At 72.6% G+C, this 55544-nt stretch carries 49 protein-coding genes and 1 pseudogene (1 of these 50 only partly in view); 25 read left to right on the top strand and 25 right to left on the bottom strand.

The features are described 5' to 3' along the window. Nucleotides 1-89 precede the first annotated feature (89 nt). The 3 genes from ACZ7JA_RS02180 (at nt 90) to hutH (ending at nt 3771) form a co-directional block, all read left to right on the top strand. The gene (locus ACZ7JA_RS02180) at nt 90-884 is read left to right on the top strand and encodes an enoyl-CoA hydratase/isomerase family protein (protein WP_351671509.1); all 795 of its coding nucleotides are present in this window, start codon (nt 90-92) and stop codon (nt 882-884) included. A 110-nt stretch (nt 885-994) separates the two neighbouring features. Beyond that, nucleotides 995-2137, top strand: coding sequence for a GGDEF domain-containing protein (locus ACZ7JA_RS02175; protein ID WP_351671512.1), 1143 nt, complete (start codon nt 995-997; stop codon nt 2135-2137). A 95-nt stretch (nt 2138-2232) separates the two neighbouring features. After that, nucleotides 2233-3771, top strand: coding sequence for a histidine ammonia-lyase (gene hutH / locus ACZ7JA_RS02170; RefSeq protein ID WP_389304121.1), 1539 nt, complete (start codon nt 2233-2235; stop codon nt 3769-3771). A 54-nt stretch (nt 3772-3825) separates the two neighbouring features. Here the strand turns inward: hutH and ACZ7JA_RS02165 are convergent, their stop codons facing one another. Both ACZ7JA_RS02165 and ACZ7JA_RS02160 read right to left on the bottom strand, forming a co-directional pair. Next, nucleotides 3826-4596, bottom strand: coding sequence for a hypothetical protein (locus tag ACZ7JA_RS02165; protein WP_351671515.1), 771 nt, complete (start codon nt 4594-4596; stop codon nt 3826-3828). Nucleotides 4597-4638: 42 nt separating this feature from the next. Continuing rightward, a complete protein-coding gene (locus ACZ7JA_RS02160; protein ID WP_389446080.1) occupies nt 4639-4956 on the bottom strand; it encodes an LAETG motif-containing sortase-dependent surface protein in 318 nt (105 codons plus the stop codon). A gap of 109 nt (nt 4957-5065) precedes the next feature. On the opposite strand from ACZ7JA_RS02160, the gene ACZ7JA_RS02155 reads away from it, so the two are divergent. The 5 genes from ACZ7JA_RS02155 to ACZ7JA_RS02135 all read left to right on the top strand — a co-directional run bounded on the left by ACZ7JA_RS02155 (nt 5066) and on the right by ACZ7JA_RS02135 (nt 12795). Then, nucleotides 5066-5413 (top strand): hypothetical protein, encoded by a 348-nt coding sequence (locus tag ACZ7JA_RS02155; RefSeq protein ID WP_351671520.1) that lies wholly within the window; start codon nt 5066-5068, stop codon nt 5411-5413. 217 nt (nt 5414-5630) lie between these two features. Continuing rightward, complete coding sequence (locus ACZ7JA_RS02150) at nt 5631-6878, top strand: L,D-transpeptidase (protein WP_351671522.1); 1248 nt, start codon at nt 5631-5633, stop codon at nt 6876-6878. A gap of 153 nt (nt 6879-7031) precedes the next feature. Beyond that, on the top strand, nt 7032-8501 hold the full coding sequence (locus ACZ7JA_RS02145; protein ID WP_404024243.1) for an ABC transporter permease: 1470 nt from the start codon (nt 7032-7034) through the stop codon (nt 8499-8501). 68 nt (nt 8502-8569) lie between these two features. Then, complete coding sequence (locus ACZ7JA_RS02140; protein ID WP_389303871.1) at nt 8570-9253, top strand: ABC transporter ATP-binding protein; 684 nt, start codon at nt 8570-8572, stop codon at nt 9251-9253. A gap of 302 nt (nt 9254-9555) precedes the next feature. Continuing rightward, on the top strand, nt 9556-12795 hold the full coding sequence (locus ACZ7JA_RS02135; RefSeq protein ID WP_470806863.1) for a S8 family peptidase: 3240 nt from the start codon (nt 9556-9558) through the stop codon (nt 12793-12795). A gap of 87 nt (nt 12796-12882) precedes the next feature. Here the strand turns inward: ACZ7JA_RS02135 and ACZ7JA_RS02130 are convergent, their stop codons facing one another. Continuing rightward, on the bottom strand, nt 12883-13779 hold the full coding sequence (locus tag ACZ7JA_RS02130; RefSeq protein WP_470806862.1) for a helix-turn-helix domain-containing protein: 897 nt from the start codon (nt 13777-13779) through the stop codon (nt 12883-12885). 178 nt (nt 13780-13957) lie between these two features. On the opposite strand from ACZ7JA_RS02130, the gene ACZ7JA_RS02125 reads away from it, so the two are divergent. Further along, the gene (locus tag ACZ7JA_RS02125; protein ID WP_351671537.1) at nt 13958-14998 is read left to right on the top strand and encodes an NAD(P)-dependent alcohol dehydrogenase; all 1041 of its coding nucleotides are present in this window, start codon (nt 13958-13960) and stop codon (nt 14996-14998) included. Nucleotides 14999-15179: 181 nt separating this feature from the next. Here ACZ7JA_RS02125 and ACZ7JA_RS02120 read toward each other — a convergent pair whose 3' ends face one another. From ACZ7JA_RS02120 to ACZ7JA_RS02105, 4 genes are all read right to left on the bottom strand, one after another. Continuing rightward, the gene (locus ACZ7JA_RS02120) at nt 15180-15917 is read right to left on the bottom strand and encodes a hypothetical protein (RefSeq protein WP_470806861.1); all 738 of its coding nucleotides are present in this window, start codon (nt 15915-15917) and stop codon (nt 15180-15182) included. Nucleotides 15918-16025: 108 nt separating this feature from the next. Beyond that, nucleotides 16026-17135 (bottom strand): hypothetical protein, encoded by a 1110-nt coding sequence (locus ACZ7JA_RS02115; RefSeq protein WP_470806859.1) that lies wholly within the window; start codon nt 17133-17135, stop codon nt 16026-16028. Nucleotides 17136-17325: 190 nt separating this feature from the next. Further along, nucleotides 17326-18975 (bottom strand): M48 family metalloprotease, encoded by a 1650-nt coding sequence (locus ACZ7JA_RS02110; protein WP_470806858.1) that lies wholly within the window; start codon nt 18973-18975, stop codon nt 17326-17328. Between the two features lie 262 nt (nt 18976-19237). Further along, a complete protein-coding gene (locus ACZ7JA_RS02105) occupies nt 19238-20356 on the bottom strand; it encodes a hypothetical protein (protein WP_470806857.1) in 1119 nt (372 codons plus the stop codon). Between the two features lie 154 nt (nt 20357-20510). On the opposite strand from ACZ7JA_RS02105, the gene ACZ7JA_RS02100 reads away from it, so the two are divergent. Further along, nucleotides 20511-21665 carry a cystathionine gamma-synthase gene (locus tag ACZ7JA_RS02100; RefSeq protein ID WP_351671555.1) on the top strand — a complete coding sequence of 385 codons (1155 nt, stop codon included), beginning with the start codon at nt 20511-20513 and terminating at the stop codon, nt 21663-21665. A gap of 91 nt (nt 21666-21756) precedes the next feature. Here ACZ7JA_RS02100 and ACZ7JA_RS02095 read toward each other — a convergent pair whose 3' ends face one another. The 3 genes from ACZ7JA_RS02095 to ACZ7JA_RS02085 form a co-directional block, all read right to left on the bottom strand. Beyond that, nucleotides 21757-22005, bottom strand: coding sequence for a hypothetical protein (locus ACZ7JA_RS02095; RefSeq protein WP_470806853.1), 249 nt, complete (start codon nt 22003-22005; stop codon nt 21757-21759). 25 nt (nt 22006-22030) lie between these two features. Beyond that, complete coding sequence (locus ACZ7JA_RS02090; protein WP_351671561.1) at nt 22031-22534, bottom strand: sigma factor-like helix-turn-helix DNA-binding protein; 504 nt, start codon at nt 22532-22534, stop codon at nt 22031-22033. Nucleotides 22535-22666: 132 nt separating this feature from the next. After that, entirely contained in the window at nt 22667-23167 is a 501-nt protein-coding gene (locus ACZ7JA_RS02085) for a MarR family winged helix-turn-helix transcriptional regulator (protein ID WP_351671624.1), read from the bottom strand. Between the two features lie 162 nt (nt 23168-23329). Here ACZ7JA_RS02085 and ilvA point away from each other — a divergent pair, with 162 nt between their 5' ends. The 3 genes from ilvA to ACZ7JA_RS02070 all read left to right on the top strand — a co-directional run bounded on the left by ilvA (nt 23330) and on the right by ACZ7JA_RS02070 (nt 26672). Next, entirely contained in the window at nt 23330-24559 is a 1230-nt protein-coding gene (gene ilvA, locus ACZ7JA_RS02080) for a threonine ammonia-lyase (protein WP_351671564.1), read from the top strand. A gap of 233 nt (nt 24560-24792) precedes the next feature. Next, complete coding sequence (locus ACZ7JA_RS02075; protein WP_404024216.1) at nt 24793-25824, top strand: ATP-binding cassette domain-containing protein; 1032 nt, start codon at nt 24793-24795, stop codon at nt 25822-25824. Beyond that, the gene (locus ACZ7JA_RS02070) at nt 25821-26672 is read left to right on the top strand and encodes an ABC transporter permease (RefSeq protein ID WP_351671570.1); all 852 of its coding nucleotides are present in this window, start codon (nt 25821-25823) and stop codon (nt 26670-26672) included. Before ACZ7JA_RS02075 ends, ACZ7JA_RS02070 begins: the two co-directional genes overlap by 4 nt. Nucleotides 26673-26753: 81 nt before the next feature. Here ACZ7JA_RS02070 and greA read toward each other — a convergent pair whose 3' ends face one another. After that, the gene (greA, locus tag ACZ7JA_RS02065) at nt 26754-27254 is read right to left on the bottom strand and encodes a transcription elongation factor GreA (protein ID WP_199211759.1); all 501 of its coding nucleotides are present in this window, start codon (nt 27252-27254) and stop codon (nt 26754-26756) included. Between the two features lie 161 nt (nt 27255-27415). After that, nucleotides 27416-27814: a DUF4307 domain-containing protein gene (locus ACZ7JA_RS02060; RefSeq protein WP_351671574.1), complete on the bottom strand. Its 399-nt coding sequence runs from the start codon at nt 27812-27814 to the stop codon at nt 27416-27418. Between the two features lie 121 nt (nt 27815-27935). Between ACZ7JA_RS02060 and mca the strand changes: the two genes are divergently transcribed. Beyond that, complete coding sequence (gene mca, locus ACZ7JA_RS02055; RefSeq protein WP_351671627.1) at nt 27936-28796, top strand: mycothiol conjugate amidase Mca; 861 nt, start codon at nt 27936-27938, stop codon at nt 28794-28796. Next, nucleotides 28789-29022, top strand: a complete 234-nt coding sequence (locus tag ACZ7JA_RS02050) for a hypothetical protein (protein WP_351671577.1) — start codon at nt 28789-28791, stop codon at nt 29020-29022. The genes mca and ACZ7JA_RS02050 overlap by 8 nt, the downstream gene beginning before the upstream one ends. Nucleotides 29023-29032: 10 nt before the next feature. Here the strand turns inward: ACZ7JA_RS02050 and ACZ7JA_RS02045 are convergent, their stop codons facing one another. Next, nucleotides 29033-32236 carry a tetratricopeptide repeat protein gene (locus tag ACZ7JA_RS02045; protein WP_351671580.1) on the bottom strand — a complete coding sequence of 1068 codons (3204 nt, stop codon included), beginning with the start codon at nt 32234-32236 and terminating at the stop codon, nt 29033-29035. 410 nt (nt 32237-32646) lie between these two features. On the opposite strand from ACZ7JA_RS02045, the pseudogene ACZ7JA_RS02040 reads away from it, so the two are divergent. Then, nucleotides 32647-34690: pseudogene (locus ACZ7JA_RS02040) on the top strand (thioredoxin domain-containing protein). 13 nt (nt 34691-34703) lie between these two features. Here the strand turns inward: ACZ7JA_RS02040 and ACZ7JA_RS02035 are convergent. From ACZ7JA_RS02035 to trhA, 3 genes are all read right to left on the bottom strand, one after another. Then, the gene (locus ACZ7JA_RS02035; RefSeq protein ID WP_389303891.1) at nt 34704-35435 is read right to left on the bottom strand and encodes a Mut7-C RNAse domain-containing protein; all 732 of its coding nucleotides are present in this window, start codon (nt 35433-35435) and stop codon (nt 34704-34706) included. Between the two features lie 34 nt (nt 35436-35469). Continuing rightward, on the bottom strand, nt 35470-36102 hold the full coding sequence (locus tag ACZ7JA_RS02030) for a TetR/AcrR family transcriptional regulator (RefSeq protein WP_470806849.1): 633 nt from the start codon (nt 36100-36102) through the stop codon (nt 35470-35472). A gap of 73 nt (nt 36103-36175) precedes the next feature. Continuing rightward, nucleotides 36176-36889, bottom strand: coding sequence for a PAQR family membrane homeostasis protein TrhA (gene trhA / locus ACZ7JA_RS02025; RefSeq protein ID WP_351671589.1), 714 nt, complete (start codon nt 36887-36889; stop codon nt 36176-36178). Nucleotides 36890-37168: 279 nt separating this feature from the next. Between trhA and ACZ7JA_RS02020 the strand changes: the two genes are divergently transcribed. After that, complete coding sequence (locus ACZ7JA_RS02020) at nt 37169-39001, top strand: phosphoenolpyruvate carboxykinase (GTP) (RefSeq protein WP_470806847.1); 1833 nt, start codon at nt 37169-37171, stop codon at nt 38999-39001. A gap of 326 nt (nt 39002-39327) precedes the next feature. On the opposite strand, the gene ACZ7JA_RS02015 is transcribed toward ACZ7JA_RS02020, so the two are convergent. Together ACZ7JA_RS02015 and ACZ7JA_RS02010 are read right to left on the bottom strand one after the other, a co-directional pair. Further along, complete coding sequence (locus ACZ7JA_RS02015) at nt 39328-39747, bottom strand: SCO4983 family protein (RefSeq protein ID WP_470806846.1); 420 nt, start codon at nt 39745-39747, stop codon at nt 39328-39330. A gap of 305 nt (nt 39748-40052) precedes the next feature. Further along, complete coding sequence (locus ACZ7JA_RS02010; RefSeq protein WP_351671597.1) at nt 40053-41264, bottom strand: pyridoxal phosphate-dependent aminotransferase; 1212 nt, start codon at nt 41262-41264, stop codon at nt 40053-40055. 199 nt (nt 41265-41463) lie between these two features. On the opposite strand from ACZ7JA_RS02010, the gene ACZ7JA_RS02005 reads away from it, so the two are divergent. Together ACZ7JA_RS02005 and ACZ7JA_RS02000 are read left to right on the top strand one after the other, a co-directional pair. Continuing rightward, nucleotides 41464-42153 carry a hypothetical protein gene (locus ACZ7JA_RS02005; protein WP_470806845.1) on the top strand — a complete coding sequence of 230 codons (690 nt, stop codon included), beginning with the start codon at nt 41464-41466 and terminating at the stop codon, nt 42151-42153. A 211-nt stretch (nt 42154-42364) separates the two neighbouring features. Further along, the gene (locus tag ACZ7JA_RS02000) at nt 42365-43198 is read left to right on the top strand and encodes a S1 family peptidase (protein ID WP_351671603.1); all 834 of its coding nucleotides are present in this window, start codon (nt 42365-42367) and stop codon (nt 43196-43198) included. Between the two features lie 46 nt (nt 43199-43244). Here the strand turns inward: ACZ7JA_RS02000 and ACZ7JA_RS01995 are convergent, their stop codons facing one another. Continuing rightward, entirely contained in the window at nt 43245-44855 is a 1611-nt protein-coding gene (locus tag ACZ7JA_RS01995) for an N-acyl-D-amino-acid deacylase family protein (RefSeq protein ID WP_470806844.1), read from the bottom strand. Nucleotides 44856-44863: 8 nt separating this feature from the next. After that, complete coding sequence (locus ACZ7JA_RS01990; protein ID WP_393437445.1) at nt 44864-46141, bottom strand: amino acid deaminase; 1278 nt, start codon at nt 46139-46141, stop codon at nt 44864-44866. Between the two features lie 171 nt (nt 46142-46312). Between ACZ7JA_RS01990 and ACZ7JA_RS01985 the strand changes: the two genes are divergently transcribed. The 5 genes from ACZ7JA_RS01985 (at nt 46313) to ACZ7JA_RS01965 (ending at nt 50796) form a co-directional block, all read left to right on the top strand. Then, nucleotides 46313-47365, top strand: a complete 1053-nt coding sequence (locus ACZ7JA_RS01985) for a sugar kinase (RefSeq protein WP_389304125.1) — start codon at nt 46313-46315, stop codon at nt 47363-47365. Beyond that, nucleotides 47362-48126, top strand: coding sequence for an IclR family transcriptional regulator (locus ACZ7JA_RS01980; RefSeq protein ID WP_143627454.1), 765 nt, complete (start codon nt 47362-47364; stop codon nt 48124-48126). The genes ACZ7JA_RS01985 and ACZ7JA_RS01980 overlap by 4 nt, the downstream gene beginning before the upstream one ends. Continuing rightward, nucleotides 48123-48533: a RidA family protein gene (locus tag ACZ7JA_RS01975; protein WP_351671613.1), complete on the top strand. Its 411-nt coding sequence runs from the start codon at nt 48123-48125 to the stop codon at nt 48531-48533. The genes ACZ7JA_RS01980 and ACZ7JA_RS01975 overlap by 4 nt, the downstream gene beginning before the upstream one ends. Before the next feature lie 134 nt (nt 48534-48667). Next, a complete protein-coding gene (locus ACZ7JA_RS01970) occupies nt 48668-50149 on the top strand; it encodes a GntP family permease (protein ID WP_351671615.1) in 1482 nt (493 codons plus the stop codon). Between the two features lie 74 nt (nt 50150-50223). Further along, nucleotides 50224-50796 (top strand): hypothetical protein, encoded by a 573-nt coding sequence (locus ACZ7JA_RS01965; RefSeq protein WP_389446109.1) that lies wholly within the window; start codon nt 50224-50226, stop codon nt 50794-50796. 58 nt (nt 50797-50854) lie between these two features. On the opposite strand, the gene ACZ7JA_RS01960 is transcribed toward ACZ7JA_RS01965, so the two are convergent. The 4 genes from ACZ7JA_RS01960 to ACZ7JA_RS01945 all read right to left on the bottom strand — a co-directional run bounded on the left by ACZ7JA_RS01960 (nt 50855) and on the right by ACZ7JA_RS01945 (nt 54776). Further along, nucleotides 50855-52213: a M14 family metallopeptidase gene (locus tag ACZ7JA_RS01960; protein WP_389303905.1), complete on the bottom strand. Its 1359-nt coding sequence runs from the start codon at nt 52211-52213 to the stop codon at nt 50855-50857. 239 nt (nt 52214-52452) lie between these two features. Continuing rightward, a complete protein-coding gene (locus ACZ7JA_RS01955; RefSeq protein ID WP_470806842.1) occupies nt 52453-53709 on the bottom strand; it encodes a DUF1266 domain-containing protein in 1257 nt (418 codons plus the stop codon). Between the two features lie 12 nt (nt 53710-53721). Beyond that, complete coding sequence (locus ACZ7JA_RS01950; RefSeq protein ID WP_389303909.1) at nt 53722-53922, bottom strand: DUF397 domain-containing protein; 201 nt, start codon at nt 53920-53922, stop codon at nt 53722-53724. A 2-nt stretch (nt 53923-53924) separates the two neighbouring features. Beyond that, nucleotides 53925-54776: a helix-turn-helix domain-containing protein gene (locus ACZ7JA_RS01945; RefSeq protein WP_389303911.1), complete on the bottom strand. Its 852-nt coding sequence runs from the start codon at nt 54774-54776 to the stop codon at nt 53925-53927. Nucleotides 54777-54989: 213 nt separating this feature from the next. Here ACZ7JA_RS01945 and ACZ7JA_RS01940 point away from each other — a divergent pair, with 213 nt between their 5' ends. Then, nucleotides 54990-55397, top strand: a complete 408-nt coding sequence (locus ACZ7JA_RS01940; RefSeq protein ID WP_470806839.1) for an ATP-binding protein — start codon at nt 54990-54992, stop codon at nt 55395-55397. A 56-nt stretch (nt 55398-55453) separates the two neighbouring features. Here ACZ7JA_RS01940 and ACZ7JA_RS01935 read toward each other — a convergent pair whose 3' ends face one another. Continuing rightward, on the bottom strand, nt 55454-55544 hold the end of the coding sequence (locus ACZ7JA_RS01935) for a DUF6881 domain-containing protein (protein ID WP_470806837.1). It continues 215 nt past the right edge of the window; only the last 91 of its 306 coding nucleotides appear in the window; the start codon falls outside the window, past its right edge; the stop codon is at nt 55454-55456.

The raw sequence follows: 55544 nt of genomic DNA, 5'->3' as shown, positions 1-55544 counted from the left end.
GTCGATACGGGCGGCCCTTTCCCGGGGCGGGGTCCGACTGCGATGATCGGGGCCGACAGTCAGTTAACCCGCGTTAACCGGAGGGCGTCATGAGCGAGGAGCGGTACGGGGAGTTCGTGCTGGTGCGGCGGCACGGGCACGTGGCGGAGCTGGTGCTGGACCGGCCCAAGGCCATGAACGCCGTCTCGACGGAGATGGCCCGCTCCCTCGCGGGCGCGTGCGCGGCGCTCGCCGCCGACCGGGAGGCGCGGGTGGTCGTGCTGACCTCCTCGCACGAACGCGCGTTCTGCGTCGGGGCCGACCTGAAGGAGCGGAACTCCTTCAGCGACGCCGACCTGGTCAAGCAGCGGCCGGTGGCGCGCGGGGCGTACACCGGGGTGCTGGAGCTGCCGATGCCGACGATCGCGGCGGTGCACGGCTTCGCGCTGGGCGGCGGGTTCGAGCTGGCGCTGTCCTGCGACCTGATCGTGGCCGACCCGACGGCGGTGGTGGGGCTGCCCGAGGTGTCGGTGGGCGTGATTCCGGGCGGCGGCGGTACGCAGTTGCTGCCCCGGCGGGTCGGGGCGGCCAGGGCGGCCGAGCTGATCTTCACCGCGCGGCGGCTGGACGCGGCGGAGGCCGCCGGTCTGGGCCTGGTGGACCAGCTGACCGAGGAGGGCCGGGACCGCGAGGAGGCGCTGGCGCTGGCGGCGCGGATCGCCGGGAACTCGCCCGTGGGGCTGCGGGCCGCCAAGCGGGCGCTGCGGCTGGGGCACGGGCTGGATCTGCGGGCCGGCCTCGAGGTCGAGGACGCGGCGTGGCGGTCGGTGGCGTTCTCCGGGGACCGGGCGGAGGGCGTGGCGGCCTTCAACGAGAAGCGTGCGCCGCAGTGGCCGGGGGAGTGAGCGCGGGGGCGTGAAGGGCGCCACGGTCACGCCGGACCCCACCGTCACGCTGCGTCACCTTCGGTCCCTTGATGTTCCTGTTCATCCCATTTTCTTCCTAATCTGGAGCAATGGGTGAGGACAAGCGGCTGGCCGCCGTGGTGGCGCTGGCTCAGGGGATGGCCGCGGCGCGTGCGCCGATGGAGTCGTGGCGCGCCGCCGCGCTCGGCGCGTGCTGGGCGCTGGACGGCAGCTTCGCCGCGCTGTCGGTGTGGGAGCGGGACCTGGGCCGGCTGCGGGTGCTGGTGAACGTGGGGGAGCGCCGCCCGGACGAGGAGGAGTTCCCCGAGGCGGAGACCTACCCGGTGCACCAGTTCCCGGAGATCACCGAGTTCCTGCACGAGCGCTGGGCGGGCGGGGGCGGCCCGAACGCCTGGGTGGAGACCGCCGAGGGCACGGCCGCCGGCGACCGGGGCTACTTCCACCACCGGGTGGCCGCGCTGCGCCGCCGCGGCCGGGGCTGCTGCGTGGTCGCCCCCGTCGTGCTGCACGGCCGGGCGTGGGGCGAGCTGTACGTGGCCCGGGCGGTCAGCGTGCCGGTGTTCGGGCCGCCGGACGCCGACTTCGCCACCGTGCTGGCCGCAGTCGTCGCCGCCGGGCTGGCCCAGACCGAGCGGCTGGAGGAGGCCCAGCGGCTGGCGTTCACCGACTCCCTCACCGGTCTCGCCAACCGCCGTGCCGTGGACGTGCGGCTGGAGGAGGCCGTCGAGGCGCACCGCACCCGGGGCGTCGTCGTCAGTCTCGTCGTGTGCGACCTCAACGGGCTCAAGCGGGTCAACGACACCCTCGGCCACGCCGTCGGCGACCGGCTGCTGGAACGGTTCGGCTCGGTGCTCTCGCTGTGCGGGGCGATGGTGCCGGGCGCGCTCGCCGCGCGGCTCGGCGGCGACGAGTTCTGCCTGCTGGTGGCGGGGCCGCCGGCCGACGACGTGGTCAAGGCGGCGGACGAGCTGTGCCGGCGGGCCGGGGAGCTGGAGCTGGGCGAGGGGGTGGCGTGCGGCGTCGCCTCGACCGAGGATCCGATCGGGCCGGTGCACGACGCCCGGCGGCTCTTCCGGCTGGCCGACGCCGCGCAGTACCGGGCCAAGGCGCTGGGCGCGGACCGGCCGGTGGTGGCGGGCCGGGAGGGTCCGGACGACCCGGTCGTACGCCTCGCCGACGAGCCCCCGCCGGAGCGGGCCGAGCGGCGCCGCTTCCGGGGCCGGCTGCCCTGAGGCGCGTGAGGTGAAGCTCACGGGGCGGTAAGGGGCGCTCCCGTACCCCACTAGTGACACATGCGCATTCAATGCGTACGCTCCTGAATATGGATATGCACACTGTGGTGGTGGGGACGTCCGGTGTCACGGCGTCCGACGTTCTCGCCGTGGCGCGCGGCGGCGCCCGCATCGAGCTGTCGGCCGAGGCCGTGGCGGCCCTCGCGGCGGCCCGGGAGATCGTGGACGCCCTGGCGGCCAAGCCCGACCCGGTCTACGGCGTCTCCACCGGTTTCGGGGCCCTGGCGACCCGGCACATCAGCCGGGAACTGCGTGCCCAGCTCCAGCGCAACATCGTCCGCTCGCACGCCGCCGGCATGGGCCCGCGGGTCGAGCGCGAGGTCGTACGCGCTCTGATGTTCCTTCGGCTGAAGACCGTCTGCTCCGGACACACCGGGGTCCGGCCCGAGGTCGCGCAGACCATGGCCGACGTGCTCAACGCCGGAATCACCCCGGTCGTGCACGAGTACGGCTCGCTGGGCTGCTCCGGCGACCTCGCCCCGCTCTCCCACTGCGCCCTGACCCTGATGGGCGAGGGGGACGCCGAGGGCCCCGACGGCGCCGTCCGGCCCGCCGGCGAACTGCTCGCCGAGCACGGGATCGCCCCCGTGGAGCTGCGCGAGAAGGAGGGACTCGCCCTCCTCAACGGCACCGACGGCATGCTCGGCATGCTGGTCATGGCCCTCGCCGACCTCGACACCCTGTACAAGTCCGCCGACGTCACCGCCGCCCTCAGCCTCGAGGCGCTGCTCGGCACGGACAAGGTGCTCGCCCCCGAACTGCACGCCATCCGCCCGCACCCGGGCCAGGGCGCCTCCGCCGCCAACATGCTGGCCGTGCTCAAGGGCTCCCAGCTCACCGGCCACCACCAGGACGACGCCCCCCGCGTCCAGGACGCCTACTCGGTGCGCTGCGCCCCGCAGGTCGCCGGCGCCGGCCGGGACACCCTCGCGCACGCCCGCCTGGTCGCCGAGCGCGAACTGGCCTCCGCCGTCGACAACCCCGTGGTCCTTCCCGACGGCCGGGTGGAGTCCAACGGCAACTTCCACGGCGCGCCCGTCGCCTACGTGCTGGACTTCCTCGCCATCGCGGCCGCCGACCTCGGCTCCATCGCCGAGCGCCGCACCGACCGGCTGCTGGACAAGAACCGCAGCCACGGCCTGCCGCCGTTCCTCGCCGACGACGCGGGCGTCGACTCCGGTCTGATGATCGCTCAGTACACCCAGGCCGCGCTGGTCAGCGAGATGAAGCGGCTCGCCGTCCCGGCCTCCGCGGACTCCATCCCCTCCTCCGCCATGCAGGAGGACCACGTGTCCATGGGCTGGTCGGCCGCGCGCAAGCTGCGCACCGCCGTCGGCAACCTCGCCCGGATCATCGCCGTCGAGCTGTACGCGGCCACCCGCGCCCTCGAACTGCGCGAGGGCCTGAGCCCGGCGCCCGCCTCCCGCGCGGTGATCGACGCCGTACGCGCGGCGGGCGTGCAGGGTCCGGGCCCGGACCGCTTCCTGGCCCCCGACCTGGCCGCCGCCGACGCCTTCGTCCGCGGCGGACGCCTCGTCGCCGCCGCCGAGTCCGTGACGGGCCCGCTGGCCTGACCGCCGCCCCTCGGGGGCGCCGTCACCGGCGCCCCCACCGGCACGCACACGCCGTCACTTCAGCTTGGCTGCCTGGGCCTTGACGACCGGTGCCGAGACCGCGTACGGCTTCTTCGACATCATCGCGCCGATGTTGATCGTGGAGTACGTGGCGAGGGTGTTGCCGTGCCGCACGACCTCGCCGTGCAGAGGCATGTCGCCCTCGTCGGAGCTGTCGTTGGTCGCCGTGAAGGCCACCGACTCGTCACCGGTGCCCGAGGACTTCTCCTCGGCGACCTTGGTGAACTTCCCCTTGTCGCCGTCCTGCTCACCGGCGAAGCCGCCCGCGCACGCCTTCACCGCGTCGGAGACCGACTTCAGGGCCTTCTCGGCGCCGTCGCCGTCGTACGAGGCGAGGGTGACGACCGTGACGTCCAGGTCCATGGACTCGTTGAGCGCGTCCTCGAACTTGCCGTCGGCCATGTCGTCCAGGGACGTGGCGTCGTCCGTGGGGTCCTTCTTGTCCTCCGTGGCCATGCGGCTCGCCTGGGCCGCCGGCTCACCGGGCGCGATGGCGGTCAGGGCCCGCAGCAGCGGGTCGCACCGGGTGTCCTCCGCCTTGACCTCGCTCTTGTCGGGGAGGCCGCCCTTGACGGAACCCACCTTGAACCCCGGCACCTCGCCCTTGGCGATGAGCCGGTCCTTCAGTTCGGCGGCGGTCAGCGCCTTCGCCGAGCCGCTCTTGCCGTCCGCGGAACCGCCGTCGGAGCAGCCCGTGAGGAGGGCGAGGGACAGAGCGCCCACAGCCGCGGTGGCGCACAGCCGCACGCCCGATGATCTCTTCATGAGCGGACTATGAACGCGCTGTCAAAGAAACGTCAAGCGGGATTAAAACCCGAGGCGTTCGCGGCGCACCGAATACACCACGAACCCGGCGCCCACGGCGAGGAAGAGACTGCCGCCGACGACGTACGGCGTGGTGTCGAAGCTGCCGGTGTCGGCCAGCTCCGTGGTGTCCGCGGCGTCGGCCGTCGTGGCCTCGCTCACGGCCCTGGCCTGCTGCGTGACCGGTGTCGTCGAGGCCACCCGGGTCGTCGCTCTCGCCGTGTCGTCCTGGGACGCGTTGGCGGACGGGACGAACCAGAGGGCGCACAGGAGCGTCCCCGCGGCGGTGGCGGTCAGCAGCGGACGGCGAGCGGATGACACGGAATATCGATCCCCTTGTGACGCTGGCGAATTGGCCGTGTGGGGCGATGTTAGTGAAAGTCGCGGGTCACAGGAAAGTCACAAGGGGTTTCAGCCGTACGCTCCCGCCATGAACACGGAAGAGACATCCAGATTTGTACGCCTTCGGGTGGAGTTGGTCCTCGAGGTGGAGGACGGTGACGAGCTGACCAAGGCCGCCCTGCGCCGGCTCGCCGCCGACCAGGAGCTGCCGCAGGAGGAGCGGTCGCAGGCCGAGGGCGCTGTGACGGAAGACACCGCCGAGGCCCTCGCCTACCTCGTGGACCCGTTCGACCTGGTCAGCGAGGTGCCCGGGGTGGAACTCCAGCAGGCCTCCTGGTCCAGCGAAAGCATCGACTACGACCCCGACTCCCCGGACTGGGACGTGGACGAGGATGATGGAGGCCAGGACGACGAAGAAGAGGGCGGCATCGGCTGAGCGTCCCGGGGCACTTGTGCACCCCGGACGGCAACCGCCGTCCGGGGCTTTGTCGTCTCAGGGGGCGCACGGACGACTTCGGCACCACCGTCACGGGCGGGCGTGGGATGGCCCACACCCGCGAGCCGCGTGGGGCGGGACGGATCGCCCGTAGCGTGGAAGGTTCCCATGGGGACTCGGGGTTCTCGCGATTTCGGCAACGATGGAGAAGCGTGTGATGACGGACAGTAAGCGGCGCAAGGGCCTGACGGTCGCGTCCGCACTGCTCGGCGGTGTGCTGGCACTCACCGGCTGTTCCGGCGGCGACGACGCCAAGGCGTCCGGCGGTGGTGACACCTCGCAGGCCAAGGCCGACGAGGCGGCGGCCAAGAAGTCGTCCGAGGCCCAGATCACCATCACGCCGAAGGACGGCTCCAACAACGCCTCCATCAACAACTCGGCGGCCGTCGAGGTCGCCAAGGGCACTCTCACCAACGTGTCCATGACCACCGAGGACGGCAAGGCCGTGGCCGGCGCGCTGTCCGCCGACAAGACGAGCTGGAAGCCGAGCGCCCAGCTCGAGCGGTCCACCACCTACAAGCTCGCCGCCGAGGCCAAGGACTCCGAGGGCCGCGTGGCCCACGAGAACGCCTCCTTCACCACGGTCTCGCCGACCAACAGCTTCATAGGCAACTTCACGCCGGAGGACGGTTCGACCGTCGGCGTGGGCATGCCGGTGTCGATCAACTTCGACAAGGCCATCACCAACAAGGCCGCCGTGCAGAAGGGGATCACGGTCACCTCCAGCAGCGGTCAGGAGGTCGTGGGGCACTGGTTCAACGCCAACCGGATCGACTTCCGCCCGGAGGCGTACTGGAAGGAGAACTCCACCGTCACGCTGAAGCTCGCGCTCGACGGTGTCGAGGGCGCCTCCGGCGTCTACGGCGTGCAGCAGAAGACGGTCACCTTCCACATCGGCCGCAACCAGGTCTCCTACGTCGACGCGCAGACCAAGAAGATGAAGGTCACGCAGGACGGCCGGACCGTCAAGACCATACCGATCTCCGCCGGTTCGCCGGAGAACAAGACGTACGAGGGCATCATGGTGATGTCCGAGAAGTTCAAGCAGACGCGCATGAACGGCGCGACGGTCGGCTTCACCGACGACGACGGCAAGGGCGAGTACGACATCAAGGACGTGCCGCACGCCATCCGGCTGACCAGCTCCGGCACCTTCCTGCACGGCAACTACTGGGGCGCGAAGTCCATCTTCGGCAGCGTCAACACCAGCCACGGCTGCGTGGGCCTGTCCGACACCAAGGGCGCCAAGGACCCCAGCACCCCCGCCGCCTGGGTCTACGAACACTCTCTCATCGGTGACGTCGTGGTGATCCGGCACACCGGCGACAAGACCGTGTCCCCGGACAACGGCCTCAACGGCTGGAACATGGACTGGGCGCAGTGGAAGGCCGGCTCCGCCGTCTGATCCCGCGCTCCCCGCACGACCGCTCCGGTGCCGCCCCTGTCCCAGGGGCGGCACCGGCGTTTCCGGGCTCCTCCCTGGGCGGGGCACGGCCTTCTCATGGATCTTTTATCGCGGCCTTATCGAGTCATCACGGTCCGCTTCTAGCTTGCGGGCATGTTCTTCACCTACCTGAGGCGCGAACTGCGCCGCCGCAGAAAGGCGGCCCTCGTCGTCGCCTCCGGTCTCGCGCTCGGGATCGCGCTCGTCATCGTGGTCGCCTCGGTGTCCAGCGGCATGGGAAAGGCCCAGGACAAGGTCCTGCAGTCGCTGTACGGGCTGGGCACGGACATGACCGTCACCAAGGCCGCGTCGGCGTCCACCGGCGACGCGCAGCGTCCGCGCTTCCGGTTCGACGCGCAGGACGACGACTCCACGTCGCAGAGCAGCGACCGGGTCATGGTGCAGGGCTTCACCACCCTCGCCTCCTCGACCGTCGCCAAGGTCGCGGACCAGCAGGGGGTCTCCTCGGCCGTCGGCGGCCTCAGCCTCAACGTGGTGAAGGTGAACGGCCAGTTCACCCGCGGCCGGTTCCAGCAGGACGGCGGCACGTCGCAGGGCGGGCCCGGCGGCGCCGAGGGCGGCCGGCCGCAGGGCGAGGTCCGCGGCGGCGGCGCCGACTTCGACATCAACCAGTACACCGTCTTCGGCACCGACGTCACCCGGACCGCGCTCGGCCCGCTGACCTCCTCGAAGATCACCAGCGGCCGCACCTTCGAGACCACCGAGACCGACGCCCGGGTCGCCGTGGCCGACTCGGCCTACGCCAAGTCGAAGAAGTACAAGGTCGGTTCGACCGTCACCGTCAAGGGCGTCAAGTTCACGGTGATCGGCATCGCCACCGCGGACAGCGGTGACGCGGCGGCCGACCTGTACGTCCCGCTGAAGCGGGCGCAGACCCTCGCCGGCGAGAAGGACAAGATCACCACGATCTACGTCAAGGCCACCGACTCCCAGCGGATCGACCCGGTCAAGAGCGCCATCCAGAAGAACGTCCCGGGCACCACCGTCACGACCTCCGCCGACCTGGCCGAGACCGTCTCCGGCTCGCTGTCCACCGCCTCCTCGCTCGCCACCAAGGTCGGCAAGTGGCTGTCGATCGCGGTGCTCGTGGCCGCGTTCCTGGTGGCCGGGCTGCTCACCTCCTCCGCGGTCTCCCGCCGGGTGCGCGAGTTCGGCACGCTGAAGGCCCTGGGCTGGAAGTCCGGCCGGGTGACCCGGCAGGTGGTCGGCGAGGCCGTCGTCAACGGCCTGGTCGGCGGTGTCCTCGGCATCGCGCTCGGCCTCGCGGGCGCCTACACCGTGACGGCGGTCAGCCCCAGCCTGCAGGCGCAGATCGGCGGCGGCACGGGCGGCGCGGGCCTCGGCGGCGGGCCCGCCGGCGGACCGGGCGGCGGCGGTGGCTTCGCCGGCCCCGGGCGGCAGGCCGCCAAGACCCTCGAGGTGGCCCTCACGGCCCCGGTCGGCGTCACCACGATCGTCCTGGCGGTGGGCCTCGCGGTGGCGGGCGGCCTGATCGCGGGCGCGTTCGGCGGCTGGCGGGCCTCGCGGCTGCGTCCGGCCGACGCGCTGCGGCGCGTGGAGTAGCGGCCCGCCCGCACGAAGGCGCGGCGCTCGACGGCGCGCACCATCCGAACGCCCCCTCAGGAGCCCCCATGTACGAACTCAAGGCTGTCACCAAGCGCTACACGAGAGGCAAGGAGACCGTCCACGCCCTCGACGGCATCGACCTGACCATCCCCGACGGCGACCGGCTGGTCATCCAGGGTCCCACCGGCGGCGGCAAGTCCACCCTCCTGCAGATGCTCGGCGGCCTGGACCGCCCCACCTCCGGCGAGGTGGTCCTGGACGGCACCGACCTGGCCAGGCTCTCCGAGGCCCGGCTGACCCGGGTCCGCAGCGAGAACATCGGCTTCGTCTTCCAGTCCTTCAACCTGATCCCCACCCTCACCGCGCAGGAGAACGTGGAGACCGCCCTGGTCCCGCTCGGGGTGAAGGCGAAGGAGCGGCGCGAACGGGCGGCCGAGGCCCTGGAATCCGTCGGCCTCGGCGAGCGGCTGGCCCATCTGCCCTCGGAGATGTCCGGCGGCCAGCAGCAGCGCGTGGCCATCGCCCGCGCCCTCGTCAAGCGCCCCAAGGTGCTGCTCGCCGACGAGCCGACCGGCAACCTCGACGAGGGCACGCGCGACGAGATCATGGACGTGCTCGAACGCCTGTGGAAGGAGCACGGGCTGACCTTCGTCATGGTCACCCACGACTCCGCGATCGCGAGGAAGGCCCCGCGGCTGGCCACCCTCCGCAAGGGGAGGATCACCGTCAAGGAGAACGCGGGCGCCTGACGGCACATAACTCCCCTTTACCGTACGGGACTTCGCGGTTGTGTAACGGTGTCCCGCCCGGCGCGTAACAGTTCCGGGCGGGGCATTCCCGTCCCGTTTCCCGCTCTTGAGACGTCTGATCGCCCCCGCCATACTGCGTGATCCGGGGGGATCGGCGTGCAGGTGTACGAATCTTCCCCCGGCCGGGTGAACGGGGAATTCGCCCGGTACCTCATCTCCAGGGGGAGATCTTGCGCAGACAAGTGAAAAGAGCAGCTGCGGCCACCTTGGCCGGTGCCGCGGCCGTCGCCCTCGCAGCGGGTATGACCAGCCCCGCGTCGGCGAAGCCCGGCCGGAACACCCAGACCGCCGCCTCCTCGTCCACGGCCCGGCAGCACCTCACCCTGATCACCGGTGACCGCGTCACCCTCGACGGCAGGGGCCGGGTCGTCGGCCTGCAGCGGGCGAAGGGGCGCGAGCACGTACCGTTCCAGGTCCGCCGGGCCCGCGGACACACCCTCGTCGTCCCGGCCGACGCGGCCCGCCTGGTCGCCGACGGCACGCTCGACCAGCGGCTGTTCGACGTCACCGAACTGAACCGCGCGGCCACCCGCACGTCCCAGAAGAACGGCCTGAAGGTCATCGTCGGCTACCGCGGCACCGCCGCCGCCCGGACCGACGTCCGCGACGCGGGTCACCTCCGCCGCAGCCTCAAGGCGCTGAACGCGGACGCCGTACAGGCCCCGGCCCGAAAGGCCGGCGGGCTGTGGGACGCGATCACCGACGGCGACCGCGCCGCCTCCGGCATCGCGCACGTCTGGCTCGACGGCGTCCGCCACGTCACCCTGGACAAGTCCGTGCCGCAGATCGGCGCCCCCGTCGCGTGGGCCGCCGGCTACACCGGCAAGGGCGTGAAGGTCGCCGTCCTGGACACCGGGGTGGACGCCGGACACCCGGACCTCAGCACCCAGGTGGTCGAGTCCAAGAACTTCACGGCGGCCGCCGACGCCACCGACCACTTCGGGCACGGCACGCACGTCGCGTCCATCGTGGCGGGCACCGGCGCCAAGTCGGGCGGCAAGTACAAGGGGGTCGCGCCGGACGCCGAGATCCTCAACGGCAAGGTCCTCGACGACTCCGGCTCCGGCGACGACTCCGGCATCCTCGCCGGCATGGAGTGGGCGGCCGCGCAGGGCGCCTCCGTCGTCAACCTCAGCCTGGGCGGCTACGACACCCCCGAGGTGGACCCGCTCGAGGCCGAGGTCGACAAGCTGTCCGCCGAGAAGGGCATCCTGTTCGCGATCGCCGCGGGCAACGAGGGCCCGCAGTCCATCGGTTCACCGGGCAGCGCGGACGCCGCGCTCACCGTCGGCGCCGTCGACAAGAAGGACAGGCTGGCGGACTTCTCCTCCACCGGCCCGCGCACCGGCGACGGCGCCATCAAGCCGGACGTCACCGCGCCCGGAGTCGACATCACCGCCGCGGCGGCCAAGGGCAGCGTCATCGACCAGGAGGTCGGCGAGAAGCCCGAGGGCTACCTGACCATCTCCGGCACCTCGATGGCCACCCCGCACGTCGCCGGCGCCGCCGCGATCCTGAAGCAGGAGCACCCCGACTGGGGCTACGCCGAGCTGAAGGGCGCGCTCACCGGCTCCGCCAAGGGCGGCAAGTACACCCCCTTCGAGCAGGGTTCGGGCCGGATCGCGGTCGACCGGGCGATCGAGCAGTCCGTCGTCGCCGAGCCCGTCTCGGTCGGCTTCGGCGTCCAGGCCTGGCCGCACACCGACGACAAGCCGGTCACCAAGCAGCTGACCTACCGCAACCTCGGCGGCGAGGCCGTCACCCTCGACCTGAGCAGCACCGCCACCGACCCCAGGGGCCACGCCGCCCCGGCGGGCTTCTTCAAGCTCGCCGCGACCACGGTGACCGTGCCGGCGCACGGCACGGCCTCGGTCGGACTCACCGCCGACACCAGGCTCGGCGGCACCGTCGACGGCGCCTACTCCGCGTACGTGACCGCGACCGGCGGCGGGCAGAGCGTCCGCACCGCCGCCGCGGTGCAGCGCGAGGTGGAGTCGTACGACCTGACCCTGAGGTTCGTCGGCCGCGACGGCAGGCCGGCCCCGTACTACAGCGCCGGTCTGACCGGAGTGTCGGGCCTGGCCGACGGCCAGTCCCTGGACCCGTACGACAAGTCCGGCACGGTGAAGGTGCGCGTGCCGAAGGGCGGCTACATCCTCGACAGCGGTGTCTTCGTCGACCCGGCGAACGCCGCCAAGGGCATCGACTGGATCGTCCAGCCGAAGCTGACCGTCGCCGGCAAGCGGACGGTCGTCGTCGACGCGCGCAGGGCCAGGCCGGTGGACATCACCGTGCCGGCCTCCCACGTCCGGTCCGAGTTCGCCTTGGCGCAGTTCGACGTCACCGCCGGCGACGGCCAGTACGGCTACGGCTGGCTGCTCGACTCGTACAAGAACTTCCGCACCGCGGCCCTGGGCCCGCGACCCGCCTCCGGCACCCTGTTCCAGCAGTGGGACGGCCACTGGTCCAAGGGCGCGACGGAGGGGTACGACATCACCTCGGGCGGCCCGGTCGCGCAGTTCGCCACCGGCTACACCAAGCACTACAAGGCGAGCGACCTGGCCACGGTCAAGGTCCGGATGGGCGCCCCGGCGAGCGGCAAGACGGGGTCCGTGGGCGCGGCGGGGTGGCTGACCGGCAGCAGCATCGGCTCCTCCGTCAGCCTCCCGCAGAAGCTGCCCGGCACCCGCACCCTGCACCTGTCCGCCAAGGGCGGCGTGCGGTGGCAGTTCGACTTCGAGCAGGACGGCGGGGTCGACGAGGACGGCTTCCCGGTCACCGAGGCCGCCTACTCCTCGGAGCAGCAGTCGTTCAGGGCGGGCAGCACGTACACCAGAACCGTCAACACCGCGGTCTTCGCCCCGCACGTCGGCGCCGACCTCGGTGTCTTCCGGGACGGCGACGAGATCTACGGCGTGCTGCCGCTGTTCGCCGACGGCTCCGGGGACACCGGGTACTCGGCGTTCTCCTCGGTCCGCACGACTCTGTACCGCGACGGCGTGAAGGTCGGCTCCAACGACGACCCGCTGCTCGGCGGCGAGACCTTCAAGGTCCCGGCCGGTGACGCCGCCTACCGGCTGACCACGTCGGTCCGGCGCCCGGCCACGGTCGCCAAGGCCTCCTCGCGGATCGACGCGAGCTGGACCTTCCGCTCGAAGAAGCGGGCCGGCGTCACCGTGAAACTCCCCGTCTCCACGCTCCACTTCGGTGCGCGGACCGGCCTGGACAGCCGCGTCGAGGCCGGGAAGAAGGTCACCTTCCCGGTCACCGTCGAGGGCGCGGCCGCGGGCCGCGGCCTGAAGTCCCTGAAGGTGTACGTCTCCTACGACGGGAAGACCTTCAAGCGGACCGAGGTCCGCGACGGCAGGATCACCGTGAAGAACCCGGCGAAGAACAGGTCCGTCTCGTTCCGCGCCAGGATCACCGACAAGAAGGGCAACACGTCGCTGATCACCGTCCACGACGCCTACTACGGCAGGTGAGCGGCGGGCAGCGGCGGCGCGTGTGCTGAACGGGGGCGTGCCGGACATGTTCCGGCACGCCCTTCGCCGTGCCGCCGTGCCGCCGGGTCAGGCCGACGGAACTCCGCGGGCCGCGTCCGCGCCCCAGCTCGCCAGCAGCCGCAGGGACTGCGCCGACGGGGAGTCCGGCTCGGCGTGGTAGGTGAGCAGCGCCTGGTCGTGGTCGTCCGCCAGCCGGAACGTCTCGAAGCTGAGGGACAGCTCACCCACCAGCGGATGGCGCAGGCGCTTGACGCCGTAGCTCTTCTCCTTGACGTCGTGCGTCGCCCACAGCCGGCGGAACTCCGCGCTCTTCACCGACAGTTCGCCGACCAGGGCGGACAGCCGGGGGTCGTCCGGGTAGCAGCCCGCGTCCATGCGCAGGGCGCAGACGATGTCGATCGCCTTCTGCTCCCAGTCGACGAACAGGTCCCGGTAGTCCGGGCGCAGGAACACCATCCGCGCCCAGTTGCGCTCGGCGGGCGCGAGCTCCGCCCAGTCGCCGAAGACCGCGGCCGCCATCCGGTTCCAGGCGAGCACCTCCGTGCGCCGGCCGACCACGTACGCCGGGACGGCCTCCATCGAGTCCAGCAGCCGGCGCAGCGCCGCCCGCACCTGCTGCTGCCGTACCGCCGGCTTCTTCTTGTGCGCCGCCGGCTTGGCCAGGTGGGTCAGATGGGCGTGCTCGGCGTCCGTCAGGCGCAGCGCCCGCGCGATCGAGTCCAGCACCTCCGCCGAGACGTTCCGGCCGTTGCCCTGCTCCAGCCGCGTGTAGTACGCCACCGACACCCCGGCGAGCTGGGCCAGCTCCTCGCGGCGCAGCCCCGGCACCCTGCGGCGCCGGCCGAAGTCGGGCAGCCCCACGTCCTCCGGCTTCAGCCGGGCCCGCCGGCTGCGCAGGAACTCGCTCAGCTCGGCCCACCGGTCCAGGGGCGGTCCCGCGGCCGCTTCCGGTTCGACATCCATACGGCAAGTATCCGTGGTGCCGCGTGGCCGTACGCGGACAAGCCTGACCCCGCCAGTGGTAGGCACGGTGGTCGTACGCAAAAGCGGACCTGGGTGAGCCGCGGGACATGGGGCACGCTGGAAGACGTGCCCCGGCCGGAAGGCGACCGGGCACCGAGAGTCCGCTAGGAGATCCCCCATGACCACTGTTGCCGCGTATGCCGCGCCCGCCGCGAAGGCTCCGCTGGAGCGGACCACCATCGAGCGGCGTCCGGTCGGCGAGTCCGACGTCCTGATCGACATCAAGTTCGCCGGCATCTGCCACTCCGACATCCACCAGGCACGTGAGGGCTGGGGCGAGGCGATCTTCCCGATGGTCCCCGGTCACGAGATCGCGGGCGTCGTGTCCGAGGTCGGGCCCGGCGTCACGAAGTTCGCCGTGGGCGACCGGGTGGGCGTCGGCTGCATGGTCGACTCCTGCCGCGAGTGCGACAACTGCAAGGCCGGACTGCAGCAGTACTGCGACCGCGGCCCGACCTGGACCTACAACTCCGTCGGCAAGGACGGCGAGCCGACCTACGGCGGCTACTCCGAGAAGATCGTCGTCGACGAGAACTACGTCGTCCGCGTCCCCGACGGCCTCTCCCTGGACGTGGCCGCCCCGCTGCTGTGCGCCGGCATCACCACGTACTCGCCGCTCAAGCGCTGGAACGCGGGCCCGGGCAAGCGGGTCGCCGTCGTCGGCCTCGGCGGCCTCGGCCACATGGGCGTCAAGATCGCGCACGCGATGGGCGCCGAGGTCACCGTGCTGTCCCAGACCCTGCGCAAGAAGGACGACGGCCTGCGGCTGGGCGCCGACCACTACTACGCCACCGGCGACCCGGCGACCTTCGAGGACCTGAAGGGCACCTTCGACATCATCCTCAACACCGTCTCGGCCCCGATGGACTTCGGCGCCTACCTCTCGCTGCTGCGCACCGGCGGCTCGATGGTGAACGTCGGCCTGCCCGAGGAGCCGGTCCACGTGGCCCTGTCCTCGCTCTTCGGCAACCTGCGCAACCTGACCACCTCCAACATCGGGGGCATCCCCGAGACCCAGGAGATGCTGGACTTCTGCGCGGAGCACGGCCTGGGTGCCGAGATCGAGCTGATCGGCGCGGCCGAGATCAACGAGGCTTACGAGCGCGTCGTGTCCAGCGACGTCCGCTACCGCTTCGTCATCGACACCGCCACCATCTGACGGGCTCGCCACCGCACTGTCCGACGGGCTCGACACCGTCACCCTCCGACGGGCCGGCGAACGGTCCGGCTGACAGGCCCTGTGACCGGGCCGACCCACCGGTTCGGAGCACCGGCCGGCGTGCCGAGCGAGCGCGCCGGCCGGTTCCGCCGGTCACCCTGGCCCGGTCGGCCCGCCCGCCTCAGGCGACGTCGAAGCCCTCCCCGTCGGCGTACGACCGCACGGTCACCGCGCCGTCCGCGCCGGGCCGTACGACATGGGCCCGCCCGCGCCCCGCGACCCGGGCGGCCGGGCCGGCCACCTCCACCACGGTGTTCTCGTCGACGGCGACGCCGTAGGGCGCCTCGCCCCGCCCCACCGCCGCGACCAGCCGCGCCAGCGTCCCCCACTGGGCGGCGTGCACGTCCACGGCGAACGGTACGAGACCCAGACCCGGCCGCACCGCGACCTCCTCCAGGTCCTCCGCCGTGTCCTCCGGGCACACGGGGACCCCGTTCACGAGCCATCCGCCGACCACCGCCCGCCGGGCCGCGACGGCGGCGCCCGCGGAGAAGCCCGCGTACGGCGTTCCGCGTTCGGCGAGCAGCCGCGGCAGCCGGTCCGCGCAGCCGGCGAACGCCTCCTGGTAGGCGGGCGTCAGCCCGCCGCACACCAGCAGCCCGTCGGCGCCGTCCAGCGCCTCCTCCGGCTCGAACCGCCCACCGAGCGGCACGAGCGCCGGCACGGGTTCGCACCCGGCCCCGCTCCGGCCCAGCGCCAGCGCGAACCGCTCGAACTGCTCCTGCCCGTCCCCCTCGTCCACGACGACACAGGCGATCCGCGGCACACCGCCCGCGCGCTCGGCGGCCGCCCGCAGGAACGGCGCGTACACCTCCGCGCGCTCCCATCCGCCACCGATCAGAAACGTACGACCGCCCATCCGGCCCCTCCCCTTCACACGCCCTCACATCGGCGCTGGTCCTTGTGCGAGGGGCGAATGTACGGGACCGGGGCCGGTGCCGTCGCCCGAAAAAAACCGCTGCCGGGATCAGCCGGTGGCCGTCACCCGCTGGGCCACCGTGTTCCGCACCTGGCAGAAGTGGCGCGCCATGCCGTCGCCGCGGTAGCGCCAGGGCAGCGCGTTGACATGGCCGTCGACCAGCTTGAACTGCTCCAGCGCCGCCTCGTCGCGGTCCTGGAGGTGGAGGTAGAACGCCAGCAGGTGACGCAGCTCGGGCAGGCGCGGGTGGGCCGGGTCGGCGGCCGCGGCGTCGGCGAGCGCCGCCTCCACCCGGGCCAGCATCCGCGGGGTGTTGTCGGCCGCGGTGTCCTCCGAGTCGTCGTGCTCGAAGTGCGCGATGAGCGGGAGCGCCGTCAGCAGGCTGCCGGCCGGCGCCTCGGCCGCCGCCCGCTCGGCGAAGTCGAAGGCCAGCCGCTCGGAGCCGCGCCACTTGGCGCACCAGTACTGCAGCGCCGAGAAGTGCGCCTCGTAGTGGTGCGGCGCCCGGGTGGTGATCTGCGCCCAGAGCTTCTCCATCTCGGCGTTCGGGTAACCGAGCCCTAGCGCCACCCAGATCTCCGCGATGTACGGCGTCGGGTCGTCGGGGTTCAGCGCGGCGGCTCGCGCGATCTCCTCGCGGGCGCCGCGCAGCGTCCGGTGGAAGCCTTCGGCCTGCTCCCGCGTCGTGTGCTCGCCCGTCCTGGCGCCGCGCAGCTTCCAGGCGAGGATCACCGTGCTGCGCGCCCGGACCACGGCCGCGTCGGGGTCGTCGGGGCGGGCCGTCTCCCAGGCCAGCAGCCACTCGTCCTCCTCGGCCGCGCGCTCGGCGAGGAGGTATGCGGCCGCTGAACGGCGCTCCCAGTCCCGGCCGATGCCGTTCAGCAGCTCGGCGGCCGGCCGCCAGTCGCCGGCCCGGACCGCGGTGAGCGCCGCCGCCCAGTCCGCGGGCAGCGGGGCGGCGTGCTCGGTGTCCTGCCGCTCGACGGGCAGCAGTCCGAGCCGCTCGGCGGTCTTGGCGGCCTCGGCCGCCTCCGCGGCCTCGGCGTCGTCGTCGGGGCTGGGGGAGAAGAACTCCTTCAGGAAGACCCAGGCCAGCCAGAGTGCGAAGAGCACCGCGGGGGCGGCCAGGATGCCGAGGATCCAGAGCAGGACGGTCATGGTGGGGTGCGGTCCGTTCGTCAGGGGACGGCGTTGGGGTGCTGGTGCTGGTGCTGGTGCTGGTGCTGGTGCTGGTGCTGGTGCCGGTGTCGGGTGGCGGGTGCCGGTGCCTGGCGCCGGCTCGGACCCGGGGAGTCGGTGCCGGGCCGGCGGGGCGTGGTCGTGCGGCGGCGGGCGGCGGGCCCGCGGCTCACACGGCCGGCGTCGCCGCCGGGGGCAGCAGGGCCCGCAGCGGGGCGGTGTCGGGGCGGTCGGCGAGTGCCGCGTTCACGGCCGCCTCCAGCGCGGCCTCGGGCCCGCCGTCCGTGGCGTCGTGCGGGGCGTCGTGCGGGACCGGGCCGGTCAGCCGCGCGGCGGCCGCACGCGACCAGGAGAACTCCCAGCTCAACTGCGAACGGGCGCTGAACTCGGCCAGCACCATCGTCCGCAGCGACGAGCGCAGCCGCGGCCGCACGAACTCCCGGAAGACCCGGCCCTTCGCCGCGGCCGCCTCGTCGGACAGCGGCAGCCGCTCCGCCAGCCGCCACAGCCGGCCGTCGTCGACGACGTCCAGCAGCGCGGACAGCGTGGCCGGCTGCCCGGTGTACTCGTCGAGCGCCCGGTGCAGCGGGGTGCGCACGGCGGACATGTTCCGGACCATGGCGGCGTCCAGCAGTTCCTGCCACGCGGCGGCGCGCGGGTAGCCGAGGATCTCGTCCGCCAGCACGGCGTCCTCCAGCGCGGCCAGGGTCTTCTCCGCGTCGGTGAGCAGGGCGAGCGCCGGGCCGCCGGCCTCCGCCGCGCGTCCGTCGTCGGGCAGCGCCTCGATCCGGCGCACGCGTTCGGCGATCGGCGGGTGGGAGTCGTACGGCGAGGCCGGCATCGCGGGCAGCTCCGGCCGCGGCTCCGCCGGCTCCTGCGCGCGGGCCGCGAGCAGCCGGGCGAAGCCGCCGAAGAACTCGCCGCGCGGCGGCAGCAGCCGCACCGGCAGACCGAGGGTGGCGTACGAGTCGAGGTAGAAGTCGTGGGAGGCCGACAGGGCGGGGATCTCGCGCAGGGCCGAGGCGATCGCGTCCCGCCCGGCGATCCGGGCGGCGGCCCGGTCGGCCGCGTACTCCTGGGCGCGGGCGGTGGACAGGGAGGCGCGCAGATAGAGGTTGCCGTACAGCGTGTAGACCGACGCCATCATCCGGTACGTCACCCCGGCCCCGGCGGTGTCGACCTCCTTGGCCTTCTTGCCCTTGGCGACCCGCTTGGCGGCGGCCTTCTCCTGGCGCCCGCGCTCGGCGGCCACCTTGCCGTCCGCCTTCTCGCGGAAGTGCTCGATGACCCGGGCGATCTGCACCCGGCCGCGCACCACGAGCGCGGACAGGCGGGTGTCACCGCCGGTGTAGTGGCCGTACTCGTGGGCGAGCACACCGCGCAGCTGGGCTTCCGTCAGGCCGGTCAGCAGCGGGACGCCCAGACAGAGCAGGCGCGGGCCGGGCCGCAGGCCGAGCAGCCGCGCGTCCTCGCTGACGGCCGCGTTGACGTCGGCCGTCAGCACGATCGTGTCGGGGGCCCGGGTGCCGGTTGCCGCGGCCAGCTCCCGCACCAGCGCCCACAGCCGGGGTTCGTCCGCCTCGGTGACCTTGACGCCGGGCGGTCTCTCGCCCCTGGGCGTGCGCAGCATGAACATGCCGCGCACGACGGGCACGGCGAGCAGCACCGAGACCGCGACGATCTTGATGCCGGCGGGGCCGTGCACCCAGGTGACCACGGCCGCGTCGGCGCCGGCCAGCGCCGCGAGCAGCAGCAGGCTCAGCAGGTAGAAGCCGCACAGCAGAACGAGAGCGCGCAGCGCGCGCAGAGTTGCGCCCATCGGGCAGATCCCCCCACAGGACCCGGAGAAAGGAACAGGCCGGCGGGCGCCGCCGGGCGGTGCTGCCGGTGAGTGTGGGGGGACTCGGAGCAGACGTCGAGCGGGCTCGGGACGGCCTACGGCCTCCGGGGTACGCCCGGAGCGGCGCCGGGCAAAGCGCGAGCAAAGCCGGAGCAAGCGGAGTATGCCCTACCGGAGATCAGCGCGGCAATCCCCGCCCTGACCTGTGCGGACCGGTGCGCACAGGTAACGGCCGGGAAGGTCAGCCGGGCAGGCCCGCCGGGCTGCCCCCGGCCGCCTCGTAGCCGGCCACCGCCAGCGCGCGGTGGGCGGCGAAGGCGGCGGCCGGGTCGGCGGACAGGGTCCAGGGCAGCGCGCCGACATGGCCGTCGACGTGCGCGAGCTGGTCCATGGCCTCCGGCCAGCGCTCGGCCCGTACCAGGAAGAACAGCAGCAGATGGCGGACGTGGGCGAGCACCGGGTCGTCCGGGCGGGCGGTGTGCACCGCGTGCAGCGCGCCCTGGATCGCCCGGGTGACCACCTCGCTCTGGTAGAAGCTGCGGACCAGGTTGACCTCGGGGAGGTGCTCGAAGACCGCGAAGAGCGGCAGCGCGGCCAGCAGCGAGCCCTCCGGGGCGCGGGCCGCGGCGTTCTCCGCGAAGGCGTACGCCTCCTCGCGCGAACCGTGCCACTTCTCGCACCAGTAGTGCAGGGCCGCCAGGTGCGCGCCCATGTGGTGCGGGGCGCGCTCGACGACGTCCAGCCACAGCTTCTCGAACTCGGGCCGCGGACAGCCCAGGCCCCGGGCGGCGGACAGCTCGACGATGTACGGGACCGGGTCGCCGGGCGCGAGCAGCGCCGCCTCGCCGCAGGCCTGCCGGGCCTCCTCCATGATGATCCGGAAGTCGTCCGTGCCCGGCGCGGACGTCCGCCACGCCTGCTGCACCAGGAACTCGGCGTGCACGGCCGCGCCGCCGGCGTCCTTGGGCCGCTCCGCCCGCCACACTCTCAGCCACTGCCCGCCGGGCGTCTCGTGCACCCCGCCCGGCCGCTCGGCCAGCTCCAGTGCGGCCGCGCCGGCGAAGGCCTGGACCCGCTGCCAGCGCGCCTCGCCCTCCGCCTCGGTTCCGGCCAGCATCTCGGCGGCCGCGCGGTAGTCCCCGGTGCGCCGGACCACGTCCAGCACGTCCAGCAGGTCCTTGTCCGGGCCGGGCATCCGCACGTCCAGCTCCTCCTCGGGCACGAAGCCGTAGGCCGCCGCACGCGCGGGGTCGGGCAGGCCGGCCGGGCCCCGCCCCGCCGCCCCGCGCCTGCGCCGCATGACCGGGAGCAGCACGAAGGACAGCAGGACCAGCGCCATGAGCAGCCAGAGAGTCGCCATGCCCCAAGCGAACCAGACCTCGCCGACAATTGGCCAACCCCGCCCGCCGGACCTGTGGAAAACCCGCTCTCGGCGCCGCCGGCGCCCGGGGGCCGTACGCTCCCCGAGCCCGTCGGACGCCACCATCCGGCCAAGCGCACTACGCTCGGTGCACATGAGCGACAGGCACATCAGTCAGCACTTCGAGACCCTCGCGATCCACGCGGGCAACACCGCGGATCCCCTCACCGGCGCGGTCGTCCCGCCGATCTACCAGGTCTCGACCTACAAGCAGGACGGCGTGGGCGGCCTGCGCGGCGGCTACGAGTACAGCCGCAGCGCCAACCCGACCAGGACCGCCCTCGAGGAGAACCTCGCCGCGCTGGAGGGCGGCCGGCGAGGACTCGCGTTCGCTTCCGGCCTGGCGGCCGAGGACACCCTGCTGCGTACGCTGCTCAGCCCCGGCGACCACGTGGTGATCCCCAACGACGCCTACGGCGGCACCTTCCGCCTCTTCGCCAAGGTCGTCACCCGCTGGGGCGTGGAGTGGTCCGTCGCCGACACCAGCGACCCGGCCGCCGTGCGGGCCGCGATGACGCCGAAGACCAAGGTGGTCTGGGTGGAGACCCCCTCCAACCCGCTGCTCGGCATCACCGACATCGCCGCCGTCGCCCAGGTCGCCCACGACGCGGGCGCCCGGCTCGTCGTCGACAACACCTTCGCCACGCCCTACCTCCAGCAGCCGCTGTCGCTCGGGGCCGACGTCGTCGTGCACTCGCTGACCAAGTACATGGGCGGCCACTCGGACGTGGTCGGCGGCGCCCTGATCGCCTCCGACCAGACGCTGGGCGAGGAGCTGGCGTACCACCAGAACGCCATGGGCGCCGTCGCCGGCCCCTTCGACTCCTGGCTGGTGCTGCGCGGCGCCAAGACCCTCGCGGTGCGCATGGACCGGCACAGCGAGAACGCCACGAAGATCGCCGACATGCTCACCCGGCACGCGCGCGTGAGCAGCGTGCTCTACCCGGGCCTGCCCGAGCACCCCGGGCACGAGGTGGCCGCCAAGCAGATGAAGGCGTTCGGCGGCATGATCTCGTTCCGGGTCCAGGGTGGCGAGGAGGCCGCCGTCGAGGTGTGCAACCGCGCCAAGGTCTTCACCCTCGGCGAGTCGCTCGGCGGCGTGGAGTCGCTGATCGAGCACCCGGGCCGGATGACCCACGCCTCCACGGCCGGCTCCGCCCTGGAGGTCCCGGCCGACCTGGTGCGCCTGTCCGTCGGTATCGAGAACGTCGACGACCTGCTCGAGGACCTGCAGCAGGCCCTCGGCTGACAGCAGGCCCCCGGCCGGCAGCGGGCTCCCGGCCGGCAGTGGGCCGGGCGCGGGCGCGGTCCGTACGCCGGTACGGACCGCCCCGACCCCTTCACCAGCCGGTGAGCGGTGGAGTCGTCTGCGACGGCGGCTCCACCCAGGGCTGCGTCCGCACCGCCCACACGGTGAACGCCACCGCCGCCGCGCACAGCAGCAGCAACAGCAGCCGGCGCGCGAGCAGCCGGCGCCGGAGCAGACGTTCGCCGCGGCGGACCGCCTCGGCGTGCAGACCGGGCGGCACCGGCACCACCGCCCGCTCCATGATCCGCCGCACGGCGGCCTCCCGCTGGGGGCGGTTCACCGGGGCCTCCCGGCCGCCGGCCGCCTCATGACGGCGCCGCCCTCGCGCCCACCGCGGGCCGCGCCGCCTCGCGCGCCGGATGCAGCACGGTTGCCGTCGCCCGGTCGCAGATGGTGTGCACCCGCTCGACGGGCAGGCCCAGCAAAGCCGCCGTCTGCTCCTCCGCGACCCCCTCGAACATCCGCAGCACCAGGATCAGCCGTTCCTGCGGCGCCAGCTCGGCGAGCGGGCTGCGCGGATGCGGGCGGGCCCGGCCGGGGGCGCCGTAGTGCCGCCATGCCTCGTGGGCGAAGCGGGTGGCCAGGTACTGGCGGGCGCACACGTAGGGGTCCTCGCCGCGCAGCCGGTCCCAGCGGGCGTAGGTGTGGGCCAGCGCCGGCGCCAGCAGCCGCCGCGCGCGCGGGCCGTCGTCCGGTGCCTCTCCGGTGAGCAGGGTGGCGGCGTGCAGCAGCCGCCCCGCCGCGCCGGCGACGAACGCCTCGAACTCCCGGGTCCGGCGGGCGTCGCGGGATGCCCGCTGATCACGCACCGCGCCTCCCCCCTGAGGGCGTCCTGTCCGGTACGGGACGGGCGCACCGCGCACCACGCAGGACCTGGTCTCATATGAGGCCAGTGGCGGCCCGGGGTCAAGACTCGGGACCGCACCCGTCCGGGGCGCGTGTCAGGAGGCGGGTGTCTGCTCGGCGCCCGGCTGGACCGCCATCCGGGAGGAGAGCGCGGTATTGAAGCGCGTGAGGAGCGCGCAGAACTGCTCGCGCTCCTCCGGCGCCCAGTCGTGTGTCAGGTCGGCCATCAACTGACGCCTCGACGAACGCACTTCCTCCAGCCGGGTGGCCCCGCGCGGGGACAGCTGGAGCACCACCGCGCGCCCGTCCTCCGGGTGCGAGGTGCGCTTGACGAGACCCGTGTCGACCAGCGGGGCGACCTGCCGGGTGACCGTGGAGGAGTCGATCCCCATGCTCGCGGCGAGCGCCTTGACGCCCATCGGGCCCTCGGTGTCCAGGCGGTTGAGCAGCAGGTAGGCGGCGCGGTCCATGGTGTTGCGCACCTGCCCGACGCCGCCGAGCCGGGTCTGTTCGGCACGCCGGGCGAACACCGCCACCTCGTGCTGCAGGGTGTCGAGGAGACCGGTGTCACCGACGGTCGTCATGTCCATCGACATTTCAGGTGTTGTGGGCATGGCCGGAGGCTCGCTTCATGAGGGCTGCTGGGTTGGGGGACAGGGTACGCGGCCCGGGCGCGGGCCGTACCGGCGCTGCGCAAACCCGGTCTCGGAGCTTGGTCACACCCGTCACGCTCGAGCGTGAACTGCGAGACTCGAGTCATGAGCTACCGCACGGCAGGCTCCTTGCGCTCCGTCACCCTCGACGACGTGCGCGGAGCCCAGAAGATGCTCTCGGGCGTGGCACGGACGACCGCGATGGAGAGCAGCCGGCACCTGTCCCAGCTGGTCGGCGCGCCGGTGCACCTGAAGTGCGAGAACCTGCAGCGAACGGGGTCGTTCAAGCTGCGCGGCGCCTACGTCCGGATCGCCGGGCTGCTGCCGGAGGAGCGGGCCGCGGGGGTGGTGGCGGCGAGCGCCGGCAACCACGCGCAGGGCGTGGCCCTGGCCTCCTCCCTGCTCGGTGTGCACGCGACCGTCTTCATGCCGCAGGGCGCCCCGCTGCCCAAGATCAGCGCGACCCGGGAGTACGGCGCCGAGGTGAGGCTGCACGGTCAGGTGGTCGACGAGACCCTGGCCGCCGCCCAGGAGTACGCGGCGACGACGGGCGCGGTGTTCATCCACCCCTTCGACCACCCCGACGTCATCGCCGGCCAGGGCACGGTCGGCCTGGAGATCCTGGAGCAGTGCCCGGAGGTGCGCACGATCGTCGTCGGCATCGGCGGCGGCGGGCTCGCGGCCGGCATCGCGGTCGCGGTGAAGGCGCTGCGGCCGGAGGTCCGGATCGTCGGTGTGCAGGCGGAGGGCGCGGCGGCCTATCCGCCCTCGCTCGCCGCCGGCCGTCCGGTGTCGGTGCTGAACCCGACGACGATGGCCGACGGCATCAAGGTGGGCCGGCCCGGGCCGGTTCCGTTCGAGATCGTCGGCGACCTGGTGGACGAGGTCCGCACGGTCAGCGAGGACCAGTTGTCGGCCGCGCTGCTGCTGTGCCTGGAGCGCGCCAAGCTGGTCGTCGAGCCGGCCGGGGCCAGCCCGGTCGCCGCCCTGCTGGCCGAGCCCGGCGCCTTCCCCGGCCCGGTCGTCGCCGTGCTGTCCGGTGGGAACGTCGACCCGGTGCTGCTCCAGCGGGTGCTGCGGCACGGCATGGCCGCCCAGGGCCGCTACCTGGCGGTCCGGCTGCGGCTGACGGACCGCCCCGGCGCCCTCGCGACGCTCCTCGGGGTGCTGTCCGCGGCCGACGCCAACGTCCTCGACGTGAGCCACGTGCGGACCGACCCCCGGCTCGGACTCACGGAGGTGGAGGTGGAGCTGCACCTCGAGACGAAGGGCCCGGCGCACTGCGTCGAGGTCGGCCAGGCCCTGCGGCAGGCGGGCTACACGGTCATCGACTGAGCCGCCCGGCCTGGCCGCGGGAGGCGGTGTCACTCGTACGGGGCAATCCATTGGTAGACGCGATACATCGCGTTATGGTTTGTGGTGCCGCTCCCCAGTCGGTGCCGTGCCTCCGGCGGAGACGACGCCGGGACGGAGGACGCCGGGTGAAAACCGCTGATGGAAAACCGAAGGCGGCGGCGAGCACGCGAACCTAGCCTTTCCGAAGCATCCCCGACGACGTGGAGACCCACATGCCAGGCGCCATCTATGCCGAAGGCCTGGTCAAGACCTTCGGCGACGTAAGGGCACTGGACGGCGTAGACCTCGATGTCCCCGAGGGCACCGTCCTCGGCCTGCTCGGGCCGAACGGCGCCGGCAAGACGACAGCGGTCCGCTGCCTGACGACACTGCTGCGGCCCGACAGCGGACGGGCCGTCGTGGCGGGCGTGGACGTCCTCAAGGACCCCGACGCCGTACGCCGCTCCATCGGCCTGTCCGGACAGTTCGCCGCGGTCGACGAGTACCTGACCGGCCGGGAGAACCTGCAGATGGTCGGCCAGCTCTACCAGATGAGGGCGAAGGCGGCCCGGCAGCGCGCGGTCGAGCTGCTGGAGCAGTTCCACCTCACGGACGCCGCCGACCGCCCCGCCAAGACCTACTCCGGGGGCATGCGCCGCCGGCTCGACCTCGCGGCCGCCCTGGTGGTCTCGCCGCCCGTGATGTTCATGGACGAGCCGACCACCGGCCTGGACCCGCGCAACCGGCAGCAGCTCTGGGAGGTCATCAAGCAGCTCGTCTCCGGCGGCACGACCCTGCTGCTGACCACGCAGTACCTGGAGGAGGCCGACCACCTCGCCCACGACATAGCGGTCGTCGACCACGGCCGGGTCATCGCCAAGGGCACCTCCGACCAGCTCAAGGCCCGCACCGGCGGCGAGCGCGTCGAGGTCGTCGTGCACGAGCGCGAGCACATCGCCACCGCCGCCGAGGTGCTGCGCGGCTTCGGCAAGGGCGACACCACGGTCGAGGAGCACACCCGCAAGCTCACGGTGCCCGTCACCGGCGGCGCCAAGCTGCTGGCCGAGGTCATCCGGGAGCTGGACGGCCGCGGGATCGAGATGGACGACATCGGACTGCGCCGCCCCACCCTCGACGACGTCTTCCTCTCCCTCACCGGACACGTGGCCGAGGCAGAGGAGTCCGCCGGGAACGACCGGTCCGGCAGGACCGGCAAGGGCAGCAAGGGCAGCAAGGGCGCCAAGGGCGAGGAGACCGTGAAATGAGTGCAGTGACCGAAGCCGCGCCCCTCGCGGCCCCGGGAAACCCCGTCGGCCGGTCCGTCCGCGACTCGCTGATCGTCGCCAAGCGCAATTTGATCCGCATGTGCCGGATCCCCGAGATGGTCATCTTCGGGCTGATCCAGCCGATCATGTTCGTGGTGCTGTTCACCTACGTGTTCGGCGGTTCGATCCAGGTCGGCGGGTCCAGCTCCACGCAGGCCTACCGCGAGTTCCTGATGGCGGGCATCTTCGCGCAGACCGTCACGTTCGCCACCGCCGGCGCGGGCGCGGGCATCGCCGACGACATGCACAAGGGCCTCATCGACCGCTTCCGCTCCCTGCCCATGGCGCGCGGCGCGGTGCTGACCGGCCGGACCCTCGCGGACCTGGTCCAGACGGCGCTCACCCTGCTGGTCCTCGCCGTGGTGGCGGTGCTGGTCGGCTGGCGCACGCACGAGAACCTCGGCAAGGTGCTCGCCGGATTCGGCCTGCTCCTGCTGCTCGGGTACGCCTTCTCCTGGATCGGCGCGCTCATCGGCCTCTCCGTGCGCACTCCCGAGGCGGCCACCTCGGGCGGTCTGATCTGGCTGTTTCCGCTGACGTTCATCTCGAACGCGTTCGTCGACGCCAACCAGATGCCGGACTTCCTGAGACACATCGCCGAGTGGAACCCGTTCAGCGCCACCGTGCAGGCGTGCCGCGAGCTGTTCGGCAACCTGCCCCCGGGCTTCCAGACGCCGGACGCCTGGCCCATGCAGCACCCCGTCTGGGCCTCGCTGATCTGGTCCGTGCTGATCACCGTGGCCTTCCGCACGCTCGCGGTCCGCAAGTACCGCTCGGCCACCGCCTGACGGCGGCCGCCGCGTGCGGGCATGAAGACGCCCCCGGTGTCCTCGGACGCCGGGGGCGCGACATGAAACTGGTCCGGCGGCTCAGCCCGAGTACGGCTCGGCCTTCAGGATCCGCACGGAGGCCTTCTTGCCGTTCGGCAGCTCGTACTCCGCGTCCTCGCCGACCTTGTGGCCGATGACGCCGGCGCCGAGCGGCGACTGCGGCGAGTACGTCTCGACATCGGCGCTCGCGTACTCGCGGGAGGCGAGCAGGAACGTCATCGTGTCGTCCTCGTCACCGTCGAAGGCGATCGTGACGACCATGCCGGGCGCCACGGCGCCGTCCGCGGAGGCCGGCGCCTCGCCGACCTGGGCGTTCTCCAGGAGCTGGGTCAGCTGGCGCACACGGAGCTCCTGCTTGCCCTGCTCCTCCTTGGCAGCGTGGTACCCGCCGTTCTCGCGCAGGTCGCCCTCCTCGCGCGCGGCCGCGATCTTGGCGGCGATCTCCGTGCGCGCAGGACCAGTAAGGTACGCAAGCTCGTCCTTGAGCTTGTTGTACGCCTCCTGGGTCAGCCAGGTGACGTTCTCGCTGGTCTGGGTCACAGGGTGCTCCTCGTCGGTACTGGGAAATACAAAGCATCGCCCTACCCAGAAGAATGTTCCCTCTTGGATGGGCGAAACCACGAGCCTAACAATTCAATGGCGGAAGGGGGAGGACATAAGCCATCAGAATCACATCGACGCAGGTCACGGCCTGCGCATGGTCAGCCGGCGTGGCAGCCGAGCAGTTCGGCCGTCGTGCCCCTGGCCGTCGTACGCAGCGTGACGACCTTGTCGATGCGCGTGTCCGGTCCGGTGAAGCGGAAGTCCGCCCGCCCCACCTCGGCGCCGTCGTCCGACTGGGAGCGCAGGGTGCAGTAGCCGGAGGCGCCGGAGTCCTTGTGCACCTCGAGGTGCACCCGGACCGCGTCGTCGGAGGCCTTGAAGGTGATCACCTGGGCGCTGATCTCGTTCTGCGCGATGTAGTGGTAGGCGAAGTAGCCGATCAGTGCGAGAAGGGCCGCACCCAGCACCGATCCGGCGATCCTGAGCCTGCGGTCGGCACGGTCGTCCGACGAGCGGCCGTAGCGGCCCTCGGGCGGCCGCGTGCTCGCCGTGCTCATGATCGTCCCTCCGCGGAATTAAACGTCCCCCGATTCCGTCACTATAGAAGCCTGCGATTGCGCCGAAGACACGGGGCGCCGACTTACCGAGGATTGAGTCTTGACTGACCAGCTGCGACTGATGGCCGTTCACGCGCACCCCGACGACGAGTCGAGCAAGGGCGCGGCCACCATGGCGAAGTACGTGGCCGAGGGGGTGGACGTGCTGGTGGTGACCTGCACCGGCGGCGAGCGCGGGTCCATCCTCAACCCCAAGCTGCAGGGTGACGCCTACATCGAGGCGAACATCCACGAGGTGCGCAGGAAGGAGATGGACGAGGCCCGGGAGATCCTCGGCGTCCGGCAGGAGTGGCTGGGCTTCGTCGACTCCGGCCTGCCCGAGGGCGACCCGCTGCCGCCGCTGCCCGACGGCTGCTTCGCCCTGGAGGACGTCGACAAGGCGGCCGGCGAGCTCGTGAAGCAGATCCGCTCCTTCCGCCCGCAGGTGATCACCACCTACGACGAGAACGGCGGCTACCCGCATCCCGACCACATCATGACGCACAAGATCTCGATGGTGGCGTTCGAGGGCGCGGCGGACGCCGAGAAGTACCCCGAGGCCGAGTACGGCCCGGTCCACCAGCCGCAGAAGCTCTACTACAACCAGGGCTTCAACCGCCCCCGCACCGAGGCGCTGCACCACGCGATGCTCGACCGCGGCCTGGAGTCGCCGTACGGGGACTGGCTGAAGCGCTGGGAGCAGTCCGAGCGCGTCGAGCGCACGCTGACCACGCACGTCCCGTGCGCCGACTTCTTCGAGGTCCGCGACAAGGCGCTGATCGCCCACGCCACCCAGATCGACCCCGACGGCGGCTGGTTCCGGGTGCCGATGGACCTGCAGAAGGAGGTCTGGCCGACGGAGGAGTACGAGCTGGCGAAGTCTCTCGTCGACACCTCCCTCCCCGAGGACGACCTCTTCGCGGGCATCCGGGACAATGCCTGACATGAGCGCAAGCCTGGCACTGACGCACCTCGTCCCCCTCGCCAAGGAGGTCGACGAGAACAAGGTCACCCCCGGCGTCCTCGGCTTCATCGTGTTCGCGGTGATGGCCGTGGCCGTGTGGGGCCTGATGAAGTCGATGAGCAAGCAGATGCAGAAGGTCGACTTCAAGGAGGCCCCCGAGGCCGGGGCCGAGGAGAAGCCCGAAGCCAAGACGCCGCAGGGCTGACCCCGAGGGCTCAGTCCCGCTCCGGAACCGCCACTCCCATCACCTCCCGGGCGTGGCGGTCCGGGGTCATGCGCAGACGCCACGCCTGCCAGCCCGCCTCCAGGTTCACGCCCCGCTCCAGCAGCAGGGCGTAGGCCGGCACCCACTCGTCCAGCTTCTCGTCCCGCAGCGGATGCGAGGCCCGGGCGAGCTGGGCCAGCTCCTCCTGTGCGACCGCCGTGCCCACCTCCACCCCGCCCGGCGCCGCGTACGGCAGCAGGGTGCAGCGCAGGAACCGCGCCCAGTCCTCACCGCGGCGGTCGCCGTAGGACGTGAACAGGTTCAGCGCCTCGTCGCACAGCGCCAGCGCCTGCTGTATCCGGGCGTTGCCCGCGTCCACGACCGCCAGCTCCAGACAGCTCCAGGCCTCGCCGTGGGCGACGCCGATGCGCTGGAAGTCGGCGCGGGCGTCGACGAGGAGCTGCCGGGCGAAGCCGGAGTTGCGCAGCGAGCCGGTCTGCGCCGCCCGCTGGTCGCGGGTGACCCGCGCCGAGTGGTGCCGGGCGCAGGCCAGGCCGTAGACGTCCCGCATCCGGGAGAACATCTGCCGGGACCGCTCCAGCTCCCGGACCGCCTGGTCCAGCTCTCCCGTCTCCTCCAGCGCCTGCCCGAGGTGGAACAGCGTCCAGGCCTCGCCGCGCGCGTCCTCGTTCTCCCGGTGCCGCGCCGCCGCGCGCCGGAGGTCCTCCACGGCCGGCCCGGCGTCCCCGTCGACCAGCCGGGCCCGGGCGAGCTGGGTCAGCGCCCAGGCCTCGCCGCGCGCGTCGTGCGTCTGGCCGTAGCGCTCCAGGGCGGCCCGCAGCTCCGTCTCCGCCCTCGGCACGTCGCCCATGCGCAGGGCGAGCTGCCCGAGCTGGAAGTGCGCCCACGCCTCCCCGTGCACGGAGCCGCCCTGCCGGTGCAGGACCAGCGAGCGGGTGAGCAGGTCCAGGGCCTCCGCCAGCCGGGCCCGGTCCCGCTGCACCGCCGCCAGCGCGTGCATCGTCCAGGCCCGGTCGGTCGCCAGCTCCTCTGCGGCCTGCAGGTCCAGGGCCTCCTGCAGCCGGGCCGCGGCCTCGGTGAGGTTGCCCTGGTGGTGCAGGGTGATGCCGAGGGAGCACAGCGCGCGGGCCGCGCCCGCGTCGTGGTGGGCCTCCCGGTAGAGGTCGACCACGGAGGCCAGTGTGGTGCGCGCCTTGTCCAGCTCGCCGAGCTGCCGGGCCGCGATACCGGTGCGCCACTGCACGGAGCGCATCAGCAGGCCCTCGTCCACGGCCTGCGCAAGCTCGCTGATCTCACCGAGGCGGTAGAGGTCGCCGCGCAGCAGGCAGTAGTCGCACAGGGCGCCGAGCAGGTTCTGCACGGCGGTCTGGTCCACGCCCTCGGCGTGGCGCAGCGCGGCCGTGATGAAGCTGGACTCGTCGTCCAGCCAGCGCAGCGCCTCGTCCAGCGAGGTGAAGCCGTGCCCGCCGAACTGGTTCGAGCGCGTCGACATGTTGCCGTCGACCAGGCGCAGCACCGAGTCGGCCAGCTCCGAGTAGTTCACGATCAGCCGCTCCTGCGCGGCCGCCCGCTCGGCCGGGTCCTCCTCGTCCGCCAGCCGGGCCCGGGCGAAGGCCCGCACCAGGTCGTGCAGCCGGTAGCGGTCGCCGCGCACATGGTCGATCAGGCCGGCGTCCGCGAGGGCCGACAGATGCCGGGTGGCCTCCGGCTCGTCGGTGGCCAGCAGGGCGGCTGCGGCCGCCGCGCCGAGCGAGGCCCGGCCGGCCAGCGCCAGCCTGCGCAGCAGCCGGCGGGTGGCGTCGGGCTGGTCGGTGTAGCGCAGCCACAGCGCCCGCTCCACCGGCTCGACCGGGCCGTACGCGCCGAGGTCGGAGGCGAGCTGCCGGGAGGACCGCGGGCCGAGCGACGAGCCGGCGACGCGCAGCGCGAGCGGCAGCCCTCCGCACAACCGGCGCACCTGGTCGGCGGACTCCGCGTCGTACGGCCCCGAGGCGTCCTGCGCCGTCGCCGCCAGCAGTTCCTCGGCGCCCGCCGCGTCCAGCTCCCGCACCGGCAGGTGGTGCACCCAGGCACTGAGCTCGGCGGGCAGTTCGAGCGCGGTGCGGGCGGTGACCAGCACCAGGCTGTCGGAGTGCTCGGGCACCAGGGCGCGCACCTGCTCCGGGTCCGAGGCGTCGTCCAGCACAATGGTCACGGGAAGCCCGGTGAGGTGCCGGTGGTACAGCTCGGACAGCCGCTTGACCTGCTGGTCCGGGGAGGAACGCTCGCGGAACAGCAACTGCTCACGGGGCGCGCCGAGCCGGTTCAGCAGATGCAGCAGCGCGTCCCGGACGGGCAGCGGCGGCTCGTCCCTGCTGCCGCCGCGCAGGTCCACGACGACCGCCCCGCGGAAGTGGTCCCTGAGGTCGTGCGCCGCGCGGACCGCGAGCGTGGTGCGGCCCGAGCCGGGCTCGCCGTGCAGCACGACGACCGTCGGCCGGGTCTCGGTGGCCGCCCGGGCGGCCTGCGCCCACTGCCTGATCCGCGCCAGCTCCGGCCGCCGCCCCGCGAACGGTCCGTCGGGTTCGGGCAGTTGCCCGAAGGACTGCTCCAGCACCGTGCGCCTTCGGGCCGCCGCGCTCTTGTCGGCGCCGCGCAGCGCCGGGCCGGTCTTCTTCTTCGGCCCGGTCGAGGCGGTGAGCACCCGCTGCTGGTCGAGGAACGGGCGGATGCCGCGCACCTCCAGCGCGGTCAGCCACTGCAGCCGGAGCTGCTCAGGGCCCCCGGGCTGACCGGCCTCGCCCGCCCGGTGATGGGCGGCCGGCAGATGGGAGCCGGCCACCTTCACCACCGTCGCGGCGGCGCCCACCACGCCCACGGTGACGCCCGCGCCGACGGCGGTGCCGGCGCCGGTGCCCAGGGACAGGTCGGCGACCGCGGCGGCCACCGCGGCGACGGCGGCCACCAGCAGCGCCGTTCCCGCGCCCTCGCGCGCGTAGCGCTGGCCGAAGGTGACCCGGCCCGCCTCGGCCTCGTCGAGCGCGCGGACGTAGGTCTCGTACTCCTCGGCTGCCTGCTGCGCCATGGTGTCCAGCGAGCCGCGCGCCCGTGACAGCAGCGACTGCCCGTCGGTGCGGCCGCCGGAGCGCCGTACCTCCTCGTCCACGGCCCGCGCCAGCAGCCGCTCGGCCTCGGTCCGATGGCCGTCCCGCATGTCCCGTCCCCCTGTCGGCGTCAACTCCGTTGGCTAAGAGTGTCCTTCGGGGACCGCGGGTTGGCGAGGGGGCGACGATCAGCGAAGGCGTGCGGATTTGGTGACAACTCCCTTGTCGGCAGCCCGTTTCCGCGGTCACGACGAGAGGGTTTTCTCACCCGTACGCGTACCGCCGACCCTCCCGTCAGGGGCCGGCGCGGTGGCCCGGCGCAGCGCTCGCCCGGCCCGGGCCGGACGGCCGTCCCGCCGTTCCGCCGCACCGGCGGCCTCCACCGCCCGGCGGGCCGCGCTGGGCGCGGCCCCCCACTGCGTCCGGCCTCCCGCGGCACGCGCTGCGGGGTGGAATCCGCCGCCCGGGCGCCAGCCGTGCGTGCTGGGCCGGACGGCCCCGGCCGTGCGACGATGCTGGTATGAATCGACTGGCTCACTCCCAGTCGCCGTATCTCCTCCAGCACGCCGGCAATCCAGTGGATTGGTGGCCATGGGGAGAGGAGGCGATGCAAGAGGCCAAGAGGCGCGACGTTCCCATCCTTCTTTCGGTGGGCTATTCGTCGTGCCACTTAGCCGGCTGATCACTGGTGCCATGTCATGGCAGGTGAATCGTTCGAGGACCAGGCCACGGCCGACTACCTGAACGAGCACTACGTCAGCATCAAGGTCGACCGCGAGGAACGCCCCGACGTCGACGCGGTCTACATGGAGGCCGTCCAGGCGGCCACCGGTCAGGGCGGCTGGCCCATGACCGTGTTCCTCACGCCGGACGCCGAACCGTTCTACTTCGGCACCTACTTCCCGCCCGAGCCCCGGCACGGCATGCCCTCCTTCCGGCAGGTGCTGGAGGGCGTCCAGCATGCCTGGGCCGACCGGCGGGACGAGGTGGGCGAGGTCGCCGGCAAGATCGTGCGGGACCTCTCCCAGCGGGAGCTGGGCCACCAGGGCGCCGAGCCGCCCGGGGAACAGGAACTCGCCCAGGCGCTGCTCGCGCTCACCCGGGAGTACGACCCGCAGCGCGGCGGATTCGGCGGGGCGCCGAAGTTCCCGCCGTCGATGGTGCTGGAGTTCCTGCTGCGGCACCACGCGCGCACCGGCGCCGAGGGCGCCCTGCAGATGGCGTCCGACACCTGCGAGCGGATGGCCCGCGGAGGGATCTACGACCAGCTCGGCGGCGGCTTCGCCCGCTACTCCGTCGACCGCGACTGGATCGTGCCCCACTTCGAGAAGATGCTGTACGACAACGCGCTGCTGTGCCGGGTCTACGCGCACCTGTGGCGGGCGACGGGCTCCGAGCTCGCGCGGCGGGTCGCCCTGGAGACCGCCGACTTCATGGTCCGGGAACTGCGCACGGACGAGGGCGGGTTCGCCTCGGCCCTCGACGCGGACAGCGACGACGGCACCGGCGCCCACGTCGAAGGTGCCTACTACGTCTGGACCCCGCAGGAGCTGCGCGACGCCCTCGGCGAGGACGCCGAACGGGCCGCCCGGTACTTCGGGGTGACGGAGGAGGGCACCTTCGAGCACGGCCGGTCGGTGCTGCAACTTCCGCAGACCGAGGGCGTCTTCGACGCCGGGCAGGTGGCGTCGGTCAAGGAGCGCCTGCTGGCGCGGCGGGCGCTGCGCCCCGCCCCCGGCCGGGACGACAAGGTCGTCGCCGCCTGGAACGGGCTGGCGATCGCCGCGCTCGCCGAGACCGGCGCCTACTTCGACCGGCCCGACCTGGTCCGGGCGGCCGTCGCGGCCGCCGATCTCCTGGTCCGGGTGCACCTGGACGAGCACGCCCACCTCGCCCGGACCAGCCGGGACGGCCGGGTCGGGCCCAACACCGGGGTGCTGGAGGACTACGCCGACGTCGCCGAGGGCTTCCTCGCGCTCGCGTCCGTGACCGGGGAGGGCGTGTGGCTGGACTTCGCCGGACTGCTCCTCGACCAGGTGCCGGCCCGCTTCGGCGACTCCGGCGGCGCCCTGTACGACACCGCCGCCGACGCCGAGCAGCTCATCCGCCGGCCGCAGGACCCCACCGACAACGCCACCCCCTCCGGGTGGAGCGCCGCTGCGGGCGCCCTGCTGGGCTACGCCGCCCACACGGGCTCCGAGGTCCACCGCACCGCCGCCGAGCGGGCGCTGGGCGTCGTGAAGGCCCTGGGCCCGCGGGTGCCCCGGTTCATCGGCTGGGGCCTCGCCGTCGCCGAGGCGCTGCTCGACGGGCCCCGGGAGGTGGCGGTGGTCGGCCCGTCCCTCACCGACGAGGCGACGGCGGCCCTGCACCGCACGGCGCTGCTCGGCACCGCGCCGGGCGCGGTGGTCGCGGCCGGGCCCCCCGGCGGCGAGGAGTTCCCGCTGCTCGCCGACCGCCCGCTGGTGGACGGCCGGCCGGCGGCCTACGTCTGCCGGAACTTCACCTGCGACGCCCCGACGACGGACCCGGAGCGGCTCGGCCGGGCGCTGAGCACCGGCTGACCGGCGGGCGGCGTCAGCCCCGCCCGCTGAACTCCGCCAGGGCGCGCTCCACGATCGTCTCCAGCCGGTCGTGGTGCGCGCCCTTCCAGTAGGCGCGGCCGCAGTCGCCGCACCGGGCGAAGACGTCGTACGTGTGCCGGGTGCCGTGCTCCAGCTGGTCGGCGACCTCCTCCTTGGTGGCCTCCGCCAGCAGGCCGTTGCACGCGGTGCAGCGGGTCCAGGGGCGCAGCTCGGGGGCGAAGCGCTCCAGGACGTCGCGGAGCTGGTCCTCGGGGCGGGTGCTGTAGACGTACGCGCCGGCCCACAGCTCGCGGCGGCGCAGCAGCCCCCGGTCGCGGCTGAGCATGACCCGCTGCTCGCCGGCCGAGCGCGCGGCCAGCGCCGGGTCGCCGATGTCGGTCGACTCGTACGCCGTGTCCACGCCGAGCAGGCGCAGCCGGCGGGCGAGGGTGCCGAGGTGGACGTCGAGCAGGAAGCGGAGCGGGGCGCCGGTGACCCGCTGGGGGCGGGTCACCGAGCGGACCTCCACCTCATCGCCCGCGACCGGGACGTACGAGGTGGGCACCTGGCGGCCGCCGACCCACAGGGAGCCGACCTCGGTCAGCGGGACGCCCGCCGACTCGACGACGTGGCCGAGGGTCGAGACGCCGTCGGTGGTGAGGGCGGTGGCGCCCCGGCGCCGAGCGCTCGGGACGAACAGGGCCAGGCCGGGGGCGAACTCGACGTGGATCTCGGGACCGTTCACCCGGTCAGGATGACACGGCGCGGTACGCCGGGGCTCACGGATTTCCGCCGGGCAGGCCGTGCTCCAGGACGTCCAGGGCCCGCCGCACGAGGTCGCGCAGATCGTCCTCGAAGTCGTTCTCCGCCCAGGCGAGGTAGACCTCCAGCAGGCCGCCGGCCAGGGACATCGCGTGGACGCGCGCCTCCAGGCCGTCCGGGTCGAGGCCGGTCCGCCCGGCGAGGGCGCCGCGCAGCAGCCGCCCGGTCTCCGCCACGCTCTCCATCATCCGGGAGCGGACGGCGGGGACGTCGACGCCGAGGCGCGCCCGCATCCGCAGCACCCCGGGGTCCTGCCGCGCCATCACGTCGACGGCCCGGTCCGTCACGTACCGCAGCGAGTCCGTCCACGGCTCGCCGGCCGGGCGGGCCAGCAACTCCCGCACCAGCAGCGGGCCGTACCCGTCCGTGAGGACGATGTCCTCCTTGGCCGGGAAGTACCGGAAGACGGTCGACGGCGACACCTCGGCCCGCTCGGCGATCTGCTCGATCGTCGTGGCGTCGTACCCCTGCTCCCCGACCAGCGCGTACGTCGCGGTGCGGATCGCCTCGCGGGTCTTGAGCTTCTTGCGTTCCCGCAGGCCAGGCCGGGGACGGCCGGCGGGGGAGTGGGGGGAGGGTGCTGCCGTCATACCGGTCATTGTCCGGCACCGCGGCCCGGAGGCGACCGTGCCCGGCGCCGGGCGGGCGTAGGCGCCCGGGCGCCTACGCGTGCTGGTACGCGACCAGCGAGATGCCGACGTAGTGGACGACGAAGGCGGCGAGGGTGAGGGAGTGGAATACCTCGTGGAAGCCGAACCAGCGCGGTGAGGGGTTCGGCCGCTTGATGCCGTAGACCACGCCCCCGGCGCTGTACAGCAGGCCGCCGACGACGACCAGCACCAGGACGGCGATGCCGCCGCTGCGCATGAAGTCGGGCAGGAAGAAGACCGCCGCCCAGCCCATCGCGATGTAGCAGGGCGTGTACAGCCAGCGCGGGGCGCCGACCCAGAAGACGCGGAAGAGGATGCCCGCGGCGGCAGCGGTCCAGATGCCCCACAGCAGCCACTGACCCTTGGCGCCGGGCAGGAGCAGCATGGTCAGCGGTGTGTAGGTGCCCGCGATGATCAGGAAGATGTTGGCGTGGTCCAGCCGGCGCAGGACGCCGTCCATCCGCGGGCTCCAGTTGCCCCGGTGGTAGAGCGCGCTGACGCCGAAGAGCAGGCAGGCCGTCAGGGCGTAGACGCCGCACGCGATCCGGCCTCTGCTGGAGTCGGCGAGGGCGGTGAGCACGAGCCCCGCGACGAGCGCGGCGGGGAACATTCCGAGGTGCAGCCAGCCGCGCAGCCTGGGCTTGACCGGGTGCGGCAGGGTGAGCGCCACGGGACCGCGGCCGGCGGCCGGCGTGTCGTTGGGCGCGTCGGGGACGGGCGCAGTCATGCCCGGCATGGTACCTACGGCCCCGTAAGTCGCCTGTCAGCGCACCCCCAAGAGGGCCCCAACGCAAAAAGTCCTTCTGTCGAACTTCATGTGGACGCAAAAAACCGCGGTAAGCGTGGCGTTCCTCACGTTGCTCACTTGTGATGCCCTCTGGACAGATGGGCACTAGAATCGGATGATCAAATGAGTGCGGTCGGCACCGGATGAGCGGCTACGAAGCGTCCGGGTCGAGGCCCCCACGGGGCGACAAGACAAAAAATCCCTCATTTAGGAGCAATCGTGGCGCGCGACATCGCGGCTCCCACCGGCGTCCCCACCAACCACCAGGAACTGATCTCGTGGGTCAACGAGATCGTCGAACTGACGCAGCCGGACAGCGTGGTCTGGTGTGACGGATCCGAGGCCGAGTACGAGCGGCTGTGCGAGGAGCTCGTCCAGAAGGGCACCTTCCGCAAGCTCGACCCGATCAAGCGCCCCAACTCCTACTACGCGGCCTCCGACCCCACCGACGTCGCACGCGTCGAGGACCGGACCTTCATCTGCTCCGCCAAGGAGGAGGACGCCGGCCCGACCAACCACTGGAAGGCCCCGGACGAGATGCGGGAGATCTTCCAGGGCTCCGGCGGCGAGGGCGGCGTCTTCCGCGGCTCGATGAGGGGCCGGACGATGTACGTCGTCCCGTTCTGCATGGGCCCGCTGGGCTCCCCGCTCTCCGCGATCGGCGTCGAGATCACCGACTCCGCCTACGTCGCGGTCTCCATGCGCACCATGACCCGCATGGGACAGCCGGTCCTCGACGAGCTCGGCGACAGCGGCTTCTTCGTCAAGGCCGTGCACACCGTCGGCGCCCCGCTGGAGGACGGCCAGGAGGACGTCCCCTGGCCGTGCAACTCCACCAAGTACATCTCCCACTTCCCCGAGGACCGCGAGATCTGGTCCTACGGCTCCGGCTACGGCGGCAACGCCCTGCTCGGCAAGAAGTGCTACGCGCTGCGCATCGCCTCCGTCATGGCCCGCGACGAGGGCTGGCTGGCCGAGCACATGCTGATCCTCAAGCTCACCCCGCCGCAGGGTGAGTCCAAGTACGTCGCCGCCGCCTTCCCGAGCGCCTGCGGCAAGACCAACCTCGCCATGCTGGAGCCGACGGTCTCCGGCTGGACCGTGGAGACCATCGGCGACGACATCGCCTGGATGCGCTTCGGCGAGGACGGCCGGCTGTACGCGATCAACCCCGAGGCCGGCTTCTTCGGCGTCGCCCCCGGCACCGGCGAGCACACCAACGCCAACGCGATGAAGACGCTGTGGGGCAACTCGGTCTTCACCAACGTGGCGCTGACGGACGACAACGACGTGTGGTGGGAGGGGATGACGGAGGAGACCCCGGCCCATCTCACCGACTGGAAGGGCAACTCCTGGACGCCCGAGTCCGGTACGCCCGCCGCCCACCCCAACGCCCGCTTCACCACCCCGGCCTCGCAGTGCCCGATCATCGCGCCGGAGTGGGAGGACCCCAAGGGCGTGCCGATCTCGGCGATCCTCTTCGGCGGCCGCCGGGCCAGCGCGGTGCCGCTGGTGACGGAGTCCTTCGACTGGAACCACGGTGTCTTCCTGGGCGCCAACGTGGCCTCCGAGAAGACGGCCGCCGCCGAGGGCAAGGTCGGTGAGCTGCGCCGCGACCCGTTCGCCATGCTGCCGTTCTGCGGCTACAACATGGGCGACTACATGGGTCACTGGGTCGACGTGGCCAAGGACAAGGACCAGTCCAAGCTCCCGAAGATCTACTACGTCAACTGGTTCCGCAAGAACGACGAGGGCAAGTTCGTCTGGCCGGGCTTCGGCGAGAACAGCCGCGTCCTGAAGTGGATCGTGGACCGGCTGGACGGCAGGGCCGAGGGCGTCGAGACCCCCATCGGCGTCCTGCCGACCAAGGAGGCGCTGGACACCGACGGCCTCGACCTGTCCGACTCCGACCTGGACTTCCTGCTCACGGTCGACAAGGAGGTCTGGCGCGAGGAGGCCGCCCTGGTCCCCGACCACCTCAACACCTTCGGCGACCACACCCCGAAGGAGCTGTGGGACCAGTACCACGCGCTGGTGCGGCGCCTGGGCTGAGACCCGCACCCCATGACTCCACGGCCGGTCCGGATGCCCTGACCAGCGATCGTCACGGCCGGCCGTGGTGACAACCCCGACGGGGCCCCGCACAAAGGCGTGCGGGGCCCCGTCGCGCGTCCTCTCGCCGCCCGTTCACGGCGCCTGCCGGCATCCCACCGGCACCGGCGGAGCGCCCGATCAAGCGGGTAAGGGGCGCAGTGGGCGCGACGGCACCGGCGACGGCGGACGTCCGCCGCCGAGTGCGACCGGATGTGTGGCACCCGGTCCGCGCGTCGCTGCAGGATGCGCGCGGACCGGGGCCGATCGGGGGACCCCGGGCGGGGTCAGCGGGCCGGGCTGAGCTCCCTCGGCCCGGCCAGGGCGGCGGCGTGCGCGTCCATCCGCTCGGCGGACAGGATCGCGGCCGCCGTGTCGGCGCGGGAGGCGGCGACCACCAGGGCGCGGCCCGCGAGGGCGTGCGCCCGGCGGTGCAGGCCCGCCGGCTCACCGGCGGCGGTGGGCTGGGCGCGCAGCGGCGCGCTGCCGCCGCGCAGCCGGGTCACCTGGGCCGCGAGCCGCTCGGCGGCCGCGTCCAGAGCGGCGGAGGGGGTCAGGGCCCGCAGTTCGTCCGTGACGGCGAGCAGGGCCGCGAGATGCCCGGCGAGCTGGATGTCCAGCTCCTCCTCGCGCGAGCGGTGCGGGAAGTCGGAAGGATCGCCGGCCATCGTGCTGTGGACCGACTTGGTGCGGATCGGTTCGTACATGGGGATGGCCTCCTGTGCTCTGACAGGAAGCCATCCTAGCTTGGATTTCGTCTAAAGTTGAGTCGGGTCACGGATCGCGGCCCTCCGGCTACCGTCGGCAGGGACCGCGGGCGCTCCGGCGACGGGCGCTAGGCCGTGTCCGCAAAGTCGCGTCTGCGTCACGACGCCCGGCACGCACTCTCGCCGCACCGGCCGAAAGCCCGAGTACACCCAGTACGAGGGCATCCGGCCGGCCCGCCGAGAGCACGCACCGGACGCCGCGACGCCCGCCCTGCGGGCGGACGACGCGACTTCGCGGACACGACCTAGGGCTGGCCGTAGCCGTCCAGGAAGGTTCCGATCCGGGTCACCGCGTCCCGGAGGTCGCCGGCGCTGGGCAGCGTCACCACCCGGAAGTGGTCCGGCTCGGGCCAGTTGAACCCGGTGCCCTGGACGACCATGATCTTCTCCTGGCGCAGCAGGTCCAGCACCATCCGCCGGTCGTCCTTGATCTTGAAGACCTGCGGGTCCAGGCGCGGGAACAGGTACAGCGCGCCCTTGGGGCGGACGCAGCTCACGCCCGGGATCTGGGTCAGCAGCTCGTAGGCGACGTCCATCTGCTCCTTGAGCCGGCCGCCCGGCAGCACCAGCTCGTTGATCGTCTGCCGGCCGCTGAGCGCGGCCACGACCCCGTGCTGGCCCGGCATGTTCGCGCACAGGCGCATGTTCGCCAGGATCGTCAGGCCCTCGATGTAGGAGTCGGCGTGGGCGCGCGGACCCGAGATCGACATCCAGCCGACGCGGTAGCCGGCCACCCGGTAGGCCTTGGACATGCCGTTGAAGGTGAGGGTCAGCAGATCGGGGGCGACCTTCGCGGTCGGGGTGTGCGTGGCGCCGTCGTAGAGGATCTTGTCGTAGATCTCGTCCGAGCAGACCAGCAGGTTGTGCCGGCGGGCGATGTCGGTCAGGCCCTTGAGCACCGCCTCGTCGTACACCGCGCCCGTGGGGTTGTTCGGGTTGATGATGACGATCGCCTTGGTGCGGTCGGTGACCTTGCGCTCGACGTCGGCGAGGTCGGGCATCCAGTCGGACTGCTCGTCGCAGCGGTAGTGCACGGCGGTGCCGCCGGACAGGGACACGGCCGCCGTCCACAGCGGGTAGTCCGGGGCCGGGACGAGCACCTCGTCGCCGTCGTCCAGCAGGCCCTGCATCGCCATCACGATCAGCTCGGAGACGCCGTTGCCGATGTAGACGTGCTCGACGTCCGTCTCGATGCCGATGGTCTGGTTGTGCATGACGACCGCGCGCCGGGCGGCCAGCAGGCCCTTGGCGTCGCCGTAGCCGTGCGCGCCGGAGACGTTGCGCAGGATGTCCTCGAGGATCTCCGGCGGGCACTCGAAGCCGAAGGCGGCCGGATTGCCCGTGTTGAGCTTCAGGATGCGGTGCCCGGCCGCCTCCAGGCGCATCGCCTCCTCGAGAACCGGGCCCCGGATCTCGTAACAGACGTTGGCGAGCTTGGTCGACTGGATCACCTGCATGTCCGTGAGCTTACGACCCGGTAACGGCTCATGGGTGGTGTCTTCCGCCACTTGAGACGGTGTGGTTTGCCTTGTTATCGGCGGTAGCTGTCTCAGGAGTCGCTCGCGTCCCTAGAATGCGCCGGTGCGCCGAGGCCGCTGACGTGCCCGGTGCGGCAGGGGACGGCGCGAAGACGGGCCGGGCAAGGGGAGGGCGGGGTTGTACGAGGCGCACGGTGGCGGCGGCGAACCGGAGGTTCAGCCGAACGTGTACCACCCGCAGACGGCCGCGGCCCCCTCGTACGAGGAGTACGCCGACCCCGCCGCCGCCCACGGCTGGCAGAACGCCTACGACGAGACCCGCGAGCTGCCCGCCGTCGCCGGACCGCCCGGACCCGCCGGGCCCTCCGCCCCCGTGGCGGGCCGCGTGGACGGCGGCCGCCGCGACCGGCGGCGCAAGCGGCGGGCGCCCGCCCGCCGCCGGACGGCGGTCGTCGCCGGCGGCCTCGGCGCGGCCGGCGCGGTGGCGTTGATCGCGGTGCTCGCCTGGCCTGACGGCGGCCCGTCCGGCCCCCGCCCGGCGGGCGACGGGCCCGCCCGTGTCCCCGGCGCCGCGACCACCCCCGCGGACTCCTCCGGCCCCGCGTCGAGCGCGCCCGGCGCCGGGTCCGGCCTTCCCGCGACGCCGTCGTCCACCGCGCCCGCCGCCGACGGTCCGGCGGCCACCGGCGCCGCCCGTCCCACGGCATCCGCCACGTCCGCCGCGCCCGGCTCCCCGGCCGCCACGGCCTCCGCCGTCCCCGCCAGCCGCACGCCCGCGCCCTCGTCCGCCACGCCGACGGAGTCCGGCTGGGGCACCCCGGGCGGCGGCCGGGGACACGGCCACGGCGCGACCAAGCGCCCCCGGTAGCGGGAGACGGCCGTAACGCGCCGTCAAGTGGGTAGGGGTGGCAGGCGAGTTGCGGCCCGCCGTCCGACAAACGTGCGCGTATGCCCCGGGCGGTCATGTCGTCGCATACAACTGCTTGCCCCCGCACGCCCCTCTCATGAGAATGCTCATGACAAGACGCAAGGCGGCCGGAAGATCTCCGGTCGCCCAAGTCGTAAGAGGGGACCCCCACATGAACAAGCCTCTCCTGGCCGCGCTCTCCTCCCTGGCCATCGCCGGGCTGGGCGCGACCCCGGCGGTCGCCGCACCGCAGGCCAAGGCGGCCAACGCGGTGACCGTCAACTTCGCCGGGACCGTCTCGCTCAGCAACTGCTCCGGCTCGGTCATCCGCTTCCCCAACTCCGCGGACACCGACCCGGCGCTCGTGCTGACCAACGGCCACTGCCTGGAGACCGGCTTCCCGGCGCCCGGCCAGGTCATCACCGGCCAGTCCTCCAGCCGCAGCTTCGGTCTGCTGAACTCCTCCGGCAGCAAGGTCGCCACGCTCCGCGCCAACCAGGTCGTCTACTCGACCATGACGGACACCGACGTCACGATCTACCGCACCACCACCACCTACGCGGCCATCAAGAGCTCGTACGGCATCAGCCCGCTCACCATGCAGGACACCCACCCGGTCGCGGGCACCGCCATCAAGGTCGTCTCCGGCTACTGGAAGCGGATCTACAGCTGCAACATCGACGGCTTCGTGTACCGCCTGAAGGAGGGCGACTGGACCTGGAAGGACTCGGTCCGCTACACCTCCGCGTGCAACACCATCGGCGGCACCTCGGGTTCGCCGGTGATCGACACCGCAACCGGCAAGGTCGTCGCCGTCAACAACACGGGCAACGAGGACGGCCAGCGCTGCACCGAGAACAACCCGTGCGAGGTCGACCAGAGCGGCAACGTCACCGTCCGCCAGGGCATCAACTACGCCGAGGAGACCTACAACATCCCGGCCTGCTTCACCACCGGCAACAAGCTGAACCTGAGCGCGTCCGGCTGCACCCTGCCCAAGCCGTAGCGTCCGCCGCCACGGCCCCCGTCCGGGCCGTGGCGGGCCCGGGCGGTCACACCGGCGTCCGGCGGACCGCCCGGCCCGCCAGCACGTCCGTGCGGCGGCCGTCCTCGATCGCGAGCCGGCCGTCGACCAGCACGTACGGAATCCCGGCCGGGAGCACGCGGGGCTCGGCGAAGGTGGCGCCGGAGGCGACGGTGTCCGGGTCGAACAGCACCAGGTCGGCCCGGTAGCCCTCGCGCACCAGGCCCCGGTCCGGCAGCCGCAGCCGGGCCGCGGGCCGCGCGGTGAGATGGGCGACGCACTCCTCCAGCGTCAGCACGCCCGCCTCCCGCACGTAGTGCCCGAGGTAGCGGGGGAAGGTGCCGTAGGCCCGCGGATGCGGCTTCGCGCCCCGCAGGATGCCGTCGGAGCCGCCGGTGTGGGCGCGGTGCCGCATGATCGCGCGGACGTTCTCCTCGTGGCCGACGTGCTGCAGGATCGTCGTGCCGAGCCGGTCCTCGACCAGCAGCCGGCGGGCGGTCGTCCAGGGGTCCTCGCCGCGTGCGTCCGCCGACTCCCGCACGGTCCGCCCGACATGGTCCGCCAGAGCCGGGACGGTCACCCCGGAGATCTCGATCGTGTCCCACTCCACCGGCACGCCGTGGCAGCCGTCCGAGCCGGTGACCTCGAGGTCGTGCCGGACGCGCTCGGCGGTCGCCGGGTCGGCGAGCCGGGTCAGGATCCCCTCCGGTCCGCCCTCGCCCGCCCAGCTCGGCAGCAGCGCGGCGAGGGTGGTGCAGCCGGGGGTGTACGGATAGCTGTCCAGGGTGATGTCGGCGCCGGCGTCCAGCGCCCGGTCGAGCAGGGCGAGGAGTTCGGGCGCGCGCCCCTCGTTCACGCCGAAGTTCATCGTCGCGTGGGCCAGGTGCAGCGGGCACCCCGCCTTCCGGGTCAGCTCCACCATCTCGGCGTACGCCTCCAGGGCGCCGGCGCCGTAGGACCGGTGGTGCGGGCAGTAGTAGCCGCCGTACGAGGCCACCACCCGGCACAGCTCGGTCAGTTCGGCGTCGTCGGCGTACATGCCGGGCGTGTAGGTGAGCCCGGAGGACAGGCCGACCGCGCCCTGCTCCAGGCCCTCCGCCACCAGCCGCCGCATCCGGTCCAGCTCCGCGCCGGTCGCCGGGCGGTCCTCCCAGCCGACGGCCATCGCGCGGACCGTGCCCTGCGGGACCAGGTAGGCCGCGTTCACGGCGATCCCGCGGTCGAGGCGGTCCAGGTACTCGCCGACCGTGCGCCAGTCGAGGTCGACGTCGTCGCCGTACCCGTTCCAGCCGGTGATCGCGCGGCGGACCTCGGCCAGCGTGCGGTCGTCCACCGGCGCGTACGACAGCCCGTCCTGCCCGACGACCTCGAGCGTCACGCCCTGGGCGAGCTTCGCGCTGTGGTCCGGGTCGCGCAGCAGGGCCAGGTCGGAGTGGGCGTGCATGTCGATGAAGCCGGGGGACAGGACGAGCCCCTCCGCGTCCAGCTCCCGCCGTGCCCGGGGCCGTTGGCAGCCCGCCGCCGCGGCCTCCTTGACGATGGAGACGATCCGGCCGCCGTCGACCACCACGTCGGCCCGGTAGGAGTCGGCGCCGCTGCCGTCGACGACGTCCGCGTCCCGGATGACCAGCTCCTCCACGGTGCCTCCTAGAAGAACGTGCGGATGTAGTCGACGACCGTTCCGTCCGCCTCGGCCAGCGGGATGAGCTGCCACTTGTCGAAGGACGTGCAGGGGTGGGACAGGCCGAAGCCGACCCAGTCGCCGACCTCCAGGTCCGCCTCCCCGGTGGTGCGCAGCCAGGCGTGCTGGTCGGACAGGCCCGTCACGGTGATCCCGTCGGCCGGGCGCTCGACGCCGTCCCGGCGCACCACCTGGGCCTCGGGCAGGTCCAGGTCGTGCGCCGCGTCCCGCTTGCCCGCGTTGACGAAGGCCTGCTCGGACGAGGGCCGGGACACGACCTGCGCCCACAGCCGGAACGCGGGCTCCAGCGCGCCCTCCTGGGGGACCCGGGTGAACGGGGTGAGCCTGCGGTAGTGCCCGTCGTCGTGCGAGACGTAGGCGCCCGAGCGCAGCAGCTTGAGCACGGGCGCGGACAGTTCGGGGATCTCCGCGAACACCTCGGCCACCGCGTCGAACCACGCGCTGCCGCCGGCGCTCACCACGATCTCGTCCACCCCGGCGAACCGGCCGCTCTTGTCGAAGTCGGCGGCCAGTGCCGTCAGCCGCCGCAGATAGGCCGTCACCCGCGCGGTGTCGGCCCGCGGCACCTCGCCCTCGTACCCCGCGACCCCGACCAGCCGGAGCGTCGGTACGGCGGCCACGGCGTCGGCGACGGCCGCGCACTCCGCCTCCGTGCGCACCCCGGTACGGGCGCCCTCGCCCGCGGCCAGCTCCACCACGACGTCCACCGGGCGGACGGCGCCGCGCAGGGCCGCGTCCATCAGCTCGACCCCGCGCACCGAGTCGACGTAGCAGACGAGACGGAACGCCGGGTCGGCCGCCAGCTCGGCGGCGACGCGGCGCAGTGCGGCCGGATCCACCAGCTCGTTGGCCAGGAAGATCCGCTCGACGCCGAACGCCCGGGCCACCCACACCTGGTGCGGCACCGCGAGGGTGATGCCCCAGGCGCCGTGCTCGATCTGCCGCTGGAAGAGCCGCGGGGCCATCGAGGTCTTGCCGTGCGGCGCGAAGGCGAGGCCGTGCCGCTCGGCGTAGGCCTCCATGAGCGCCAGGTTGTGCTCCAGCCGCTCGGCGGAGAGGGCGAGGACGGGCGTGCTGAACCCGCCCGTGAAGAGGTTGCGGCGCTGGGCGGCCAGCTCGGCGACGGTCAGGCCCTCGGCGTCCGGCGGGAGGCCCTTGAAGCGGTGGTCCACCCGTTCCTCGGCGAGGCGGGCGAGCGCTTCGGTGCCGGTTTCGCGGGGCATGTGACCCTCCTGATCCGATGCGTTGCATCATATGCAACGCCCATTGCGTATGTCGCTCACTGCTGTCTAGCATCTCGGCCGACACAGGGTCAACGAAAGCCGCTCACCCTCAGGACGACGAGGAGCCCCACCATCGTGAACGTCGTGGATGTCGTCACGCTCGGCGAGTCCATGGTCACCTTCCTGCCCACCCGGCCGGGCCGCCTCGCCGACGTCCCCTCCTTCGAACGGGGCATCGGCGGCGCGGAGTCCAACGTGGCCTGCGTACTGGCCGCCCTCGGCCACTCCACGCGGTGGGTGAGCCGGGTCGGCGCGGACGGCTTCGGCAGCCACCTGGTGGAGCGGATCGCGGGCTACGGCGTCGACGTCGCCGCCGTCCGCACCGACCCGGCCCGCCCCACCGGCGTCTACTTCCGCACGGCGGCCGACCGGGCCGCCGCCGACCACGAGGTGGCCTACTACCGGGCCGGCTCGGCGGCCTCCGCGATGTCCGCGGCCAACACGGACCTCACGGCGGTCCGCGCCGGCCGCGTGCTCCACCTGTCGGGCATCACGGCGGCGCTGTCCGCGCAGTGCCTGGACCTCGTACGGCACCTCTCCCGGCCGACCGCCGGGCGCCCCCTGCTCTCCTTCGACGTGAACCACCGCCCGGGCCTGTGGACCCGCGCCGACGGAGCCGAGGTGCTGCTGGAACTGGCCCGGGCCGCCGACGTCGTCTTCGTGGGCGAGGACGAGGCGGAGCACACCTGGGGCGTCACGGGCGGCCCGGCCGCGATCCGCGCCCTGCTCCCCGAACCCGCGCTGCTGGTCGTCAAGCAGGCCGCCCAGGGCGCGACGGCGTTCGCGCACGGCGACGCCGAGCAGCCCCTCCGTCCGGACGGCGGGGCTCCCGCGACCGGCCGCGCGCCACGGCCCGCCGCGGCCCCGCCCGTCCGCGAACCGGCCCCGCACGTGGACGTCGTCGCGCCCGTCGGCGCGGGCGACGCGTTCGCCGCCGGCTTCCTCTCCGCCACCCTGCGCGGCCTGCCGCTGAAGCACCGCCTCCGCCACGGCCACCTCATGGCGGCCGCCGCCCTCACCACCCCCGCCGACCTCGCCGCCCCACCCGCCCGCGACCACGCCGACCGCCTGGCCGCCCTGGACGACGAGGCATGGGGGAGACTTCGACTCGGCCCCGGCTGGACCCGGACCGACCGGGCCCAGGAGGAGGCGAACACCCCATGAGCCAGACCGTCGACCGCGCCCTCAGCATCCTGCCGCTGCTCGCCGAGGGCCCCGCCGACCTCGGCCAGGTGGCCGACCGCCTCGGCGTGCACAAATCGACCGCGCTGCGCCTCCTGCGCACCCTGCACGAGCACGGCCTGGTCTACCGCCAGTCCGACCAGCGCTACCGGCTCGGCGCGCGCCTCTTCGCCCTCGCCCAGGAGGCGATGGAGAACCTCGACATCCGCGAGATCGCCCACCCCCACCTCGTCCGGCTCAACGAGGCCTGCGGCCACACCGTGCACCTCGCCGTCCACGAGGAGAACGAGGTCCTCTACATCGACAAGGTGGAGAGCCGCTACCCGGTCCGGATGTACTCGCGGATCGGCAAGCCCGTGGCGATCACGGTCGCGGCCGTGGCGAAACTCCTCCTCGCCGACCTCCCCGAACCCGAGCGCCGCGCTCTCGCGGACCAGCTCGACTACCCCCTCTACACGCCCCGCTCCACCCCCAACGCCGCAGCGTTCCTGCGCGAGTTGGAGCAGGTGCGCGAACAGGGCTGGGCCACCGACCTCGGTGGCCACGAGGAGTCCATCAACTGCGTCGCGGCCCCCGTCCGCGGCGCCGACGGCCGGGTGGTCGCCGCCATGTCGGTGTCCGCGCCGAACGTCGTCGTCACCGCCGAGGAACTCCTCACCCTGCTCCCGCAGGTGCGCCGTACCGCGGACGCCATCAGCGGCGAGTACTCCGGAAGAACGCCAGTGAAGGGCACCCCCGTATGACCGAGAAGACCGCGCTCACCCCGAAGACCCACACCACACCGCCCGCGATGTTCTCCCACGGGGTGCGCAAGGGCAACGTCCTCCAGGTCGCCGGCCAGGTCGGCTTCCTGCCCGCCGAGGAGGGAAAGCCCCCCACGCCCGCAGGTCCGACGCTGCGCGAGCAGACCCTCCAGACCCTCGCCAACGTCAAGGCGATCCTCGAGGAGGGCGGCGCGAGCTGGGACGACGTGATGATGATCCGCGTCTACCTCACCGACGTCGACCACTTCGCGGAGATGAACGAGATCTACAACGCCTACTTCGGCGAGCAGGGCCTCACCCAGCCGCCCGCCGCCCGGACCACGGTCTACGTAGGCCTGCCGCCCGGCCTGCTCATCGAGATCGACGCCCTCGCCGTCCTGGGCTGACGGCGGCTCGCGCAGCACCCTCCCCCTCGCACCACCGGCACACGCACGGCACACGGCACGGCACCGCACCCGCGGCGCCGTGCCGCGATCCCCCCTGCCCGAAAGCAGTATGCATTCACGAAGAGGACCCCCGAATGTCCCATTCGCTCGCCGCAACCGCTCCAGCGCCCGCCGCCCCACCCCATACCGGAGGCCTGCTCCTGCTCGTCGACGGCACCGCCGGACTCCTCACCGTCGCCGCCATCGGCATAGCCCTGCTGCTCTTCCTGATCATCAAGGTCAGGCTGCAGCCGTTCGTCGCCCTGCTCGCCGTCTCCATAACCGTCGGCCTGCTCGCCGGCCTCTCGGTCACCGAACTCTTCGGCACCGTCCAGCGCTCCGACGCCGTCTCCACCATCGAGTCCGGCATGGGCGGCATCCTCGGCCACGTCGCCATCATCATCGGACTCGGCACGATGCTGGGCGCCATCCTCGAGGTCAGCGGCGGCGCCGAGGTGCTGGCATCCCGGCTGCTGCGCCTGTTCGGCGAACGCCGGGCGCCCCTCGCCATGGGGCTGACCGGCCTGATCTTCGGCATCCCGGTCTTCTTCGACGTCGGCATCTTCGTGCTCGCCCCGATCGTCTACGCGGCCGCCAAGCGCAGCGGCAGGTCGATCCTCCTGTACTGCCTGCCGCTGCTCGCCGGCCTGTCCATGACGCACGCGTTCCTGCCGCCGCACCCCGGCCCGGTCGCCGCCGCCGGACTGCTGCACGTCCAGCTCGGCTGGGTCGTCCTCATGGGCGTCGTCTGCGGCGTCCCCGCCGTCCTGGCCGCCTGGGCGTACTCCGCCTGGATCGGCAGGCGGATCTTCGTCGCCGTACCGCAGGATATGGTCGAGGCCGCGGAGGAGGCCCGGCAGGCCGTCCTCGCCGAGCAACGCGCCCAGGGCGTACGGCCGCAGGAGCAGCCGGTGCCGCTCGGCACGGTCCTCGCCATCATCGGCACGCCGCTGGTGCTGATCCTCGCCGCCACCTTCTCCTCCATCGCCCTCGACCCCTCCGCGGGCCGCTCGGTGCTGGAGTTCGTCGGCAGCCCCTTCGTCGCCCTCACCCTCGCCCTGCTGCTCGCCTACTACCTGCTCGGCATCCGGCGCGGCTGGTCCCGCAAGTCCCTGGAGACGGTGTCGACCTCCTCGCTCAAGCCGGTCGGCAACATCCTGCTGGTGGTCGGCGCGGGCGGTGTCTTCGGCGCGGTCCTCAAGGCGAGCGGGGTGGCCCAGGCGCTGTCGGACACCTTCAACGGCGTGGGCCTGCCGGTGATCGTGCTGTCGTACCTGATCTCGGTGGTGCTGCGGGTGGCCCAGGGCTCGGCCACGGTCGCCATCGTCACCACGGCCGGCATCGTGGCCCCGCTGCTGGCCGAGGGCCACCACTCCCAGGCCTTCGTCGCCCTCGTCATCATGGCCGTGTCGGCCGGTTCCATCTTCGCCTCGCACGTCAACGACGGCGGCTTCTGGATGGTCGCCAAGTACTTCGGCATCACCGAGCGGGACACGCTGCGCACCTGGACGGTGCTCGAATCGGTGCTGTCCGTCGCCGGGTTCGCGGTGGCCGGGGTGGTGAGCCTGTTTGTGTGAGTGTGACCTGGGTGAACCGATGTGAGGAGTGAGCTGACTGGTTCCGGCACAGGAATGTCGTCCATACTGCCGCCGTGGACCAGCGCATAGGATCGAGCAGCCAGCCCCTGAAGGGCGAGCCCGTCAAGGGCGCCGGTTTCGACCCGGCCTTCATCCCGGGGATCACCGCACCGGCGACGGAACCGGAACCGGCGGACGCCGGGCCGACGGCCGGGGCCGGACCCGGCACCGAGGACGCGAAGCCTGCGGCCGGGAACCGGTCCGGCACCGAGGACGCGACCCCGGGGGCCCCGGAGCCCGCCGAGGCGTCCGCCGAACCGGCGGACGGCGGAATGGAGCAGGAGGAGGAGAGCGCCCCCGAGGACGGCGCTCCCGCCTTCGAGGCCTCCGACCGCCGGGCCCGGTTCGCGGCCGACCGCCGCGGCGTCCGCCTCCGTCTGGACGAGGAGGACTGCGAGTTCCGCTGGGACGAGATCGCCGCGGTCGAGACCGAGTCCGCCCGCTTCGGCAAGCGTTTCACCATCACGGTGCACACCCCGGACCGCCGCTGGTACCCGATCGAGATCGAGGCGACGTCCAGGTCCCGCTTCGCGGAGTGGGAGTCCCAGCTGGACGCGGTACTCGACGCGTACTTCGAAGAGGCCTAGGACCGCGTGACGGCGGGGGCGCCGGGAGGAACCGGCGCCCCCGTCCCACGCGATCTCCCTAGCCGCAGTACTGGGCGGCCTTGCCGATGGACCGGTACATGCAGTCGGCGTTCTCCAGCAGTTGCAGCACCGCGTCCCTGTTGCGGGAGGTCTCCCGCTCGATCACCTCGTCGGGCGGGTAGAACCCGCCGTCCCGGCTGGACGTCGGATACATCTCGAAGGTGTAGTCGAAGATCTTCTGCGTGCCCCACAGGTAGTCGTCGATCGACCCGTCGGTGATGTAGAGATCGCTCGACTGCTCCGGTGTGTACCCGTTGCTCGCGGCCATCTTCTGGCCCACGGCCTTGAACGCGGCGGCGTCGTCGGCGGTCATCCCCGTCGCCGTGTCCGAGTAGGTGTACCCGAACGGCCACAGCACCAGCTCGCTGTAGGTGTGGAAGTCGATGCCGGCCCTGATCTGCTGCCTGCCCCCGACGACCCGGCTGCGCACGAAGTCGGACACGACCTTCACCTCGGGCGCGGACTCGGCGGCCGAACCGCGGTACGTCTCGGACGACTTCGTCCCCGACGAGCCGCCGCAGCAGCCCCACTTGTAGTCCCAGTTCCGGTTGAGGTCGGTCCCGACGTACGAGGACCCGGAGTTGGGCTGCCGGTTCTTCCGCCACGACCGGTACGACCCGGTGGCGATGTCGTACTCGCCGCCGTCCGGGTTGAGGTCGGGGACGAGCCAGATTTCCCGGCTGTTGACGAGGTTCGTGATCCGGGAGTCGCTCCCGTACCCGGCGGCGAACTCGCGCAGCAGGTACAGGGCCATCTCCACGGTCAGGTGCTCGCGGGCGTGCTGGTGGAAGGTGAACAGCACCTCGGGCTCGTCCTCGTCGGCGCCCACGTTGTCGCTGACCTTGACGGCGACGATGTCCCGGCCCTGGTACGACTTCCCGATCACCCGCTTGCTCATGATGTCCGGGTGGGCGGCGATCCGCTGGTCGATCTCGGCGTTCGCCTCGGCGTAGTTGTGGTACTTCGAGTCGGCGCTCGGGAAGTCGTACAGCCGCTGCTCGCCGCGGGCGCCGGCCCGGTCGGGCGCTGCGCCCAGCGGGGTGACGTCGTACCCGAGCCGGCGCAGCCGCCGGATCTGCTCGGGCCGCCCCGAGACGACCACGGTCTCCCCGTCGGCCTCGTCGACGGTGACGCCGCTGGCCTGGATGGCGGTGCGCGTCACGGGGTCCGTACTCCGGTGGATCTCGTACTGCCGGACGTCCTCACCGGACGCCGGGGCGGCCTTGCGGGCACTCTCGGCGGTGGCGTGCGTGGCGGTGGCCGAGACGGGGGCGGCGAGAGCGAGGGCCAGCAGCGTGCCGAGTGCGGCGGTACGCCTGCCGCCGCGCGCGCCGGAGCCGCGGATGCGAAGTCGCATGAACTCTCCTTGGGTCTCCAGGGGTTCCGGGGTCGCCGGAAGTGGGGGAGTGGAGCTGGGAGCTGGGGTGTCTCAGTGCGACGTGCGGGTGCGGACACGGGGAGCCGGTAGCTGTGTGTCCGCTGTGCGGGGCTGGCGCTCATGGTCCGGCGTTGGCATGATCAGGTCAATATGGAACCGAGGATGACGCGGGCTCCGTCCGAAACTCGCCGGAGCCGCGCGTCACGGCCTCGTCGGCCTCATCGGAAGGAGACGGTGAGCCAAGGGCTCTCGGGATCGGACATCAGCACCTGGTGCACGTCCACCATGTCCGTGTACCAGCTCCCGAATTCCTCGTCGTCGAAGTGCAGACAGCGCCCGAGGATGTATCCGGCGGCGAAGTCCCGCCACGACCTGTACGACCGCGCGGCGGCCCGGCCGGCCTGTACGACGGCGCCCTCCGCCTCCTGCAGTGAGCAGTACCGCGCCCCCAGCCCCCAGCGGGCCATCCCTGACGCCCGGCCGAAGTTCCAGGCGTCCACGGAGCCGACGTACCGGTTGCCGTCCAGGATCCCGTCGGCCCGGAAACGGGCCTCGTACCGGGTGATGCGGCCGATGAGGTGCTGCACCCCCTTGATGCGCGCCTCGGTCTCCGCCTCCGGGACGGTGGGCGTGGTGGTCACCCCGTCCGGGGTGAGGACGGTCTCCCCGCCGGCACGCGCGCGCAGCACCCGGGCCACGGTGTCCCGCCAGTAGCCGGTGTCGACATGCCCGCCGAAGTCGCGCGCGATCGCCCGCCGCACTTCGAGGGCGAACTCCCAGACGGGATTGGCGCCGTCGGGATCGAGCAGCGCCCGCTGCTGCTCCTGCCAGTCCTCCCGGCTCCCGACGCCCCACCACTCGCGCAGCAGCCGCCGCTCCGCGGTGTAGCCGTTCCCGTGGTACGCCATGGCGTTCCAGGCCAGCCCGTCCCGCACGATCAGCAGCGCTCCGCAGGCCAGTCCGCGCGCCACGGGCCCGTCCTTCGGACCGCCCACCCGCAGCGTGAGCACCCGCGCCCGGTCCAGCGGGGCCCGCTCCTGCGCGCCGTACTGGGCCCACGCGGCGGAGTGCGGCGGCGCGGAGGGCAGGAACGCCTCGCAGGGAGTCCCCGGGTTGACCACGATCATCGCCGGATCGGCCGGCGCCCACACCTGGGCGAACCACCCGAGCTTCTGCCACTCGAGCACCCGGTGCGGATCGGGCGCGGGCAGCATCCCCTCGGTGTACACGGCCCACACCCGCCCGCCGGCCACCCGTGGATCGTGCCCGAAGACGGGAATCGTCCTGCTCGGCTCCGCGTCCGCCCCGTCACGCCGGATCTCGAAGTACAGCCGGCTATCCGCGAGGGTGTCGAAGTACGCCGCCCAGTCCTCCCGTGCCTTGGCCTCCAGCAGAGCCTGCTCGATCTCCGTCGGCGGCGTCCAGACAGGCGGCGCGGCAGCCCCGAAACCCGCGGGCGGCAGCCCGAACGACATGGTGTGCCTCTCTCAGGTCGTCCGACCCTGAGCACCCTTCAGCGCTTCCACGAAGGGAGCGAACGCCCGGGGGGCGAAGCTGAGGGTGGCTCGGGCGGGGGCTTTGGAGTCGCGGACGGCTATGCGGGTGGGGCCTTCGGCGATCTCGACGCAGGCGTCTCCCTGGCCCCCGCCCGAGAAGGACGACTTCCGCCATGTCCCGGGGGTCAGCATGCTCACAGCTCCTTAGCCAGCCGGTGGATGAAGTCACGCGACCGGTGGGGGTCGAGTGACACCGCCTCCACCCTACGGAAGAGCGTTCGGTATCTCTGAAGTTGGGCCTCGGCATCGACGAAGACCGGACCGTTGGGACCGTCGCGAACGACGGTGTCCAGCCTGGGTACGGGACCGCCCGCGTACACCATGGCGCTTCCCGCGCCGCCGAAGCCGTCGATGTCGAAGGGGACGACGCGCACTGTCACATGGTCGGCCTCGGAGAGTTCGGCAACGCGGTTGAGCTGCTCGCGCGCTGCGGCTCGGTCACCGACCCTGATGCGCAGCGCCGCCTCATGGACCACCGCTGCGTACGGAACCGGATCCGCGCGATCGATGATGACCCTGCGCTTCATCCGATGCTCCACCCAACGCTCGACGTCACCGTCCGGGAACTCCGGATTGACGTAGGCGAAGAGGGACCGGGCGTACGCGGCGGTCTGCAGAAGGCCCGGGACATGCAGGAACTCGACGTCCCAGCGGTAGCTGGCATGGTGCTCCAGCTCGGGCAAGTCCATGAAGGGCGTCGGCAGGTGGCCCCGGTAGTCCTCCCACCAGCCACGGGTCCGGTCGGTCGCCATCCCGACCAGGGCCTCGATCAGTCCCTCATCCGTGCAGGCGTACAGAGCGGCGAGACGTCGTACCCGCTCCTCGCTCACACCGGCGGTGCCTGCCTCGATCTGACTCATCTGCGCCGAGTCGGTCCCTAGCAGCGCGGCTGCCTCGCGCCCCTTGAGTCCTGCGGCTTCGCGCAGTTTCCGCAGCTCAGCGCCCAGGCGCTCTTGTCGTGCGGTGGGCTGCTGCCTGCGTGGCATGGCTTCCTCCATCGCCTCAACTGCGGTGCGGCTGTGCCTCGTTCGGGGGGTAGATTACGGCAACCACTTGCAGGGTCCCAAAATATGGCCCTACTTTCCGTAATGAAGTGAACGCGCTGCGGAAGTGCACCGCGTCGTCCTGCCATGACGCCTGCGGCAATGCCACCGCGCGCTCTCGGACCGAAACCCTCACCTCACCGGAGTGGATGAGTCATGCCCGAAACCTGGGACTACACCCTCTACATCCCCAACGACCTCAGAGCGGTGACGATCTCCCGTCGCACGCTGCGTCTGATCCTCACGATGCACGGCCTGATCGGCATGGTCGACACGGCCGAACTCCTTGCCGCAGAGCTGGTGTCGAACGCGGTACGGCACACGAAGGGGCCGGCCGCGCTGAGGGTGCGCCGCTCGGTGGAGGGGGTGGTGTGGATCGGGGCGTGGGACACGGACCCCGGGCCGCCGGCGCCGTTCCGCCCGTGGGAGGAGGTGCCCGAGCTGGGGGAGGAAGGCCGGGGTCTGGCCCTGGTCAGGGCGTGCGCGGACTTCTGGGGCTGGCAGCCGTCGGCCAGGTTCGGGAACCGGGGCAAGTACGTGTGGTGCGAACTCGCGACGGCCTGACTCGTTGAGCCCTGACAGCCCAGCGAGGTGCGCGCCAGCATGGGCGTGGGGGCGATCTACCTGTAGGCAGAATTTGGCCCGCGCGTTACCCATGACGCACTTCGCCACGCTTCCTCAAACGCCGCGCCTGTGATCAGCGTGGCCCGG

This window comes from Streptomyces sp. NPDC038135, from assembly GCF_055601245.1.
Note: the sequence above shows the minus strand (reverse complement) of the source record. Positions and strands in the feature narration are given on the sequence as shown.

Bases quoted from the DNA above. Each gene is read 5' to 3' on its own strand.
- ACZ7JA_RS02180 (WP_351671509.1), top strand. From the start codon at position 90: ATGAGCGAGGAGCGGTACGGGGAGTTCGTGCTGGTGCGGCGGCACGGG.
- ACZ7JA_RS02175 (WP_351671512.1), top strand. From the start codon at position 995: ATGGGTGAGGACAAGCGGCTGGCCGCCGTGGTGGCGCTGGCTCAGGGG.
- hutH (WP_389304121.1), top strand. From the start codon at position 2,233: ATGCACACTGTGGTGGTGGGGACGTCCGGTGTCACGGCGTCCGACGTT.
- ACZ7JA_RS02165 (WP_351671515.1), bottom strand. From the start codon at position 4,596: ATGAAGAGATCATCGGGCGTGCGGCTGTGCGCCACCGCGGCTGTGGGC.
- ACZ7JA_RS02155 (WP_351671520.1), top strand. From the start codon at position 5,066: ATGAACACGGAAGAGACATCCAGATTTGTACGCCTTCGGGTGGAGTTG.
- ACZ7JA_RS02150 (WP_351671522.1), top strand. From the start codon at position 5,631: ATGACGGACAGTAAGCGGCGCAAGGGCCTGACGGTCGCGTCCGCACTG.
- ACZ7JA_RS02145 (WP_404024243.1), top strand. From the start codon at position 7,032: ATGTTCTTCACCTACCTGAGGCGCGAACTGCGCCGCCGCAGAAAGGCG.
- ACZ7JA_RS02140 (WP_389303871.1), top strand. From the start codon at position 8,570: ATGTACGAACTCAAGGCTGTCACCAAGCGCTACACGAGAGGCAAGGAG.
- ACZ7JA_RS02135 (WP_470806863.1), top strand. From the start codon at position 9,556: ATGACCAGCCCCGCGTCGGCGAAGCCCGGCCGGAACACCCAGACCGCC.
- ACZ7JA_RS02130 (WP_470806862.1), bottom strand. From the start codon at position 13,779: ATGGATGTCGAACCGGAAGCGGCCGCGGGACCGCCCCTGGACCGGTGG.
- ACZ7JA_RS02125 (WP_351671537.1), top strand. From the start codon at position 13,958: ATGACCACTGTTGCCGCGTATGCCGCGCCCGCCGCGAAGGCTCCGCTG.
- ACZ7JA_RS02120 (WP_470806861.1), bottom strand. From the start codon at position 15,917: ATGGGCGGTCGTACGTTTCTGATCGGTGGCGGATGGGAGCGCGCGGAG.
- ACZ7JA_RS02115 (WP_470806859.1), bottom strand. From the start codon at position 17,135: ATGACCGTCCTGCTCTGGATCCTCGGCATCCTGGCCGCCCCCGCGGTG.
- ACZ7JA_RS02110 (WP_470806858.1), bottom strand. From the start codon at position 18,975: ATGGGCGCAACTCTGCGCGCGCTGCGCGCTCTCGTTCTGCTGTGCGGC.
- ACZ7JA_RS02105 (WP_470806857.1), bottom strand. From the start codon at position 20,356: ATGGCGACTCTCTGGCTGCTCATGGCGCTGGTCCTGCTGTCCTTCGTG.
- ACZ7JA_RS02100 (WP_351671555.1), top strand. From the start codon at position 20,511: ATGAGCGACAGGCACATCAGTCAGCACTTCGAGACCCTCGCGATCCAC.
- ACZ7JA_RS02085 (WP_351671624.1), bottom strand. From the start codon at position 23,167: ATGTCGATGGACATGACGACCGTCGGTGACACCGGTCTCCTCGACACC.
- ilvA (WP_351671564.1), top strand. From the start codon at position 23,330: ATGAGCTACCGCACGGCAGGCTCCTTGCGCTCCGTCACCCTCGACGAC.
- ACZ7JA_RS02075 (WP_404024216.1), top strand. From the start codon at position 24,793: ATGCCAGGCGCCATCTATGCCGAAGGCCTGGTCAAGACCTTCGGCGAC.
- ACZ7JA_RS02070 (WP_351671570.1), top strand. From the start codon at position 25,821: ATGAGTGCAGTGACCGAAGCCGCGCCCCTCGCGGCCCCGGGAAACCCC.
- ACZ7JA_RS02060 (WP_351671574.1), bottom strand. From the start codon at position 27,814: ATGAGCACGGCGAGCACGCGGCCGCCCGAGGGCCGCTACGGCCGCTCG.
- mca (WP_351671627.1), top strand. From the start codon at position 27,936: ATGGCCGTTCACGCGCACCCCGACGACGAGTCGAGCAAGGGCGCGGCC.
- ACZ7JA_RS02050 (WP_351671577.1), top strand. From the start codon at position 28,789: ATGCCTGACATGAGCGCAAGCCTGGCACTGACGCACCTCGTCCCCCTC.
- ACZ7JA_RS02045 (WP_351671580.1), bottom strand. From the start codon at position 32,236: ATGCGGGACGGCCATCGGACCGAGGCCGAGCGGCTGCTGGCGCGGGCC.
- ACZ7JA_RS02030 (WP_470806849.1), bottom strand. From the start codon at position 36,102: ATGACGGCAGCACCCTCCCCCCACTCCCCCGCCGGCCGTCCCCGGCCT.
- trhA (WP_351671589.1), bottom strand. From the start codon at position 36,889: ATGACTGCGCCCGTCCCCGACGCGCCCAACGACACGCCGGCCGCCGGC.
- ACZ7JA_RS02015 (WP_470806846.1), bottom strand. From the start codon at position 39,747: ATGTACGAACCGATCCGCACCAAGTCGGTCCACAGCACGATGGCCGGC.
- ACZ7JA_RS02010 (WP_351671597.1), bottom strand. From the start codon at position 41,264: ATGCAGGTGATCCAGTCGACCAAGCTCGCCAACGTCTGTTACGAGATC.
- ACZ7JA_RS02000 (WP_351671603.1), top strand. From the start codon at position 42,365: ATGAACAAGCCTCTCCTGGCCGCGCTCTCCTCCCTGGCCATCGCCGGG.
- ACZ7JA_RS01990 (WP_393437445.1), bottom strand. From the start codon at position 46,141: ATGCCCCGCGAAACCGGCACCGAAGCGCTCGCCCGCCTCGCCGAGGAA.
- ACZ7JA_RS01985 (WP_389304125.1), top strand. From the start codon at position 46,313: ATGGTCACCTTCCTGCCCACCCGGCCGGGCCGCCTCGCCGACGTCCCC.
- ACZ7JA_RS01980 (WP_143627454.1), top strand. From the start codon at position 47,362: ATGAGCCAGACCGTCGACCGCGCCCTCAGCATCCTGCCGCTGCTCGCC.
- ACZ7JA_RS01975 (WP_351671613.1), top strand. From the start codon at position 48,123: ATGACCGAGAAGACCGCGCTCACCCCGAAGACCCACACCACACCGCCC.
- ACZ7JA_RS01970 (WP_351671615.1), top strand. From the start codon at position 48,668: ATGTCCCATTCGCTCGCCGCAACCGCTCCAGCGCCCGCCGCCCCACCC.
- ACZ7JA_RS01960 (WP_389303905.1), bottom strand. From the start codon at position 52,213: ATGCGACTTCGCATCCGCGGCTCCGGCGCGCGCGGCGGCAGGCGTACC.
- ACZ7JA_RS01955 (WP_470806842.1), bottom strand. From the start codon at position 53,709: ATGTCGTTCGGGCTGCCGCCCGCGGGTTTCGGGGCTGCCGCGCCGCCT.
- ACZ7JA_RS01950 (WP_389303909.1), bottom strand. From the start codon at position 53,922: ATGCTGACCCCCGGGACATGGCGGAAGTCGTCCTTCTCGGGCGGGGGC.
- ACZ7JA_RS01945 (WP_389303911.1), bottom strand. From the start codon at position 54,776: ATGCCACGCAGGCAGCAGCCCACCGCACGACAAGAGCGCCTGGGCGCT.
- ACZ7JA_RS01940 (WP_470806839.1), top strand. From the start codon at position 54,990: ATGCCCGAAACCTGGGACTACACCCTCTACATCCCCAACGACCTCAGA.